The following is a 53527-nucleotide window of genomic DNA, read 5'->3' as shown; positions in this document are numbered from 1 at the left end:
ATCCCGCAGGTGTTCGCGGCCGGCGGCCGGCTCCTCCCGGCCGACTCCGACGCCGCGGTGGCCCGGCTCAACCTCTTCAACTACGTGGGGTTCCTGCTGGGTTCGCCGCTGGTCGGGGCGATCGCGGACGCCGCTTCGTACCGCTGGGCGCTGCTCGCCCCGATGCTGCTGGTGCTCGCCGTCCTGCCGCTGGCCGACCGCTTCGCCCCGGAACCCGCCCCGGAGCCCGCCCCGGCCCCCGCCGTCGGGTGACGGCGGGGGCGGTCGACGGGACGTGGGGTCAGCTGATCACGGTCTGGAGCTCGGGCACTCCGTAGGTCCAGCCCTGGTCCTTGGCCGTGCCGTTGCCGACCTGGCCGAACTCGTAGTAGACGTACGGCGCCCAGTTCAGCGTGTACGGCGCGGTGCCCCACGCCGGGGTGTCGGTGATCTTGACGGTGAGCGTGACGCTCTTCGTCGCCCCGGGCGCGATCGGCGCGTTGAAGTGGAAGTTGGCGCTGTTCCCGTTGATCGCGCAGTCGGAGGTGTCACCGGTGCAGCTGAGGACGGTGAACGCTCCGGCCTGCGTGTTGGCCGGCCAGGTCGGCTGGACGGCCTCGTAGGCGAAGTAGATGGGACTGGTCTCACTGTTGGTGAGCGACAGCGTCAGGGTCAGCTGGTCTCCCGCCTTCGCCGTCGACTTGTCGACCGCGAAGGCGGTGCCGCTGACCGCGGCGGAGGCCGGCTGGGCGGCGAAGAAGACGCCAAAACCCAGTATTGCAGCGAGAATTACCCCAAGGCGTTGCACGCTGAATGGCTTCATGGCGGAGAGGATATGGAGTCGCAAAGCGTTTGTCTGCACCGCCTCGACACCCGCCTCCACAGCTGCCCCACAACTTCCGTAGTTTCCTTGCGCACCCCGCGCCCGGCGGCTCCCGCGAGTGCCGCCCCGGCGCGCCCTGACGGCGGTCCGGCCACCGCCACCCGCTACGGTGGAGGCCATGCCCGAAGCCGAGCGTGACACCCCCTGCGGCCTGCACCTCTTCTGGGACGAGGCCGTCACCGCCTACGACTTCGGCCCCGGCCACCCGATGGACCCGACCCGGCTGGCCCTCACCATGCGCCTGGTCGAGGCCCTCGGACTGAGCACCGCACCCGGGGTGACCGTCCGCTCCGCGCCGCCCGCCGGCGAGTCCACCCTCCGGCTGGTGCACACCCGGGAGTACGTCGAGGCGGTCCGGAACGCCGCCGCCCATCCCGAGCGCTCCGACCCGCTGCACGGACTGGGCACCGACGACAACTGGTCCTTCCCGGCGATCCACTCGGCCTCGGCACTGATCGCCGGCCAGTCCGTGGCCGCCGCCGAGGCGGTCTGGCGCGGCGAGACCCCGCACGCCGTCAACTTCAGCGGCGGGCTGCACCACGCGATGCCCGGCAAGGCCTCCGGCTTCTGCGTCTACAACGACCCGGCGCTGGCCATCGGCCGGCTGCTCGAACTCGGCGCCGAGCGGGTCGCCTACGTCGACGTGGACGTCCACCACGGCGACGGCGTCCAGGCGGCCTTCTGGAACGACCCCCGGGTGCTCACCGTCTCGCTGCACGAGCACCCCGCCACGCTCTTCCCGCAGACCGGCTGGTCGATCGAGACCGGCGGCGAGGACGCCCCCGGCTCCGCCGCCAACCTGCCGCTGCCCGCGGGCACCGGCGACGCCGGCTGGCTGCGCGCCTTCCACGCCCTGGTGCCCGAACTGCTCGACGCGTTCCGGCCACAGGTCCTGGTCACCCAGCACGGCGCCGACACCCACCTGGAGGACCCGCTCGCCCACCTCGCCGTCACCGTGGACGCCCAGCGGCTGATCGCCGAGGCGCTGCACGACCTCGCCCACCAGTACGCCGGCGGTCGCTGGGTGGCCACCGGCGGGGGCGGCTACGCCGTGGTGGACGTCGTCCCGCGCACCTGGACCCACCTGGTCGCCACCGCCGCCGCCCGGCCCGTCGACCCGGCCACCGAGACCCCCGAGTCCTGGCGCGCCGAGGTCTACCGCCGCACCCGCCGCCCGGCCCCGCTGCGGATGACCGACGGCGCCCGCCCCGCCTGGCGCGACTTCGACTCGGGTTACGATCCGGCCGACCGGCTCGATCAGGCCATCCTCGCCGCCCGGCGGGCGGTGTTCCCCCAGCACGGACTGCTGGCCTGAACCCGCCGCCCTGGTCAGGCCGTGCGTACGCCGGGCGGTGCCATCGGCCGATCGGCTACGTACTGCAACGGTCCTATCTCTCACCGTACGAGGACTGCACCTCCCCTCTTCCCACTGGTACCACCCATAACTACTCTGGGGATACACGTGTGCCGGTGGAGTCACCGGAGGGGAAGCCGGTGCCTTGCACACGGGTAAGGGTCGGGTGATGGTCATGAGTTCCGTCGAGCGCCCCCTTCAGGAAGTCGTCTTCCTGACCGTGGCGGAGGTCGCCGCGGTCATGCGGGTGTCCAAGATGACGGTGTACCGACTGGTGCACAGCGGAGAGCTGCCGGCCATCCGGGTCGGACGGTCCTTCCGGGTGCCCCAGCAGGCGGTGCACGAGTACCTCAAGGAGTCCTACGTGCGACTTGAGAGCGCGTAGCGGCGGCGCGCGGGTGCGGGGTCCACACCGGTGGGCGCCGCACCCGTTCGCCGGGGATTTCCCCCGAGTTTCCCGGTATCGGGGAGCACGATTACGGCCTTAGCACCGTGGACGGTAGGCTAGGCCCTCACGTCAGTCGTATGGACTCCGTCTCTCACGGACGAGAGTCTCAGTGAGCGAGGGTTGTTCCGTGGGCTCTGTCATCAAGAAGCGTCGCAAGCGTATGGCCAAGAAGAAGCACCGCAAGCTTCTGAAGAGGACCAGGGTCCAGCGTCGTAACAAGAAGTAACGCCTGAGCCTGCGCTTCGGCCCCGCCCTTCGCGGGGGTCACCCGCGCACTCGCGTACAGCGGCGCAGGAAGAACTCATTGGCCCCGCCCCTGCGGGGTTCAGGCGTTCCACCGCCCGCCCAGGCCCCCGCGGCCTGGGCGGGCGGTGTCGTTTCACGGCCCGGCAGGGCGGCGCGGTACGGTGCACGCAGGCCGCTCGGGCCGGGGAACGGGGGCAGCACCGTGGGCGTGGTCGTGCTCGTCACCGGCGTGGCGCGCCATCTCGGTGCCCGCTTCGTCGCCGAGGTCCGCCGTCGGCCGGGCGTGGACCTGGTGGTCGGCGTGGACGTGCAGCCGCCCCGACTGCCGCCCGAGGAGCCGGCCGGTCCGGCCGCCCCGTACCGCTTCCACCAGCTCGACCTGCGCCGCCCGGCGGTCTCCCGGGTGCTCGCCGAGCACCGGGTGGACACCGTGGTGCACCTCAGCGTCAGCGCCACCGGCCTGGGCTCCACCAACCGCTCCGCGGTGAAGGAGTCCAACGTGATCGGCACCATGCAGCTGCTCGGCGCCTGCCAGAAGGCCCCCGGGGTGCGCCGGCTGGTGGTGAAGTCCACCACCGGCGTCTACGGATCCGCGCCCCGCGACCCGGCGGTGTTCAGCGAGCGGATGCAGCCCAAGGACCCGCCCGGCGGCGGCTTCGCCAAGGACGCGGCGGAGGTCGAGGGCTATGTGCGCGGCTTCGCCCGGCGCCGCCCGGACGTCGCGGTGACGGTGCTGCGCTTCGCCAACATCGTCGGCCCGGACGCGGACACCCCGCTCAGCGAGTACTTCGCGCTGCCCGTGCTGCCGACCGTGCTCGGCTACGACCCGCGGCTGCAGTTCGTGCACGAGGACGACGCCGTCGCGGTGCTCTGCCGGGCCGCCGACGAGCCCGCGCCGGGCACCGTCAACACCGGGACCTTCAACGTGGCGGGGGAGGGCGTCCTGCTGCTCTCCCAGTGCGCCCGCCGGCTCGGCCGGCCCACCCTGCCGCTGCTGCTGCCCGCGGTCAGCTGGATGGCCGTGCTGGCCCGGCAGACCCGGCTGGTCGACGTCTCGCCCGAGCAGCTGCGGCTGCTCACCCACGGCCGGGTGGTGGACACCGCGCGGCTGCGCGACACCTTTGGCTACCGCCCGGCGTTCGGCACCCCGGAGGCCTTCGCCGACTTCGCCGCCGCGCAGGGGCCGGGTCTGCTGCCGCCCGAGCGGCTGGCCGCCGTCACCGACCGGCTGACGGCCCTGCTCGGCCCGGAAGGGGCCGCCCCCGCGGGGCCGGCCGCCGGACCGGACGCCGTACCGAACCGCCCCCGCCCACCGAGGAGCTGAACCCGCGATGAGTGCCGCAGCCGAGAACGCGCCGGGCGAGGCCAAGGTCATCCCGATCGAGTCCGCCCCCAGCTGGACCTCGCCCGAGGGGCCGAAACTGGCCGACCGGCTCGCCGAGGCCGTCGGCGGCGTGCTGTCCGGGCCGCTCGGCCCGGCCGCCACCGGGCTGTTCGGCAAGGGCTGGGAGGGCCGTGCCGCCGAGCGGCTGGCCTTCCTGCGCCGCCGGGTGACCGGCGACTACGAGGTGGACGAGTTCGGCTTCGACCGGGAGCTCACCGAGGAGGTGCTGCTCTCGCTGCTGCGCCCGCTGGCCGAGAAGTACTTCCGGATCGACGTCCAGGGCGTGGAGCACATCCCGGCCGAGGGCGGCGCGCTGATCGTCGCCAACCACTCCGGCACGATCCCGCTGGACGCCCTGATGACCCAGGTGGTCATCCACGACCACCACCCCGCCCGGCGGCACCTGCGGATGCTCGCCGCCGACCTGGTCTTCGTGCTGCCCGGCGTCAACGAGCTGGCCCGCAAGGCCGGCCACACGCTGGCCTGCAACGAGGACGCCCAGGCCCTGCTGGAGCGCGGCGAGGTCGTCGGGGTCTGGCCGGAGGGCTTCAAGGGGATCGGCAAGCCGTTCTCCGAGCGCTACAAGCTCCAGCGGTTCGGCCGCGGCGGCTTCGTCGCCTCGGCGCTGCGGGCGCGGGTGCCGATCGTGCCCTGCTCGATCGTCGGGGCCGAGGAGACCTACCCGATGATCGGCAACGTGAAGACCCTGGCCCGGCTGCTGGGCCTGCCGTACGTGCCGGTCACCCCGACCTTCCCGTGGCTGGGCCCGCTCGGGGCGCTGCCGCTGCCGACCAAGTGGACGATCCGCTTCGGCGAGCCGATCGCCACCGACAGCTACCCGGCGGAGGCGGCGGACGACCCGATGCTGGTCTTCGACCTGGCCGACGAGGTGCGCGAGACCATCCAGCACACCCTCTACCAGCTGCTGGTGCAGCGGCGTTCGGTGTTCTTCTGACGGTGCTCTGCCGGTGGTGTTCGGCCGGTGGTGCTCTGCCGGCGGTGCTCGGCCGAGGAGGCCCGGGTCCTTCCGTGGAGCCGGGGCGCCACGGAAGGACCCGGGTACGGCGGGGGCCCGGCGGATATCGCACTCCGCCGGGCCCCCACCGCCCTGCCGTCAGCCGCCCAGGATGCGCAGCCCGGGCAACAGGTCCGGGAGCAGCGGGGGCACCTCGACGCCCTGCGGCTGGGCCGCGTTCGGGGCGCCGGGCGTGGCCTGCTGCGGTGCCTGCTGCGGGGCCGCGTCGGCGCTCGGCGAGGGCTTGGTGCCGGTGAGGCCGCTGGTGAGGCCGCCGACCAGGCCGTTGACGGCGTCGGGGGCGCTGCTGGGCAGGGTGTCCGGCAGGACACCGCCCTTGCCCCCGGTCCCGGAGGCGCCGGAGCCGGGGTTGGCCGGGGCGTGCTCGGGGGCGCCGGGGCGGTTGCCGACGGAGCCCGGGGCCCGGTCGGTGCCGGCCGTGGTGCCGGATCCGGCCGCGGGGGAGCCGGCCGGGGAGCCGTCGGTGGAGTGGGAGGAGCCGTCGCCCGCTCCGGAGCCGGCCGCGCCACCGCTCTGAGCGGGGGGCAGGACCAGGCGCAGGGGCGCGACGTCCTCGCTTATGTCGTCGAAGAGGCGGTTCACCAGGTCGGCCTGCTGGGTGAGCTGGACGGGCAGTCGGCCCTGCAGCTCGCTCCACCGGCCGTCCTCGTCGTGGGCGAAGCCGGCCAGCGCCCGCATCGGGTCGAGCGAGCCGTTGCTGCGGTAGACCGAGCGCAGCAGCTCGCGGCCCCTGAGGGCGTCGGTGTGCATGTCGTCCAGGGCGCGGCGGACCTGTTCGACGGTGGCCGGGCTGAGGCCGCCGGCCGGGCCGGTGCGGCCGACCAGGGTCTTGGCCTCGCCGAGTCGGGTGGCCGCGTTGTCGAGCAGCAGTTCGCCGCGCTCGGAGTCGGAACCGGCGAAGTCGAGCCGGAGTCCCTCCAGCCCGCGCTTGAGGCCGTACAGCGTGTCCCCGGGGAGGGCGTTGGCGCTGGCCGCGGCGGCGCCGGTCAGGCTGCCGACGGCGAGCCCGGCGACCAGCCCGCCGATCGCGAACCGGCGGCTCCAGCGGCCGCGCGGCGCCGTCCGGATCGCCCGGTGGCGGCGCTGCCGGGGCACCGGGGTGCCCGTCCCGCCGGCGAAGGCCTGCTCGAACGCGGCCATCAGCTGGGCGCGTTGGACCGTGCGGACCTCCCGGTCCAGCACCGGCCCGGGCAGCGCCCCCAGCGCGTCGGTCAGACCGACCAGTTCGGCCATCGCGACCGGACCGGCGCCGGTGGCGGCGGCGTTGTCCGATTCGGCGTTGGCCGCAGCGCGTTGCTCTGCCTGGTGGGCCTCCAGCGCCTCGGCGAAGGCCTTCGCCCGCCGGTGCTCCAGCACGTTTGCCGTCACGGGCCACACCTCCCTTCGTCGTTGTCGACACCCTGGCCTGCCGGACGGTTGCCCTGGCTGGCCAAAGCCACTCCATCGGGTGATAGGCCGCAATTCGACTTGACCGTACGCCTGGTGGGGGCTTGCACGTTGGCCAACGAGTGGTGCGGGCGGTCGGTTACGCACGGCTGATCATCGGACCGACCGTTCACTCTGACGTGTCGGCCGGGCGCGAACGGTGACGGACGGCCGTGCCGTATGGCACCGGGGCCGTCCTCGGCACGGCTCATCGCGCGTCGGGCGGGAGCAGCCGGGCCAGGGTGCGGACGGCGCGGTACTGGAGGGTCTTGATGGCGCCCTCGTTCTTGCCCATGATCCGGGCCGTCTCGGCCACCGAGAGCCCCTGCAGGAAGCGCAGGGTGACGCACTCCTGCTGCTGCGGGTTGAGCCGGCGCACGGCGTCCAGCAGGGCGGCGTTGGAGAGTGACTCCAGCACCGACTCCTCCGGGCTGCGCTCGCACTCGTTGGAGTCCAGCATCTCGCCGGTGGTGACCTCCAGCCGGAAGCGGCTGGACTTGAAGTGGTCGGCGACCAGGTTGCGGGCGATGGTGACCAGCCAGGCGCCGAAGTCCCGGCCCTGCCAGGTGAAGGTGCCGATCCGGCGCAGGGCGCGCAGGAAGGTCTCGCTGGTGAGGTCCTCGGCCGTGGCCCGGCTGCCGACCCGGTAGTAGATGTAGCGGTAGACGGTGTCCGCGTAGTGGTCGTAGAGCCGCCCGAAGGCCTCGCTCTCGCCGGCCTGGGCCCGCTCGACCAGCTCCATGATCGGGTTGTGCTCGGTCTCGTAGCCGGGGTTGGGCGCCGTCCGGGCGCGGCCCCGGCCGGCGCCGGCGCTGCCGGTGCGGCCGCGCGAGCCGGTGCCGGCCGAGCCGGCGGCGGTGGTGCGCAGCGCCGGGCCGGGCGGCTGGGGCTGGGGCTGGACGAACGATCCTCCAGCCGGCGCGAGTTGGGGCAGGACGGCGAACTGGCTGCGGAGCAGGGTGCGCAACAGGGTCAGGCCGGTGGAGATCTGCCGCTCGGCGGTCGGCCGACCGCGCAGGCCGGTGCGGGGGCGCAGGGACGCGGACGACGGGCGGGAGGGTGCAGGCGCGTCGTTCCGGACGGGTGGGTACACGGGACTCCCAGAGGCAGAACTGTGGACGGATCACCTCCGCCTGCGCGGAGAGCACTCCCCGAAGCGTCCGTTCGAGCGGGACGCGTGGTGACGTGCATCCAGGAGAGAATAACGCTTTGTGCAATGACAGCTACACCGTGTGGTCGAAGTGGTCGTTTGGGATCCATTTGTTGTGCATATTCGGCTGACACTGACCGGAGCTGTCATCGTTCATCCGGCTCAACGTGATCGAACAGGCGCTCAGGGTGACCAATTCGGCGGCCTGAGGGGCGGTTTCCCAGCCTTGGGGCTCGGCAACCCCTGACTTTCCCGGCCTGGCGAACGATCAGAACCGGTCACCGGGCGACAGGTTCGTGCAGGTGACTCGGACCACCCTGCGGTGCAGGGGAGTTCGCCCGTAAGAGGGGCCAGGTCAGAGGCCTTGTTGACGCCCGCTCACCCGCCGGGGCGAGCCCGTCCCGACGGCGTCCCGACGGCGTTCCGACGACCCGCCGGCGACCTCCCGACCGTCTTCGGGCGGCCCTCGGGCGCGCCCCCGGCGGCCTTCGGGAGCCCGCGCGGCCCCCGGCGCGGGAGGTTCAGGAGCGGCGCCTGCGCCGGTTCAGCGCCACCCCGGCCGCCGTCGCGCCGGCCAGCACCCCGAGCGCGGCCGCGGCCGGCAGCCCCACCCGGGCCGCCTTGCGCCCGGTCCGGAAGTCCCGCACCCGCCAGCCCTGGGTCCGGGCGTGGCGCCGCAGCGCGCCGTCCGGGTTCACCACGTACGGGTGGCCGACCAGCGAGAGCATCGGGATGTCGTTGGCCGAGTCGCTGTAGGCGGCGCAGCGGTCGAGGTCGAGGCGTTCGCGCCGGGCCAGCGCGCGGACGGCGGCGGCCTTGGCCGGGCCATGCAGCAGGTCGCCGACCAGCCGGCCGGTGTACAGGCCGTCCCGGGCCTCGGCGACGGTGCCCAGCGCGCCGGTCATGCCGAGCCGCCGGGCGATGATCCTGGCCACCTCCAGCGGGGCGGCGGTGACCAGCCAGACCCGCTGGCCGGCGTCCAGGTGCATCTGGACCAGGGCGCGGGTGCCGGGCCAGATCTTGTCCGCCACGACCTCCTCGAAGATCTCCTCGCAGATCGCCTCCAGGTCGGCGGTGGGCTTGCCGGCCACGATGCCGAGGGCGGACTGCTTGGCGTCGGAGATGTGGTCCGGGTCCTCGGTGCCGTGCAGCCGGAACCAGGCCTGCTGCCAGGCGAAGCGGGCGATGTCGCGGCGGGTGAGGAAGCCGCGGCGGTAGAGGCCGACGCCGAGGTAGAAGATCGCGGCGCCGCGCAGGATGGTGTTGTCGCAGTCGAAGAAGGCGGCGGCGCGGGGGTCGTCCGGGTCCGGGGTGTGGTTCTCGGTCGAGGCCTTGGGGACCTTGGGGGCCTTGCCGGGCTTCGCCGCGGCCGGCGCGTCCGGCTCGGTGCTGCCGTCCGTTCCGGTGGTGCCGTCCGGCTCGGTGCCGGCGTCCCGCCCCGCGGTGCCGTCCGGCCCCGCGGTGCCGTCCGGCCCGGGCTCGGCCCGCAGCGCGGCCTCGGCCGCCTCGGCCGCGGCTTCGCCGGCCAGGGCGCTCCGCTCGCTGCTGGAACGCCTTGCCTGGGTGAGCCTTCTGAGCACGGCCATGTCATCGAGGATAGCCAGCCGGGCGCGCGGCGACCGTGACGGAGCCGTGCCCGCGAGGTGAACAGCTCCACCGGGTGCCGGGCGCCCCCGGGCGGGCGGGTGCCATGGCGGAGAATGGGGTGGTGAGCCCACTGCTGCGACGTAAGAGCCCCGAGCCCGCGGACCGGACCGTGACCCTGGTCGGCAAGCCGGGCTGCCACCTGTGCGACGAGGCCCGCGAGGTGATCCTCCGGGTGACGGGCGAGCTGGGGGCGTCCTTCGAGGAGCGGGACATCACCCAGGACGAGGAGCTGTACCGCCGCTACTGGGAGCAGATTCCGGTCACCCTGATCGACGGTCGCCAGCACGACTTCTGGCGGGTCGACGAGCGCCGTCTGCGCACTGCCCTCGGCGGCTGAGCGGGGCCTGACCCGGCGTTCGTCCGTGTACCGACCCCCCGCCGATCGGCGGGGGAGGTTCGCCGAATCGTTGCCAAAGACACTCCGTTCCGGCGTGGGGCGGGGCGGGTTGGTCGGCTTACGATCGAACGCGTTTGCGCCCGTGGGGGGCTGAGCACACGAGGAGTGCGCCATGCTTCCCGGTCCTGCCCTCGGGGTGTCCGGAGCCCCGGAGCCCCGGACGGTCCCCCGGGGCTTCGCCGTGGTGGACGTGGAGGCGACCGGCCGCAGCCCGTGGCGGCACCGGGTGGTCGAGGTGGCCGTGGTGCTGCTCGACGAGCGGCTGCGTCCCGAGGGCGAGTTCGCCACCCTGCTGGATCCGCTGGGCCCGGTCGGTCCGACCCATGTGCACCGGATACGCCAGTGCGACGTGGAGGGCGCCCCGCGCTTCCGGGAGATCGCCCCGCGGCTGCTGGAGCTGCTGGCCGGCCGGGTGCTGGTGGGTCACCACGTCAGCTGCGACCACGCCTTCCTGGATCGCGAGTTCGCCCGGATCGGGGTGCCGCTGCCGCCCGTGCCGCTGCTGTGCACGATGCGGCTGGCCCGCGCCCACCTGCCGCAGGCCCGCGGCCAGGGCCTGGCGGCCTGTGCGGAGGCGGCGGACCTCGGCTGGTACCCGGCGCACACCGCGCTGGGCGACGCCCGGGTGACCGCCGAGCTGCTGCGGCACTGCCTGGGTGCCCCGTCCTGCCCGCCGGGCGACTGGACCGGCCCGCTGCGCGAGGCCGCCGAGGTGCCCTGGCCCCGGCTGGGGCGGGCCCGTTCCCGGCTGTCCGGCGCCGGCGTCCCGCTGCTGCGCAGGGAGGCCCCGTACGGCCCCTGGCTGCCCGGTTCGCGAGCCCCGGAGGTCGTGCTGACCCGGGCCGGTGCTATGCGGTCGATGGCGTGATGCGCATCACTGTGTAGGGACAAAACGGACACCATCTTTGTGCACACGTTCACAAACGCATAGCCTGGCTGCCAAAGCCCAGCTTCACCCACAGGAGCACCGTGGCAATCGGCCGATCACCACAGAGCAGTTCGCAGACGCCCGACCAGGGCGCCGCGCGCCGACCGTCGCGTGCCCGGGGCATCCCGGAGGCGACAGTCGCCCGCCTGCCCCTCTATCTGCGGGCCCTCACCGCGCTCTCCGAGCGCTCGGTGCCGACCGTCTCCTCCGAGGAGCTGGCCGCCGCGGCCGGCGTGAACTCGGCCAAGCTGCGCAAGGACTTCTCCTACCTCGGCTCCTACGGCACCCGCGGCGTCGGCTACGACGTCGAGTACCTCGTCTACCAGATCTCCCGCGAGCTCGGCCTGACCCAGGACTGGCCGGTCGTCATCGTCGGCATCGGGAACCTCGGCCACGCGCTCGCCAACTACGGCGGGTTCGCCTCCCGCGGCTTCCGGGTGGCCGCCCTGTTGGACGCCGACCCCAACGTGGTCGGTTCCACCGCGGCCGGACTGCCGGTGCGGCACATGGACGAGCTGGAGTCGATCGTCGAGAGCCAGCACGTCTCCATCGGCGTGATCACCACCCCGCCCGGCGCCGCCCAGCAGGTGTGCGACCGGCTGGTGGAGGCCGGCGTCACCAGCATCCTGAACTTCGCCCCGACCGTGCTGACCGTCCCGGACGGCGTGGACGTGCGCAAGGTGGACCTCTCCATCGAGCTCCAGATCCTCGCCTTCCACGAGCAGCGCAAGGCCGGCGAGGAGCCGGACGACCGTGCCGAGTCGGTGCTGGACCGCGCCCCCGGTCCGGTCCGGGCGGCCGCCGCCAAGCTGCGCCGCGCGGCCGGCGGCAGCGGCAAGCCCCGGAGCACCGTCGAGTCGGCGGCCAAGGACCAGGCCGAGCAGACCAAGGGGAAGTCCGCCAAGGGCGGCGACGGGGATCTCTCCGCGGTGATGCCCGCATGAACACCGAGAGCTGTGGGGGGCGGGCATGAGCCTTCTCGTCGTAGGGCTGAGCCATCGCACCGCCCCGGTCGGGGTACTGGAGCGCGCCGCGCTGACGGGTGACGTACCGACCCGGCTGCTGCACGACGCGGCCGCCACCGCGACGGTCGGCGAGGCCGCGCTGCTGAACACCTGCAACCGGATCGAGCTGTACGCGGACGTGGACAAGTTCCACGCCGGTGTCGCCGAGCTGTCGCTGCTGCTGGCCCACCACAGCGGGGTGGACCTGGAGGAGCTGACCTCCCACCTGTACGTCCACTACGAGGACCGCGCCGTCCACCACCTCTTCTCGGTGGCCTGCGGCCTGGACTCGATGGTCGTCGGCGAGGGCCAGATCCTCGGCCAGCTGCGCGACGCGCTGGCCAAGGCCCAGGAGGAGCACACCGCCGGGCGCGGCCTGAACGAGCTGTTCCAGCAGGCCCTGCGGGTCGGCAAGCGCGCGCACAGCGAGACCGGCATCGACAAGGCCGGCCAGTCGCTGGTCACCTTCGGCCTGGAGCAGGTCGCGGCGGGCGCGGGCGAGATCGCCGGCAAGCGCGCGCTGGTGGTCGGTGCCGGCTCGATGAGCTCGCTGGCCGCCGCCACCCTGGTCCGTTCCGGCGTGACCGACCTGCTGATCGCCAACCGGACCCCGGCCCGCGCCGAGCGGCTGGTCGAGATCCTCGGCCCGGACGTGGCCTCGGTCCTGGACCTGGCCAAGGTGCCGGAGGCGCTCGCCGAGGTGGACCTGGTGATCTCCTGCACCGGCGCGGCCGGTGTGGTGATCAAGGCCGAGGACGTGGCCGCCGCCGTCGCCTCCCGTACGTCTCCCGAGCCGCTCGCCCTGCTCGACCTGGCCATGCCGCGCGACGTCGACCACACCGTGCACGAGCTGCCCGGCGCCCTGCTGGTCGACCTGGAGAGCCTCTCCCACGCGCACGCCGCCAGCCCCGGCGCCGGCGACGTCGACCAGGTCACCCGGATCGTCTCCGACGAGGTGACCGCCTTCGGCGCCGCCCAGCGGGCCGCCAGGATCGCGCCGACCGTGGTCGCGCTGCGCTCGATGGCCTCCGACGTGGTCGCCGCCGAGCTCGGCCGGCTGGACTCCCGGCTGCCCGACCTGGACGAGCGCTCGCGCGCCGAGATCACCCAGACCGTCCGCCGCGTCGTCGACAAGCTGCTGCACGCCCCGACCGTCCGGGTGAAGCAGCTGGCCGCCGAGCCGGGCGGCGCCTCCTACGCGGAGGCGCTGCGCGAACTGTTCGACCTCGACCCGGCGGCCGTGCACGCCGTGTCGGGCACGCCCGTCGGCGGGGCGCCCCAGCCCTCGGCCGGGGGCACCAGATGAACCGTCAGCCATCCCACGAGTACCACCGGGACGATCACCTCATGAATGGTCAACCGATCACGGAGCAGCCCTCGGCCACCGCGGCCCTGCGGCTCGGCACCCGGCGCAGCGCCCTCGCCATGGCGCAGTCGGGCATGGTGGCCCGCGAGGTGACCAGGGTCACCGGGCGCGCCGTCGAGCTGGTCGAGATCACCACCTACGGCGACACCTCCCGGGAGTCGCTGGCGCAGATCGGCGGCACCGGGGTGTTCGTCTCCGCGCTGCGCGACGCGCTGCTGGAGGGCCGGATCGACTTCGCCGTGCACTCGCTCAAGGACCTGCCCACCGCCGCCCCCCGGGGGCTGGTGCTGGCCGCCGTCCCCGAGCGCGAGGACGTCCGGGACGCCCTGGTCGCGACCGAGGGCCTGGCCCTGGAGGAGCTGGTGGAGAAGCTGGCCGGCGCCGGCCGCCCGGCCCGGATCGGCACCGGCTCGCCCCGCCGGATGGCGCAGCTGAACGCCTGGGCCAACGCCCGCGGCGCGCAGCTGGAGACCGTCGCGATCCGCGGCAACGTGGACACCCGGATCGGCTTCGTGACCAGCGGCGAGCTGGACGCGGTGGTGCTGGCGACGGCCGGCCTGAACCGGCTCGGCCGCAGCGCCGAGATATCCCAGCACCTCGACACCGAGGTGATGGTCCCCGCCCCCGGCCAGGGCGCGCTCGCGATCGAGTGCACCACCGCCGACACCGGGCTGACCGCCGCGCTCGCGGCGCTGGACCACGCCCCCACCCGGGTCGCCGTGGCCGCCGAGCGCGCCCTGCTGGCCACCCTGGAGGCCGGCTGCTCGGCGCCGGTGGCCGCGCTGGCCACCTGGGGCCGGGAGAACGAACTGCGGCTGGACGGCGTGGTCGGCGACCCCGACGGAACCGCCCTGCTGAAGATGTCCGCCAACGGTCCGATCGTCCTCGACGAGACCGCCGAGCAGCAGGCGGTGGCCCTCGGCCGCGCGCTGGCTGACCGGCTGCTCGCCGCGGGCGCGGCCGCCCTGATGGGGGAGCGAGCCCGATGAGCCCCACCACCGCCACCGATGCCCTGTTCCCGGTGGGACAGCCCGCCACCGGACGGTGCACCTTCCTGGGCGCGGGCCCCGGGGACCCGGGCCTGCTGACCCTGCGCGCGGTCGAGGTGCTGTCCACCGCCGACGTGCTGGTCGCCGACCCGCTGACCGCCGCCGCCGTGCGCAGCCACTGTCCGGCCGGCGTGCAGGTGCACGCCCCCGCCGCCGAGGGCACCGACTTCGACCTGGCCAAGCTGGTCGCCGAGGCCGTCCGCTCCGGCAAGCACGTGGTCCGCACCGTCGACGGCGACCCCGGCCTGGACGGCTGCGCCGCCGAGGAGATGCTCAGCTGCGCGGGCGACGGGATCCCGTTCGAGGTGATCCCGGGCGTCGCCCAGTCGGTCGGCGTCCCGGCGTACGCGGGCGTCCCGCTGCGCGCCGGGTCCGGCACCGACGTGCGTTTCGTGGACGGCGCCGCGCTGCTGGCCGGCAGCCCGGTGGACCTGGGCGCGCCGGAGACCACGCTGGTGGTCCGCACCACCCTGGGCCAGCTGCCCGCCACCGCCACCGCCCTGGTCGCGTGCGGCCGCAAGCCGGAGTCGGCGCTGAGCGCCACGCTCTCCGGCACCACCACCCGCCAGCGGACCTTCACCTCCACCCTGTCCGGCATCGCGGCCGACCTGAAGGCCGCCCGGGTGCTGCCCTCGCCGGTCTCCGCCCCGGTCGACCCGGCCACCTCGGTGATAGCCGTGGTGGGCGAGCAGGTCGCCCACCGGGCCTCGCACTCGTGGTTCGAGACCAAGCCGCTGTTCGGCTGGAACGTCCTCGTGCCGCGCACCAAGGAGCAGGCCACCGGCCTGTCCGAGCAGCTGCGCTCGTACGGTGCGGTGCCGCAGGAGGTGCCGACCATCGCGGTCGAGCCGCCGCGCACCCCGCAGCAGATGGAGCGGGCCATCAAGGGCCTGGTCACCGGTCGCTACGAGTGGATCGCCTTCACCTCGGTGAACGCGGTGCGCGCCGTCCGGGAGAAGTTCGAGGAGTACGGCCTGGACGCCCGCGCGTTCGCCGGGATCAAGGTCGCGGCGGTCGGCGAGACCACCGCGCAGGCCCTGGTGGACTTCGGCGTGAAGCCGGACCTGGTGCCCTCCGGCGAGCAGTCCGCGGCCGGCCTGCTGGAGGACTGGCCGCCGTACGACCCGGTCTTCGACCCGATCGACCGGGTGCTGCTGCCGCGCGCCGACATCGCCACCGAGACCCTGGTGGCCGGCCTGGTCGAGCTCGGCTGGGAGGTCGACGACGTGACGGCGTACCGGACGGTGCGCGCCTCGCCGCCGCCGGCCGAGACCCGTGAGGCGATCAAGGGCGGCGGTTTCGACGCGGTGCTGTTCACCTCGTCCTCGACCGTCCGGAACCTGGTCGGCATCGCGGGCAAGCCGCACAACGTGACCGTCATCGCCTGCATCGGCCCGGCCACCGCCAAGACCGCCGAGGAGCACGGCCTGCGGGTCGACGTGATGGCCCCGGCGCCGTCGGCGGCGGCGCTGGCCCAGGCGCTGGCAGACTTCGGGGCCAAGCGCCGCGACACCGCGACGGCCGCCGGTGAGCCGGTCTACCGGCCCAGCGAGCGCCGTCCCGGCTCGCGCCGCAAGGCCCGCTGACACCCCTCATGGCCGGGGGCGGCCGACCGTCGCCCCCGGCACTGCACAACCGTTCGGAGAGAGAAGCCGTGTCCGCTGAATTCCCGTACGTACGCCCGCGCCGACTGCGCCGGAGCCCGGCGATGCGCCGCCTGGTGGCCGAGACCCGGCTGCACCCGGCGGAGCTGATCCTGCCGCTGTTCGTCCGCGAGGGCGTCAGCGAGCCCGTCCCGGTGAGTTCGATGCCGGGCGTGGTCCAGCACACCCGGGACACCCTGCGCAGGGCCGCGGTGGAGGCGGCCGAGGCGGGCCTGGGCGGCCTCATGCTGTTCGGCGTCCCGCAGGTGCAGGACGCGATCGGCAGCGAGGGCACCAACCCGGACGGCATCCTCCAGCAGGCGATCCGGGACGTGGTCTCCGAGGTCGGCGACTCCCTGGTGGTCATGTCGGACCTCTGCCTGGACGAGTACACGGACCACGGCCACTGCGGCGTGCTGGCCGCGGACGGCAGCGTCGACAACGACGCCACCCTGGAGCGCTACGCCGAGATGGCCCGGGTTCAGGCCGACGCCGGCGTCCACCTGGTCGGCCCGTCCGGCATGATGGACGGCCAGATCGCCGTGATCCGGCGGGCGCTGGACGAGGCCGGGCACCAGGACGTGGGCATCCTCGCCTACACCGCCAAGTACGCCTCGGCCTTCTACGGCCCGTTCCGCGAGGCCGTCGGCTCCTCGCTCAAGGGCGACCGCAAGACCTACCAGCAGGACCCGGCCAACGCCCGCGAGTCGTTGCGCGAGCTGGCGCAGGACCTCGCCGAGGGCGCGGACATGGTGATGGTCAAGCCGGCCATGGCCTACCTGGACATCCTGCGCCAGGTCGCCGACGCCTCCCCGGTGCCGGTCTCCGCGTACCAGGTGTCCGGCGAGTACGCGATGGTCGAGGCGGCCGCCGCGAACGGCTGGATCGACCGGGAGCGGATGATCATGGAGACGCTCACCTCGATCCGCCGCGCGGGCGCCGAGCAGATCCTCACCTACTGGGCCCTCGAAGCCGCCGCGATGCTCAAGTAGCGGACCCCGTACGGCGGAAGGCCGGGCCGCTCCCGTGGGGGAGCGACCCGGCCTTCCGGGTTTCTGTCAGGCCGTGGACTCAGATGCCCACGTCGCCGGCGTGCGCGAAGCCCGCGCCGCCGCCGATCACGTCGGTGGAGGTGGCGGCACCGCCGCCGAAGCCTCCGGCGACGACGTCACCGGCGTGGGCGACGCCGAAGCCCCCGCCGGCCACGAACGGCTGGTCGGCGGAGGCGACGAACTCGCCGCCGCCGGCCAGGCCGACGTGGGCGAAGGCCGGGGTGGCGGCACCCGCGAGCGCCAGTGCGGCGGCGGCGGTCAGGGCGGCCTTGGCCAGCTTGCTCTTCATGGAACTGCCCTCTCTCTGGGAGCGCCCCGCGGGCGCTCTGACACGTGATCACAACCGGCGGTCCTGATCGGCGATCCACGCGCCGGACCGGCCCGCCGCTCACCCGTCCGGACCGCGCTGCGGCGCGGCCGGCCGGACACTTCGCCCGCACAGCCCGGAGGGCCCGGGGAGGTGTTCCTCCCCGGGCCCTCCGACCGTGCTGTGCCCCTTGATCAGCCGATCAGGTGCGAGACACCCGCGTCGCCCGTGGACTGGGTGTTCTGGCCGACGTTGCAGATCTGCTTCGGCTGGTTGTTCAGGACCGGAACCTCGACCGGGACCGCGATGCCGATGACGGCGACGGCGACGTTGTGGATCTCCGGCAGGCAGATGTTCGGGTTGTCCAGAACGTGGTTGTTCGGGCTGCCGTTGCCGGCGGTGCCGGTGTGGTTGGTGCCGCCGTTGCCCTGGACGGAGGTGGCGGCGCCGTCCGAGTCGACGATGGCGGAGGCCGAGCCGGCGGACATCGCGAAGGCGGCGGCGGCCAGGCCGGCGGCGGCGAGGGACTTCTTGATCATTTCTGGTTTTCCTCTCGGGGTGAATCGGGGAGCGATTCGTAGGTGGATCGTGAGGGTGGTGCAGGGAGAACGGAGCGGCGACCGATCAGCCGATCAGGTGGGACACGCCGCCGTCGCCCTGGCTCTGGGTGCCCTGGCCGACGGTGCAGTACTGCCTGCCGCCGTTGTTGGCGATCGGGACCTCGACCGGGACGGCCACGCCGAGCACGCCGACCGCGATGTTGTGGATCTCCGGCAGGCAGATGTTCGGGTTGTCCAGGAAGTGGAAGTTCGGGCTGTTGTTCCCGACCGTGCCCGTGAAGTTGGTACCGCCGTTGCCCTCGATGGAGGCGGCGGCGCCGTCCGCGTCACCGATGGCGGAGGCGGGCGCGGCGGCACCGGCCAGCGCGGCGACGGCCAGGCCGGCGGCGGCGAAGGACTTCTGGATCATGGCGAGATCCCTCTCTGAAATGCTCTTTGGATTCCGTGCGTACAACGCTGAGAACGCTCAGACCCGGTCTGCAGTCACTGACGTCCAGATCAAAGAACGACGGCACGGAAGGTTACGGGGATTTTTGAAAAGAGTCCCGGAGGCACGACGGCGGAGGGAATCCGATCGGATTATTACTCCGAACCGGTTAACGGCCGCAATCCGCACTCCCGGTCACTCGTTGAGCAGATCGCTTTCCGGTTGCGGCCCCGCAGCCCTTCCCAGTGATCCCCAGTACGGACAGCAGAACGGTGAAAAGCATGAAGTTCTCCCAGCGGGCCGGCGCGATGCTGCTGGCGGTCGGTGCCGGTGTGCTCGCCTCCCAAGGAGCGGCCGGCGCCGCCACCCCGATCGGCCCCGACCAGGTCGGCGCGCTGGAGGACGCGCTGGCCACCCAGCAGGTCCCGGCGGACATCCCGCTCGCCCCGCTGGGCAGCCGGCTCACGGCCGGCATCCCGACCTCGCTCCTGATGCCGCCGGCGCCCGACCGGACCACCAGCGGCGGTGGCGCGCTGCTCCCGGAGCAGATCCTTCCCCAGCTGACCACCGGCAGGGTCGGCCCGAGCGCCAAGGCCGACCTGCCGATCCCGCTGGTCGACCAGGGCGCCGACCTCGGCAAGGTGCTGCTGGACGCCCCGGCCGCGCCGCTCCACGCCAGGACCCCGGGGCTCACCCTCGGCAAGCCGCTCTCGCTCGCCCAGGACGGCGCCGGCCAGCTCGCCGACGGCCGGCTGAAGGTGGACGAGATCGACCCGCGCCTGGTCTCCGGCGCGGTGCAGGTGGTCCCCGGGGCCAAGGCCAGCCTCGGGGGCGAGGACAGCCGGCTCTCCCTCACCGACACGGCGGCCGCCCTGGCCGGTACCACCACCGGGACCGCCACCGGCGTGGTGCGGACGACCGGGCTGACGGGCCTGACCCAGCTCTGACCCGGTTCCGTCCCGGGCACCGCGCCCGGGACGGGAGCCCGGCACCCCGGCCGCGCGGCCGGGGTGCCGGGCTCCCGCGCGCCCGGGGGCTCAGCCCGGCAGGAGGCCGGTCAGCCCGCCGACCAGCGGGAGGTCCTTGACGCCGCCGCCGGCGCTCAGCGGGCCGGTCAGCGTCCCGGTGCCGACGGCGGGCAGGCCCTGGTCGGGCTGGAGGGCCGCGCCGTTGTTGAGGAAGTCGGCCGAGGAGTTCGCCCACGGGTCCAGCCGCAGGCTCTTGATCGGCGCGATGCCGTAGCCGAGGCCGGTGGTCGTCCCGCCCAGCGCCTGGCCGAGGTCGGTCTTGGTCAGCGTGGCCGGGCCGGCCGGGGCCTCGCCCGGGGCGGTGGCGGCCTGCGCCGAACCGGCGCCGAGCAGCACCGCGGCACCCACGGCGGCGGCCAGTGCGGCCGCGTTCTTCTGCGAAACCATCGTGATCACCCTTCGGTGGATCGGGGATCCCGGACGGCTGTCCGGGGACGCCGAACTGCCCCCCGGCCGACTGGTCGGGGGGCAGGACGGCCGGAACACGTGCCGATCGGGGATCAGCAGTCGTCCGCGGGCTGCGGGTGGGCCTCGACGTTGGCGCAGGCGTTGCCGAAGGCCGGGTTCAGCAGGCCGACCACGTTGATGGAGTTGCCGCACAGGTTGATCGGCACGTGCACCGGGACCTGGATCTGGTTGCCGGAGACGACACCGGGGGAACCGACGGCCGCGCCCTCGGCGCCCGCGCTGGCGGCGGCGGAGCCCGCCGCGCCCAGCACCAGGCCGGCAGCGGCGGCGGAGAGGACGGCGGCCTTCTTCATGTTCTGCATGGGGGGTTGATCTCCTCGATCACACACGGGTGGAGCGTGCCGCGCCCCGGCGCTGCGGGGCGCGGCACGGGCTCGGTGAATCGGCTGTCGCCGGTGCGGCGACCGCGGGTTCAGCCGGCGTTGACGCAGGTGTTGCCGAAGGCCGGGTTCAGCAGGCCGATGATGTCGATGCTGTTGCCGCACAGGTTGATCGGGATGTGGATCGGCACCTGGATCTGGTTGCCGGAGAGCACGCCGGGGGAACCGGCGGCGACGCCCTCGGCGCCCGAGCTGGCGACCGCACCGCCGGCGGCACCGAGCACCAGGCCGCTGGCGGCCAGGGACAGGACGGCGGCCTTCTTGAAGTTGCGCATGTCATTCCTCCGATTTCTGCCCGACGGAATGGGAATGTCGGGAGTCGGGCGAGCGCGAATACTCACCCGAAGGCTTCAGGGATTGCCGTGATTGTCACTCGGTCGGCGCATATCGGCGTGTTCCGCCCATGGCTCGGGCGTGGCCGTGACTGCCGGGTCGCAGTGCCCCCCGAAACGATTCCCGCACGGCCGGGAAAGGCTTCGGACAAAGGCGCGACCAGGTGGAATTCCGGTCGGGCGTTCCGGCACGGGTTGCCGGACGCCGGGTTCTGGGAGGCCCGCCGCGCGGGGGCCGGTGGAGACCGGGTTCCGTCAGGGAGAACGAGGCACCGTGCGGGGGGAAACGGTCCGACCCTCCGATCACCCGAATGCCCGGTCCGCGGCGCCGTTGCGCCGGATGGGTGACAGTGCCGGGACCGTCGCAACCGGTCCGGTGGGGTCTCGTTCTAGATGTCGCACTCCCCGTGCATATCTGTCGAACAGTCAGGAGGCTCGTATGAGCATCAAGAAGACCGCCGCCGTCGGCGCGGCCGTGGTGGGCATCGTGGCCGCCGGCGCCGGTTCCGCGATGGCCAGCTCCGGCGCCCAGGGCGTCGCCGCCGGTTCCCCCGGTGTCGTCTCCGGCAACCAGATCCAGATCCCGGTGCACGTTCCGGTCAACGTCTGCGGCAACACCATCGACATCATCGGCCTGCTGAACCCGGCGTTCGGCAACAAGTGCGCCAACGTGGGCTGAGCCCGCACCCGGTTCGGCCGGTGCGAGCCGCCGTTCCGCGCCTCCCTCCTGGGGCGCGGGGCGGCGGCTCTTCGTTGTGCCGTGAACGTGTCGGTCCGTCGGTTCCCGGCGGTGTCACGAGTCTTGTTGCGTTACTTGTCAGTACCTAGAATGCGAGACCTGCTCACCTTTCCTGCTCCTCTCTTGCTCCGCACCGCTCGGCTCCCCGCCAGGGCGGTCCCCACCCCCGCAAGGAGTCGCGTGTGATCAGGTCACCCCTGCCGGCGGCACGGCGAACGCGTACGGGTGCGTCCCGGTGCGCCGCACTGCTCGCCACCGGAGCCCTCCTCGCCACCCTCGGCCTGGCCGGCGCCCCCGCCGCCCTGGCCGACCCCGCCCCGGCCGCGCCCGCGGCCACCCGTCCGGCCGCGATCGTCGCCCTCGGCGACAGCGCCATCTCCGGGGAGGGCGCCGGCACCGACACCAACGACGGCTACTTCCCGGAGACGGACAGCCCCACCAACTACTGCCACCGCCACCCCAAGTCGGAGATCTTCGTCACCGACATCCCCGGGGTCACCCCGATCGACCTGGCCTGCTCCGGCGCCCAGACCGGCGACCTGGTCAGCGACCCGGAACTGGCCAAGGTCACCGGCCCCGGCAGCGGCGACTTCGGCGAGCCCAAGCAGGACGTCAAGCTGGCCGACACGGCGGCCAAGTACGACGTCAGGATGGTCGTCGTCACCATCGGCGCCAACGACGACTTCGACTTCAGCGGGATCATGATGCACTGCCTGGCGCAGTACTTCCCGATCCCCAAGGACCAGGGCTGCCGGGACACCATCGGCAGCGACGAGATCCGCCGGCGCGCCAAGGGCGTCCAGCCCAAGGTGGTCGCCGCGCTCCAGAACATCCGTCAGACCATGCGCAAGGCCGGCTACGCCGACTCCTCGTACCAGCTGGTCTACCAGTCGTACTTCAACCCGATCACCCCGGACATCCGGCGCAACGACTACCTCGGCAAGGTCGCCGACGGCTGCCCGGCCTTCCCCGAGGACCTCGCCTGGGGCCACAACTGGGTGGTGCCGACACTCAGTGACGCGCTGCGCGGCGCGGCCGAGCAGGTGCCCGGCGTCCGGTACCTGGACCAGCGGCGGGTCGCCTTCGGGCACGAGGTCTGCGCGGAGTGGACGTCCTCCCCGTACGAGTACTCCAACGGGGACGTCATCAACCTCTCCGAGTGGGTGCGCAACGGCTGCGACTCGCAGATCGGCATCCCCGGGCTGTGCATGAACATGGTCCGCCAGTCGTACCACCTGAGGGTGGCCGGTTACCGCGGCGAGGGCGTCTGCCTCGGCCAGTTCTACGCCCGGACCGAGCTGGCGCAGGCGTACTGCACGCTCAACCAGCAGAACACCACCTCGATCCAGCCGCTCACGCCCGGACAGCCGTTCGGGGACGTCCCCGAGGACGGCGCCTGGTACCAGCTGACCAACGCCGCCAGCGGCAACGCGCTCGACCTCACCGGCGGCGGCAGCTACGGCGACTCCACCAACGGGCGGCCCGCGATCACCTATCCGGCCACCGGCGGGCTCAACCAGTCCTTCGTCCTGGAGGCCAAGGCGGGCGGCAGCTACGAGCTCGACTTCAGCGGCAACCGGAACATGTGCCTGGACGCCAACGCCGGCTCCACCGCCCCCGGCACCCGGATCCAGCAGTGGGGCTGCAACGGCGGCGGCAACCAGCACTGGGTGTTCACGCCGGCCGGCGACGGCCGCTACAAGATCGCCGACTCCCAGGACCGCGGCAAGGTCCTGGCCGCCGGCAGCACCCTCGACGCCAAGGGCAACCCGTACGTCGAACTCGCCACCGACACCGGCGCCGCCAACCAGCTCTGGCAGCTCACCAAGCTCGGCATCGTCTACGTCCACGGCTGATCCACCCCGCACGCGCCCAGGCCGTCGCCGCCCCCGACCGGGCGGCGACGGCGTGGTCCTCGGCACGGGTGGCACGGTGCCGGACAGGGCTCCGGGGGCACCAGGGGGCCTCGGTTCGGGGGCGTGCCGTAGGCTCACGGGAAAATCGTTGCGCCGGAGCCGCGCGGACCACGAGCGGGGCGGGGAGTACCCAGACCAGATGAGCACGGCATCGAGCACTGAGTCGTCCAGCACCCAGTCCGGAGCGCCCGCGGCGCCCGGAGCGGAGCCGGTGGAGACCCCCGAGGAACGGACCGGCCGGGAGCCCGGCCGGTTCGGGGCGCTGGTGGACCGCTTCGCGCCCGCGCTGGGCGCGTACGCGGTGGTCAAGGCCATCGGCGTGACCGTCTTCATGCTGCTGCTCTCGCACACCGGCGACTACCTGAACAAGCAGCCGGGCCGCGGCGGCGGCGCCAATCCCTGGGACGTGCTGGGCACCTGGGACGGCGTCTGGTACCAGCGGATCGCCGAGAACGGGTACAACCCGCAGCTGATCCCGCTGCACGGCTTCCCGCTGGCGACCTACTACGAGAACTCGGCCGCCTTCTTCCCGCTCTACCCCTGGCTGATGCGGCTGGTCGGCGCGGTCACCGGGCTCGGCCCGTACGGCTCCGGGATCGTCGTCTCGGTGCTGGCCTCGCTGGTCGCGGCGGCGGGGATCTTCGCGATCGCCGAGCGGCTCGGCGGCTTCCGGGCGGGCGTGATCGCGGCGGTGCTCTGGGGCCTGTTCCCGGGCTCCGGCGTGGAGTGGGCGGTCTACTCGGACTCGCTGTTCGTCGCGCTGTCCGCCTGGGCCTGCTACTGCGTGATGACCCGCCGCTGGCTCGCGGCCGGTGTGCTGACGCTGGTGGCGGGCCTCAACCGGCCGACCGCCGCGGTGCTGATCGCCGCCGTCTCGATCGCCGCGCTGGTCGCGCTGGTCCGCCGCACCGACGGGGTGGCCCGTCCGCTGACCGCGATGCTGATCACGCCCTGGGGCCTGCTCGGCTACGTCGCCTGGGTCGGCTGGAAGATGGGCGACTGGGGCGGCTACTTCAAGCTCCAGCAGGGCGCCTGGAACCGCTACTTCGACGGCGGCTCCTCCACCCTGCGCACGATCAGGGACGTGATCACCGGCCACTGGACCTACTGGCAGGCCAATCCCGTCCCGGACCTGATCGCGATCGGCCTGCTGATCGCCCTGCCCGGGCTGGTGCTGCTGCTGTGGCGCACCCGGCCGCCGTTGGTGCTGTGGGTCTACACCGGGCTCACCATCTTCACCGCGCTGAGCACCAACCAGATCTTCGGCAACATCTCGCGCTACCTGCTGCCCGCCTTCCCGCTCTGCATCGGCCTGGCGGTGGCGCTGCGCCGGGTGCGGCTCTCCTCGCTGGCCTGGCTGCTGGCGATGCCCGTCCTCGCGGCGGGCTGGTACGCGGGCTATGCGCTGTTCGAGTTGGGCATCCCGTAGACCCGGCGTTGGTTGGCTACGGGATCATCCGGGAGCAGACGGGCCGTTGCTAACCTCGGACGTATGACGACGACCCCGCCGCCCGTGCGCCAGATCCGCGACATCTCCGGGCTGATGGACCACGCGAGCCACGTGCTGGCCACCCGGATGGCGGCCGCCTTCACCGAGCTCGGGATCACCCCGCGCGCCTACTGCGTGCTGTTCCACGCGCAGGAGTCCGAACGCACCCAGATCCAGCTGGCCGAGCTGGCGGACCTGGACAAGACGACCATGGTGGTCACCGTCGACGAGCTGGAGAAGGCGGGCCTGGCCGAGCGCCGCCCGTCCGCGACCGACCGGCGGGCCCGGATCGTCTCGGTCACCGAGGCGGGCGAGCGGGCCGTGGTGCAGGGCACCGCGATCGCCGACCGGGTGCACCGCGAACTGCTGGAGGCGCTGCCGCGGCCGGAGCGCGACGTGTTCGTCTCGGCCCTGACCCGCCTGGTGGACGGCCACCTCGCGGAACCGGTCGAGGTCGAGCGCACCGTCCGCCGTGCCCGCCGCTCGCGGGGCTGACCGCCCCGACCCCAAGCTGCTCCCGAGATAGATAGTCCCGAACAAAACGATCTGATAGCGTCCTACCCGGTACTCGACGAACCGGGAGAACCGCCATGACCACGCACGCCCCGGCCGCGCCCACGCCGGCCCCCGCCACCGCCCGCTCCCGCACCCTCGCCCTCGCGGTGCTCTGCGCGGGAATGCTGATGATCGTCCTGGACGGCTCGATCGTCACCGTGGCGCTGCCCGCGATCCAGGGCGACCTGCACTTCTCGCCCGCCGGCCTCACCTGGACGGTCAACGCCTACCTGATCGCCTTCGGCGGCCTGCTCCTGCTGGCCGGCCGGCTCGGCGACCTGATCGGCCGCAGGCGGATGTTCGTCGCCGGGCTCACCCTCTTCACCGCCGCCTCGCTGCTCTGCGCCGTCGCCACCGGGCAGCAGGCGCTGATCGCCGCCCGCTTCCTCCAGGGCGTCGGCGGTGCGATGGCCTCCGCCGTCAGCCTCGGCATGATCGTCACGCTCTTCCCCGAGCCGGCCGAGCGCGGCCGGGCGATCGGCGCGTTCAGCTTCGTCGGCGCGGCCGGCGCCTCGATCGGCCAGGTCCTCGGCGGGGTGCTCACCCAGGCGCTCAACTGGCACTGGATCTTCCTGATCAACCTGCCGCTCGGCCTGGCCGCCGTCCTGCTCTCCCTGCGGCTGCTGGAGTCCGACCGCGGCCCCGGCCTGCGGGCCGGCGCCGACGTGCTCGGCGCCGTGCTGATCACCGCCGCCCTGATGCTCGGCATCTACACCATCGTCGGCACCGGCGAGCACGGCTGGACCTCGGCCCGCACCCTGGGCCTCGGCGCGCTCTCGCTCGCGCTGCTGGCCGGCTTCCTGCTCCGGCAGGCCCGGGCCGCCCAACCCCTGCTCCCGCTGCGGATGTTCCGCTCGCGCGACGTCTCCGGCGCCAACGCCGTGCAGGTGCTGACCATCTCCGGGATGTTCGGTTTCCAGATCATGGTCGCGCTCTACCTGCAGCAGGTCCTCGGCTACGGCGCCGCCGCCACCGGCCTGGCGATGCTGCCGGCGGCGGCCGCCATCGGCGCGGTGTCGCTGCTGCTCTCGGCCCGGCTGAGCGCCCGGTTCGGCGAGCGCGCCGTGCTGCTCGCGGGGCTCGCCATGCTGCTCGCCGCGCTCGGACTGCTGGTCCGGCTGCCCGCCGACGCCGACTACGTCGTCCACCTGCTGCCGACCATGCTGCTGATCGCGGGCGGCGGACTGGTGCTGTCCACGCTCGCGGTCCTCGGCATGTCGGGCGCCGGACCGCAGGACGCGGGCACCGCCTCCGGCCTGTTCAACACCACCCAGCAGGTCGGCGGCGCGCTCGGGGTCGCCGTCCTCGGCACCCTCGCGAGCGGCCGCACCGCCGCCCTGACCGCGGCCGGGCACCCCGCCGCGGACGCCCTGGCCGGCGGCTTCCGCCTCGCCTTCGCGGTCGCCGCCGGACTCCTCGCGGTGGCCCTGCTGCTCGCCGCCACCGTCCTGCGGCCGACCGGGCGTCAGAACTGACGGTCAGCCAACCCGCCCCGCCCCGGCCCGCGTTCGAACAGCGCGCCGGGGCCGGGCGTCACGGCCAGACCAGGCAGTACAGCTGGTGCCCGGCCTCGTGCAGCCGGTTGGCGAAGTCCTGCCACTCGTGCAGCATGCTGTAGATCACGAACGCGTCCCGCGGCCCGCGCCGGTCCGGCACGGTGGACCAGATGAAGGCGGCGGCGCCGAGCTCCGTCTCGTCGGCCTTGCGCAACGGCTCGACGACGTTGTGGGGCAGCTGGACGACGGCGTAGTCGGGGTGCAGCACGACCAGCTCCAGCGGCGGCACCTGGTGCAGCGGCACGCCCTGGATGCCGGTGAGCACCATGGCGCTCATCGTCTCCGGCTTGATCTTGGTGGAGAGGTGGCCGGTGGGGGAGCCGCTGGTCTCCATCAGGTCGCCGAGCCGCCCCAGCGAGCCCAGCTCGCCGGCCTCCAGGCCGAGTCCGCCCGGGCCGAGGGCGGTGGGAACTCTGGCGGCGGTCGCGCGGTCCGGGGCCCCGAAGTACTTGTAGGTCACCCCCACGCGTCCCTCACCCCGCCTCTCACCGCCGCGACGACCACGACCCGTACCCGCTCCCGTACCCCCGCGTGCGGTTTCGGCGGGCCTGCGGGAGCCCCCCGCAGCCTCGTCGTAGCCGTCCTGCGCCTCGGACACTCGGACCATCCTCACCGGAATTCGCCGGAATCGACAGACCCCCGCACATCCGGCGCCCACCGGACGTGCTCCTTACCCGTCATGCGCCGCCGTACCCACTCGCGGTACGCGGCAGTCCTCTCCACACCCCTGCACACAAACCGGAACGCCCGTGCACTCTGTGTACACAGTCTGACTGGTCCCCGGTCCGGTGCAGTCAGCGGCCCCTGCTGTACGGACAACCGTACAGACAACGGTGCCCGGATCATCGTTCCAGATGATCGGGTCGGACATGCAGAGCGTGAGGACACGATTTGAGACCATGTCTTTTGTGAGCTACCCCTACGAAGCCCCCCAGTCCCAGTCGCTGTTCGACCGCGCCTCCGTGGTGACGCCCGGCGGCGTCAACTCCCCGGTGCGCGCCTTCCGCGCGGTCGGCGGCACGCCGCGCTTCATGGTGTCCGGCACCGGCCCCTACCTGACCGACGCCGACGGCCGCGAGTACGTCGACCTGGTGTGCTCGTGGGGTCCGATGATCCTCGGCCACGCGCACCCCGCGGTGATCGACGCCGTCCAGCAGGCCGTCTCCAAGGGCACCTCCTTCGGCACCCCCGGCCAGGGCGAGGTCGAGCTGGCCGAGGAGATCGTCGGCCGGGTCGCCCCGGTCGAGCAGGTCCGCCTGGTCTCCTCCGGCACCGAGGCCACCATGTCCGCGATCCGGCTGGCCCGCGGCTTCACCGGCCGGGCGAAGGTGGTCAAGTTCGCCGGCTGCTACCACGGTCACGTGGACGCGCTGCTGGCCGCCGCCGGTTCCGGCGTGGCCACCTTCGGGCTGCCGGACACCCCGGGCGTCACCGGCGCCCAGGCCGGCGACACCATCGTGCTGCCGTACAACGACCTGGCCGCCGTCGAGCAGGCCTTCGCCGCCCACCCGGGCGAGATCGCCTGCGTGATCACCGAGGCCTCGCCCGGCAACATGGGCGTCGTCCCGCCGCTGCCCGGCTTCAACGGCGGCCTGGCCCGGCTCTGCCGGGAGAACGGCGCGCTGTTCATCTCCGACGAGGTGATGACCGGCTTCCGCGTCTCCAAGGCCGGCTGGTACGGCCTGGAGGCGGCGAACGAGGGCTGGGCGCCGGACCTGCTGACCTTCGGCAAGGTCATGGGCGGCGGCTTCCCGGCCGCGGCCTTCGGCGGCCGCGCCGACGTGATGGCGCACCTGGCCCCGGCCGGCCCGGTCTACCAGGCGGGCACCCTGTCCGGGAACCCGATCGCCACCGCGGCCGGCCTGGCCCAGCTGCGCGGCTGCACCGACGAGGTGTACGCGACGGTGGACAAGGTCGCCGCCGAGGTCTCCGGCCTGGTCACCGACGCGCTCGCCAAGGAGGGCGTGGCCCACCGGCTGCAGACCGCCGGGAACATGTTCTCGGTGTTCTTCACCGAGGCCCCGGTCACCGACTACGACGAGGCCAGGACCCAGGAGGCGTACCGTTTCACCGCCTTCTTCCACGCGATGCTGGCCGCGGGCGTCTACCTGCCGCCGTCCGCCTTCGAGTCCTGGTTCGTCTCGGCGGCCCACGACGAGCGGGCGATCGAGCGGATCGCCGCCGCCCTGCCGGCCGCCGCGCGCGCCGCTGCCGCCGCCACGGCCTGACCCGTCGCGGCCCGAACCCGATTCCCAGGAGTAGTCGAGAAGTGAGCGCCAAAGAGATCACCGTCGTCCACGTGATGCGGCACGGCGAGGTGCACAACCCGGAGGGCGTCCTGTACGGGCGCCTGCCGGACTACCACCTGTCCGAGCTGGGCCGGAAGATGGCCGAGCGGGTCGCCGAGGACCTGGCCGGCCGGGACATCACCCACGTGGTGGCCTCCCCGCTGGAGCGGGCCCAGGAGACCGCCGCGCCGATCGCCGAGGCGCACGGCCTGGACGTCGCGGCGGACGGGCGGCTGATCGAGGCGGAGAACGTCTTCGAGGGCAAGACCTTCGGGGTCGGCGACGGTTCGCTGCGGAACCCGGGCTACTGGAAGTACCTCACCAACCCGTTCAAGCCCTCGTGGGGCGAGCCGTACCTCGACCAGGCGGTGCGGATGATGGGCGCGCTCGGCGCGGCCCGGGACGCCGCGCGCGGGCACGAGGCGGTCTGCGTCAGCCACCAGCTGCCGATCTGGACCCTGCGCTCCTTCGTGGAGCGCCGCCGGCTCTGGCACGACCCGCGCAACCGGCAGTGCTCGCTGGCCTCGCTGACCAGCTTCACCTTCGAGGGCGACAGGATCGTCTCCGTCGGCTACCGCGAGCCGGCCCGCGACCTGCTGCCCGCGCACCTGGTGGGCAAGGGCCGCAAGGGCGACAAGCCGGTGGGCAAGAGCTTCGGCGCCTAGCCTCCGCACCTTCGCCGCCCCGCCTCCGTAAGCGGCGTGTAAGTATGACTTCGGGTCACCTGGCAGATGCCGGGTGACCCGATTTCGTCGCAGGTCAGAGGGGGTGCGACGCGCAAGGCAGGACCCCGGCGAACCGGCCCGGAACTCCATGCGAAACTTTTCACATGTCTGCCATGACGCGCCCCCGTCCTCGTGTCGCCGCAGCAGCCGCCGCCACCGTCGCCGCCGCTGCGCTCGCCCTCACCGGCTGCTCCTCCTCGGGCTCGTCGGGCGGCGGCGAGGGCCAGGTCGGCTTCGTCACGGTCAAGGGCACCAACCTGTCGAAGGCGGAGGCCGGCAAGCGCGGGGACGCGCCGGACATCTCCGGCGAGACGCTGGAGGGCACCGCGGCCAAGCTCTCCGACTACCGGGGCAAGGTCGTCGTGCTGAACGTCTGGGGCTCCTGGTGCGGCCCGTGCCGGGCCGAGGCCAAGAGCCTCCAGAACGTCTCGGAGAAGTACAAGGACCAGGGCGTCCAGTTCCTCGGCATCAACACCCGGGACACCGAGAAGCAGAACGCCGTCCGCTTCGAGCAGGAGCAGGGCGTCACCTACCCGAGCCTCTTCGACCCGGCCGGCACCCAGCTGCTCAAGTTCCCCAAGGGCAGCCTCAACCCGCAGTCCATCCCGACCACCCTGATCGTCGACCGGGACGGCAAGCTGGCCGCCCGCGCCGTCGGCGGCACCACCGAGGACGCGCTGGAGTCGATCCTCCAGCCGGTGGTCGCGGAGCAGAAGCAGTGAGTCTGCCGCCCCTGTACCTCGCCGACGCCACCTCGACCGTCCAGAGCGGCGCGCTGCTGGCCGCCGCCCCGGTCGCGCTGGTGGCGGGGCTGGCGTCGTTCTTCTCGCCGTGCGTGCTGCCGCTGGTCCCCGGCTACCTGTCGTACGTGACCGGCTTCTCCGCCGCCGACCTCGCGGACGCCCGCGGTTCGCGGCGCGGCCGGATGCTGCTCGGCGTGGTGCTGTTCATCCTCGGTTTCACCGCGGTGTTCGTCTCCACCGGCGCCCTGTTCGGCTACTTCGGCCAGGAGCTCCAGGACTACAAGCGGATCATCAGCATCGTGCTGGGCTCGCTCACCGTGGTGATGGGCCTGGCGTTCATGGGCCTGGTGCCCGGGCTGAGCATGCGCGAGGTCCGCTCGCACCGCCGCCCGGCGGTCGGCCTGCTGGGCGCCCCGATGCTCGGGGTGGTGTTCGGCGTCGGCTGGACCCCGTGCATGGGCCCGACCCTGACCGCCGTCCAGAACCTGGCCCTCAACCAGGCCGACGCCCAGCGTGGCGCGCTGCTGACCACCTTCTACTGCCTGGGCCTCGGCGTACCGTTCATCCTGGCCGCGGTGGCCTTCCGCCGGGCGCTGGGCGCCTTCGGCTGGGTCAAGCGGCACTACCCGCTCGTCATGAGGATCGGCGGCGGCATGCTCGTCGCGGTCGGTCTGCTGCTCGTCACCGGGATCTGGGACTCGATGATGAGCCAGCTGCAGTCCTGGACCGCCGACTTCCAGATCGGAATCTGACCGTGAGCAACACCACGACCGAGACCGAGCAGCCGCCGGCGCCGGACGACAGTGCCGCCGAGCGGCTCAGCACCGCCCCGGTCGAGTCCGAAGGCCCGACCGGCATAGGGCCGTTCGGCTGGGCCCGCTGGATGTGGCGCCAGCTGACCTCGATGCGGGTCGCCCTGATCCTGCTGTTCCTGCTGTCGCTGGCCGCCATCCCCGGCTCGCTGATCCCGCAGAACGGGCAGAACCAGTTCAAGGTGCAGACCTGGAAGGCGCAACACACCACGGTCGCGCCGATCTACGAGAAGCTCCAGCTGTTCGACGTCTACAGCTCGGTCTGGTTCTCCGCGATCTACATCCTGCTGTTCGTCTCGCTGGCCGGCTGCATCGTCCCGCGCACCTGGCAGTTCGTCGGCGTGCTGCGCTCCCGGCCGCCGGCCGCGCCGCGCAACCTGACCCGGATGCCGGTGCACGCGGTCTGGCGCACCGAGGCGGACGCCGACAAGGTGAACGCCGCCGCGCACCGGCTGCTGCGCAAGCGCGGCTTCCGCGCCCACCTGTCCGGCGGCGCGGTCGCGGCCGAGAAGGGCTACCTGCGCGAGGTCGGCAACCTGCTGTTCCACCTGTCGCTGTTCGCGCTGCTCGGCGGCTTCGCCTGGTCCAGCCTGGCCGCCGGCACCGGCGGCAAGCTGATGATCGAGGGCGAGGCCTACTCCAACACCATCACCCAGCTCGACGACTTCACCGGCACCCGGTTCTACGGCAGCCAGGACCTGGACCCCTTCTACCTGAAGCTGGACGGCTTCACCTCGAAGTTCCAGGAGAAGGGCGACCAGATCGGCGCCGCCCGGCAGTTCACCGCGCACGTCGAGTACTCCGAGGGCGGCGACCCGTCCGCGCTGAAGAAGTCGACGATCGAGGTGAACCACCCGCTGGAGGTCGGCGGCAGCAAGGTCTACCTGATCGGCCACGGCTACGCCCCGGTGATCACCCTCAAGAACGGCAAGGGCGACGTCGTCTACCAGGGTGCCGTCCCGTTCCTGCCGCAGGACGGCAACCTGACCTCCACCGGCGTGGTGAAGGCCTCCGACTACGGCGTGGGTCCCGACGGCAACAAGACCCAGATGGGCTTCTCCGGGTTCTTCCTGCCGACCGCCCCGCTGAGCTTCGAGGGCACCGGCCCGGTCTCGCTGTTCCCCGGTGACGCCGCCCCCGAACTGGTGCTGAACGCCTTCGCGGGCGACCTGGGCACCGACTCCGGCCTGCCGCAGAACGTCTACCAGCTCAACACCCGCAAGCTCACCCAGCTGATCCAGGACGGCCAGCCGGCCAAGGCCAGGCTCAAGCCGGGTGAGGGTTGGACCCTCCCCGACGGCTACGGCTCCATCACCTTCGACGGTTACAAGCAGTGGGCCAGCTTCAACATCACGCACCGCCCGGGCAATGAGATCGCCCTGGTCGGCGGCGTGCTGGCGATCCTCGGTCTGATCGGCTCGCTGTTCATCCAGCGCCGCCGGATCTGGGTGCGGGCGGTCGCCCTGCCCGGCGGCGGCACCCAGGTCGAGCTGGCCGGCCTGGCCCGCAGCGAGTCGGCGAAGATCGCCGAGGAGCTGGCGGAGCTCGCGGTCGACCTCCAGGACGACGCCCCGGCCTCCGAGGACGACGCCCCGGCCTCCGAGGACGACGCCCCGGCCTCCGAGGAGGAGGCCGAGGACGGTGCCGGGGAAGCCGACACCCCGTCCGACGCGACACCCCACGACCCCGAGGCCGAGGCCTCAGCCCCCGCAGTCCCTGCCGACCAGAACTCCAAGGAGTAGACGGTGCAACTCGCCTCGGCGGTCGACCCACAGCTGGCCGACCTCTCCAACAAGCTGATCTATTCGGCGATGGTGGTCTACACGCTCGCCATGTTCGCCCACATGATCGAGTGGACCTTCGGCAGCAAGGGCGCCGTCGCCGTCCGCTCGAAGGTCCAGGCCGGCAGCCTCGGCGAGAGCGTCGCCACGGCCGAGAAGAAGGCCAGGAAGGTCACCGTCACCGTGGCGGGGGCCGGCGGCGGCACCACCACGCTCACCCGCACCGCGGTCGCGGGCGAGGGCGCGACGGTGGTCACCAGCGGGCGCGGCGTCGAGGAGGAGGACGGCCCCGGCGCGGCCGGCACCAACGAGCGGGCCGACCTGGCCGGACGGATCGCCGTCTCGCTCACCGTGCTCGGCGCGGCGCTGCACGCGGGCGGGATCGTCGCCCGCGGCCTCTCGGTCTCGCGCTGGCCGTGGGGCAACATGTACGAGTTCTCCTGCGCCTTCGCCTTCGCCATGACGGCGGCGTACCTGGTGCTGCTGGCCGCGAGGAAGAACGTCCGCTGGCTCGGCCTGCCGGTCGTCCTCGCGGGGCTGCTGACCCTCGGCATCGCCACCACGGTGCTGTACACCGACTCCGAGCAGCTCGTCCCGGCGCTGCACTCGCCGTGGCTGGCGATCCACGTGTCCACCGCGATCTTCTGCGGCGGCGCCTTCTACGCGGCGTTCATCGCGACGCTGCTGTACCTCGGCAAGGACTCCTTCGACAAGCGCATGGCGGCCGGCCTGACCACCGGTCCGCTGGGCACCTCGGCCTCGATCTGGCGCCGGCTGCCCGCCGCGTCGACCTTCGACAAGCTGTCCTACCGGATCAACGCCCTGGTCTTCCCGCTGTGGACCTTCACCATCATCGCGGGCGCGATCTGGGCCGAGGCGGCCTGGGGCAAGTACTGGGAGTGGGACCCGAAGGAGACCTGGTCGTTCATCACCTGGGTCGCCTACGCCTGCTACCTGCACGCCCGCGCGACGGCCGGCTGGAAGGGCCGCAAGGCCGCCTACCTGGCGCTGGCGGCGTTCGCCTGCTGGCTCTTCAACTACTACGGCGTGAACATCTTCGTCACCGGAAAGCACTCCTACGCGGGGATCTGACCGGGGCACACGATGACCCACCGGCCCGGCTCTCTCCCACAGGTAGCCGGGCCGATGTGCAGGGGTAGTGCGTGCCGGCCGCCGGTCGGTGCGAGAGGGAATTGAGGAGGAAATCGCGCAATGGAGTGCGACGAGGTCATGCTGACCGTCCGAATCACCGCCGCCGAGCGCATGCTGCTCCGCAGGCTCGCCCAGGGACACCGGAGCGACGTGTCCGAGGTGGTGTCCGACGCGCTGCTGGACATCATCCCCACGCTCAGCGCACCGGGGGACGCCTACCGGCTGCTGGGCGCGCTGGCCATGCCCGCGCCGTGCGCCCTGACGGTCTGGCTGCCGACCGCGCTGGCCGACCTGCTGGTGCCGGGCGCGGCCCGGATCGCGCAGATCACCGACGTCCGGGTCGAGTCGGCCAGTGCCGCCCTGGGCGCGGCGCTGCGGCTGTGGCTGGCGCAGGACCCGGTCCGGCTGGCGACCAATCTCAGCGTGATGCACGCGGGCCGGCCGGCCGCACTGGTGGCCGCCTGACGGGGACGAGCCCCCCCGAGGGGGACCAGCCGCCCGTCGGGGGATCAGCTCGCCAGCGGCAGCCGGGTGCCGCCGAGGCCCGGCGCGGCGGGGCGGCCCTCGTAGGCCTCCCGCCGGGCCGGCACCCTCGGGCCCTCGGCCGGCCCGTCCAGGGGTGCGGTGAGCAGCAGGCACTCGGCCGCCGGCCGGCCGTCCTGGACCAGTTGGACCCGTACCGCCAGCCGGCCGTCCGCCGCGGCCGGCCCGGCGGTCGGCCCGGCGGTCGGTTCGGGGACCGCCCGGACGAAGCAGGGCCGGTCCAGCTCGATGTAGCGGTCGAAGGAGGTCACCAGCTCGACCGGCACCACCGGTTCGGGGTGGCGCAGCCGCTGGGCGGCCTGCCGGGCGGCCTCCAGCACCAGCATGCCGGGCACGTGGTCCAGCTCGTGGTCGAACAGCACCGGGTGGGTGGCGTCGGCCCGCAGCAGCCAGGTGTCCGGGGCCAGGGTCGGGCCGAGCACCACGTCGGCGGGCTGCGCGCGGCCGACCAGCTCGGGCGCGGCGGGCGCCGGCAGGAGCGGCAGGGCGGTGCGCCGCGCGGGCCCGCGCAGCCGGGCGTACGAGGCGGGGGAGAGCACCCGCAGCCGGCCGCTGCCGCGGCCGATCGGCCGGCCGTCCCGGGTGACGTCGACGCGGACCCGCAGGGAGACCAGTTCGCCGTGCCGCATCCGGACGTCCTCGCAGCCGACGGTCAGCATCAGCGAGGCGGGGCCGGCGGTGACGGCCAGGCCCGGCAGTCCGGGTTCGTGGAGCGCGTAGGAGAGGTCCTCCATCACGAAGTGGTGGCCGCGCGGCACCCCGAACCCGGCGTGGCCGATCAGCAGTCCGGTCTGCCGGATCGTTTCGGCGAGCAGCACCGGGTCGTGGTAGCGGTCCCCGGGCAGCCGGTAGAAGCCGTGCAGCCGGGGCCACTGGGCGCCGAGCAGGAAGTCGTACGGGCCGGTGGCCTGCCAGCCGGTGAGGAACACCTCGGACACCGAGGCGCGGTGCACCAGGTGCCGGGAGACGGTCCGGTCGTGGAAGTCGTAGCCGGTCGCGGGGCCGTCGTGGAAGTCGAAGCCGCCACCGCTGCCCGGGCCGGGGCGGGCGTACGGGCCGTGCGGGTCCGGCTCTACGATCGATGGCATGACGGGCCCCCGCTTCAGGGTGTCGGTCGGAGCGGCCGCCACGGCCGTCCGAGCAAAACATACATACCACCCGGTTTGTGTTTTGCGACTGGGGGTGCCCGGGCCGCATTCTCCGGCCCGATCACGCTACCTGCCCCGTGGGCTGGGGGAATACCCGTCGAGGGGGTCCCGGACCATCGATGGGGGTCCGTCCCCGCTGGACGGCGGGGGCGAAGCAGGCGCTAGATTAGATACCAACCATGCGGTTTCGGAGGGTGCCGTCCGCATGCGAGCGCCGCCTCCGCAGGGGCCGCGCCGACAGCAGCCGGGTGGGGCGGGGATCGCGCCCGGCCGAGTCCGGAGGGGGCCAGTGGTCAAGCAGGAACGGGCCGGGCGGACCCGGCAGGCCGTACTGCTCGCCGCCGCGGAGACCTTCGCGCGCGTGGGCTTCGAGGCCGCCAGCCTGGTCGACATCAGCCGGCGGGCCGGGGTGAGCAAGGGGGCCCTCTACTTCCACTTCGTGTCCAAGCAGGCCCTCGCCGACGGGGTGCGCTGCGCCTCCGGACGGGAGGTCGGCTCGGCCGCGCTGCGCGCGCTGCGGGCCGACGGCCCGGCGCTCCAGGGCCTGATCGACTTCACGCACGAGCTGGCCCGGATGCTGCGCGAGGACGTGGTGGTGCGGGCCGGCGTCCGGCTCGGCCGGCCGGGGCCGCGCCGGGACGGTGCCCAGGAGGGGCCGGACGGCCGGCCCGTTCCGGTGGCCCCCGACGTCGCCTGGCGCAGCCTCACCGCCGTCGTCCACCGGCTGCTGGACCGGGCCGCCGAGGCCGGCGAGCTGTGCCCCGGGGTGGACCGGCGGGCCGCCGCCGAACTGCTCACCGCGGTGGCGGCCGGCCAGGTGCTGCTCGCGGGCGAGGAGACCGGCCGGCCCGGGCCGGAGGCCGTGAGCAGGCTCTGGACGGCGGCGCTGCCGGCCCTGGTGGCGGCGGAGCGGCGGGTGGGCTACCGGGTCTGAGCCGGCCGCCGTGGCCGCCCCGCCCCGGCGGCCCGGTTGCGCCCGGTCGAGCCCGGCGGCTCAGGCGCGCTCGGCGACGCTCAGCCGGGCGAGCGCGTGCGGCTGGACCAGGCCGGGCAGCAGCAGCGTCCACAGGTCGGACAGCCGCTGGACCAGGTCCTGCCGGTCGGCCAGCACCTGGGAGCTCAGCTGGATGCCGGTGACGGCCCCGGTGATCACCCCGGCGGCCGCGGTCAGGTCGACGCCCGGGTGGAGGTCGCCGGCCTCCCGGGCGCGCTCCAGCAGTTCGCGGACCGTGTCCATCCAGCCCTGGTAGGCCGCGAGCTGCGGCTGGGTGAAGCTGCCGTGCTCGATCGTCAGCCGGATGCTGCCGCGCACCAGCGGGTCGGTCTGGAGCGCGCGGGCGAAGGCGTAGCCGAGGTCGATCAGGTTCTGCACCGGGCTGTCCGAGGCCGGTGTCCAGCCGGAGATGAAGACGCCCTGTCCCTCGATGACGGCGAGCGCCAGCTCCTCCTTGGAGTGGAAGTGGAAGTACAGCGCGCCCTTGGTGACGCCGGCCCGGTCCAGGATCTCGGACATCGTGGCGGCGGCGTAGCCCCGCTCGTCGAACACCTCGGCCGCGGCGACGAGTACCGCCTGGCGGGTCGCCAGTGCGCGGGCCTGCCTGGCCATCGCAGCCTCCCTGGAGTGTTCTGGTCTCGGCAGCGGCCGATCCTATGGGGGCGGACGGGGCGGCGGACGCATACCGTCCAGTAGGCATCCTACCGAGCCCTCCGCGGGCCCTTCCGGCCCCGGGCGACCGGGCGGGGCCGCTCCGGCGCGGCCCCGGGGCAATGCCGGACGGCCGGTCACCCGGGCGGGGTGACCGGCCGTCGGCTCGGGCCGTGGGCCGTCAGGCGGCCTGCTGCCAGCTGAACGGCGAGTAGTACGCCGGGCGGCGCTCCAGGCGCTGCCAGTTGGCGATCGGCTCGATCGGCGCGGCGGCGGCGGCCTGCTGCGCGGCGGCGGCGCGCGCGGCGAGGACGGCGGTCAGGGCGGCGAGTTCCTCGTCGGTGAGACTGCCGCGGACGATGCGGACGAGGGGTTCGGCGGAAGCGGTCATGTCCTGGTTTCTCCCCCGGTGGCTGCGGTCTGAGGTGGGTGCCCGGTGCGTACGGGCGGTTGCTGCGGGGCGCGTGCGGTGCGCACGCGCGGCGGAGCGCGCCGCTACATCGGCGGGTTGCCGTGCTTGCGGCTGGGCAGGTCGGCGTGCTTGGTGCGGAGCATGGCCAGGGCGGAAGAGATCACCTGGCGGGTCTCGGCCGGGTCGATGACGTCGTCGACGAGGCCGCGCTCGGCCGCGTAGTACGGGTGCATCAGCTCGTTCTTGTATTCCTTGATCTTCTGGGCGCGCATGGCGTCCGGGTCCTCGGCGGCGTTGATCTCGCGCCGGAAGATGACGTTGGCCGCGCCCTCGGCGCCCATGACGGCGATCTCGTTGGTGGGCCAGGCGTAGGACAGGTCGGCGCCGATGGAGCGGGAGTCCATGACGATGTAGGCGCCGCCGTAGGCCTTGCGCAGGATCAGCGAGATGCGCGGCACGGTGGCGTTGCAGTACGCGTACAGCAGCTTGGCGCCGTGCCGGATGATGCCGCCGTGCTCCTGGTCGACGCCGGGCAGGAAGCCGGGGACGTCGAGCAGGGTGACCAGCGGGATGTTGAAGGCGTCGCACATCTGGACGAAGCGGGCGGCCTTCTCGCTCGCGTTGATGTCCAGCACGCCGGCCAGCGACTGCGGCTGGTTGGCGATGATGCCGACGACGTGGCCGTCGATCCGGGCGAGCACGCAGAGCACGTTGGTGGCCCAGCGCTCGTGGACCTCCAGGTACTCGCCGTGGTCGACGATCTCCTCGATGACCTTGCGCATGTCGTACGGGCGGTTGCCGTCGGCGGGCACCAGGTCCAGCAGGCTGTCGTTGCGCCGCTCGACCGGGTCCTCGCTCATCACGGACGGCGGCATCTCGCGGTTGTTCTGCGGCAGCAGCGACAGGAGGTAGCGGACCTCCTCGATGCAGGACTGCTCGTCGTCGTAGATGAAGTGGGCGACACCGGAGACGCCGGCGTGCACGTCCGCACCGCCGAGGCCGTTCTGGGTGATCTTCTCACCGGTCACCGCCTGGACCACGTCCGGGCCGGTGATGAACATCTGCGAGGTCTCGCGGACCATGAAGACGAAGTCGGTCAGCGCGGGGGAGTACGCGGCGCCGCCGGCGCACGGGCCGAGCATCACCGAGATCTGCGGGATGACGCCGGAGGCCTTGGTGTTGCGCTGGAAGATGCCGCCGTAGCCGGCCAGCGCGGTGACGCCCTCCTGGATGCGGGCGCCGGCGCCGTCGTTCAGCGAGACCAGCGGGGCGCCGGCCGCGATGGCCATGTCCATGATCTTGTGGATCTTCTGCGCGTGGGCCTCGCCCAGCGCGCCGCCGAAGATCCGGAAGTCGTGCGCGTAGGTGAAGACGGTGCGCCCGTGCACGGTGCCCCAGCCGACGATCACGCCGTCGGTGTGCGGCTTCTTGGCCTCCAGGCCGAAGCCCTGGGCGCGGTGCCGGCGCAGCGGCTCGACCTCCTGGAAGGAGCCCTCGTCCAGCAGCAGCTCGATGCGCTCGCGAGCGGTCAGCTTGCCCTTGGCGTGCTGGGCCTCGGTGGCCTTGTCGCTGGGGCCGCGGCGGACCTTCTCGCGCAGCTCGTGCAGCTCGGCGACCCGCCCGCGGGCGTCGGCCGGGACCTCGGGGACCTCGCCGTCGACCGGCGCCTCATGCACAACCGTCATCTCGAACCACTCCAAGGGTGAGGGAACTGTCCGACAGCCAACGTCTGCTGTGCCCCCGGCTGCGAATCACTTTCTTCACTTATGACTGTACGAGGGGCCGTGCGCTGGTTTCGGCGTCGATTCCGTACAAGGTCGGGTTCGTTTAGCTGTCAGGCCTGTACAGAAGCTGTCGGTTCGGTCACTGAGCGCTCGGTGTTCGGTTGGATACCGGGGGTTGTCGGACAGATGATGGTCCGATGATCTGAGCATGAAGAAAAGCGCAGGTCAGGGACGCCTTCCAGTAATGTAGGCCGGTCCTCTTGGGCCCCGCTCAAGGTCCGCTCAAGCCCGGCGGGCAGGGGGGCGCCATCCGGGTTAGGGGTTGCGCAGTCGTAGGGAAGCGCCAAAAATGCCGCAGCCCACCCCGCGCGGTGGGGGTGGGCTGTCCGAGCGAGCGGGCGGACCTGCGCCGATCAGCCCTTGCGCCCGTCCTCGGGCTCGTCGCCGTCGCGCAGCTCGCGCTCGCGGCGGCGCAGGTCGGCCTCCCACTGCTTGAGCATGTCCTCGTGGTCTCTGTTGCTCTTCTTCAACGAGGCGAGGAACTCGGGGTCGTCGTCCGGAGCCAGCGGGCGCCCGCCGCGCGGGGCCGGACGGCCCGGGCGGTCGTCGGCCGGGTAGCCCGGCCCGGCCCCGGCGGGCGCGGTCCGCAGGAAGCCGCGCTGCTTGCCGGCGATCAGCCAGGCGATCGGGCCCAGCGGCGGGAAGAGCAGCACGATCAGCACCCAGACCACCTTGGGCAGGTGCTTCACCTCGTCCTCGGGCGTGGTCAGGCAGTCCACGAACGCCCAGACCCAGAGCGCGAGCGGAAGGACGATGGTCAGAAGAATCCTCGGCACGGCTGGGATCTCCCCCCGGGCGACGGCGGCGGCGGGCGCCTTCCAGGGGCCCTTGACCGGGCCAGGCTATCGGGTGGCGGATACTGACAGGCATGGCATACGACGATCTCCGCTCGTTTCTCCGGGCCCTCGACCGCGAGGGCGACCTCAAGCGCATCAAGGCGGAGGTGGACCCGCACCTGGAGATCGGCGAGATCGTCGACCGGGTGCAGAAGGCCAAGGGCCCGGCCCTGCTCTTCGAGAACGTCAAGGGCTCGTCGATGCCGCTGGCGATGAACGTCTTCGGCACCGAGCGGCGGCTGGCCAAGGCGCTCGGCCTCAAGGGCCCGGACGACATCTCCGAGAAGATCGCCGGCCTGCTCAAGCCCGAGCTGCCGCAGGGCTTCACCGGCTTCCGGGACGCCTTCGGCAAGCTCGCCTCGATGGCGCACGTCCCGCCCCGGCACGTGAAGTCCGGTGACGCCCCGGTGCAGGAGGTCGTGCTCACCGGCGACGACGTCGACCTCGACGCGCTGCCCGCCCTGTTCACCTGGCCGCTGGACGGCGGGTCCTTCTTCAACCTGGGCCTGACCCACACCAAGGACCCGGACAGCGGCATCCGCAACCTGGGCCTCTACCGGCTCCAGCGGCACGACCGCCGCACCATCGGCATGCACTGGCAGATCCACAAGGACAGCCGCAACCACTACGCGGTGGCGGCCAAGCGGGGCGAGCGCCTCCCGGTCGCGATCGCCTTCGGCTGCCCGCCGGCCGTCACCTACGCGGCCACCGCGCCGCTGCCCGGGGACATCGACGAGTACCTCTTCGCGGGCTTCATCGCCGGGGAGCGGGTCCGGATGGTCGACTGCAGGACGGTGCCGCTCCAGGTCCCGGCCGACGCCGAGGTGGTCGTGGAGGGCTGGCTGGAGCCCGGCGAGATGCTGCCCGAGGGCCCGTTCGGCGACCACACCGGCTTCTACACCCCGCAGGAGCCGTTCCCGGCGCTGAAGATCGACTGCGTGACGATGCGCCGCCGCCCGATCCTCCAGTCCATCGTGGTCGGCCGCCCGCCGACGGAGGACGGCCCGCTGGGCAAGTTCACCGAGCGGTTCTTCCTGCCGCTGCTGAAGATCATCATTCCGGACATCGTCGACTACGACCTGCCCGAGGCCGGTGGCTTCCACAACTGCGTGATCGTCTCGATCGACAAGAAGTACCCCAAGCACGCCCAGAAGACGATGCACGCGATCTGGGGCGCGCACATGATGTCGCTGACCAAGCTGATCATCGTGGTGGACTCCGACTGCGACGTGCACGACTACCAGGAAGTCGCCTGGCGGGCCTTCGGCAACGTCGACTACAGCCGCGACCTCACCGTGGTCGAAGGCCCGGTCGACCACCTGGACCACGCCTCGTACCAGCAGTTCTGGGGCGGAAAGGCCGGCATCGACGCGACCCGCAAGCTGCCCGAGGAGGGCTACACCCGCGACGGCGGCTGGCCGGAGATGGTCTCCTCGGACCCGGCCACGGCCGCGCTGGTGTCGCGCCGCTGGAAGGAGTACGGACTGTGAGCACGGCCGCCGCCGAGACCCCCGGGCGCACCAAGGCGTTCCTGCGCCTGGTGGCGTTCGAGCACTCGGTCTTCGCGCTCCCGTTCGCGTACATCGCCGCGCTGACGGCCATGTTCCTCGCCGACGGACGGGTGCACTGGGGCGAACTGTTCGTCGTCACGGTCTGCATGGTCGGGCTGCGGACCTTCGCCATGGCGGCGAACCGGATCATCGACCGCGAGATCGACGCCCGGAACCCGCGCACCGCCACGCGCGAACTCGTCACCGGCGCGGTGTCGTTGAAGACCGCGTACGTCGGCTCGGCCGTCGCGCTGGTGGTCTTCCTCGGCGCGGCCGCGATGCTCAACCCGCTCTGCCTGGCGCTCGCGCCGATCGCCGTGGTGCCGATGGTGGTCTACCCGTACGGCAAGCGGTTCACGAACTTCCCGCAGGCGATCCTCGGCCTGGCCCAGGCGATGGGGCCGGTCGGCGCCTGGCTGGCGGTGACGGGCAGTTGGTCCTGGGACGCGGTCGTCCTCGGTGCGGCGGTCGGCATCTGGATCGGCGGCTTCGACCTGATCTACGCCTGCCAGGACGTCGAGTCCGACCGCGAGAACGGGGTCCGCTCGGTGCCCGCGCGCTACGGCGTCCCGGTGGCCATCCGCGGCGCGCGGGTGTGCCACCTCCTGACCACCCTCCTGCTGGGCTGGTTCGGGTTCCTGACGGACGCCGGCGTGGCCTTCTGGATCGGCCTCGTGGTCGTCGCGGGCGCGTTCGTCTACGAGCACACCATCGTGAAGCCGAACGACCTGTCCAAGCTCAACCGGGCGTTCTTCCAGACCAACAGCTTCGTGGGGATCTCGCTGTTCTTCTTCGCCCTGGTGGACCTGGCCGTCCGCGGCCTCGGGATCTGACGCCCGGGCGACCGCCGCGACGTGTACCGGCGTTACTGAACCGCCGGGCCGGGCGGGCCGGTTCAGCGGAACAGGGCGGCGTGGTCCGTCGCCCAGGCGTGGAAGCTGCGGGCGGGGTGGCCGGTGACGTCCCGGACCGTGGTGGTGGCCGGTTCGGGGGCGCAGAGGCGGGCGTGGACGAGGTCCAGGGCGCCGTCGACGGCGGCGGGGGCCCGGCCGGTGGCGGACAGCCGACGGCGGGCGGTCTCGCGGGGGACCTCCTGCCAGGTGGCCGGGCGGCCCGCGGCCGTGCCGATGATCTCCACCTGCTCCGCCTGGGTGGGTGACTCCGGGCCGGTGAGGACGTACCGGGCCCCGTCGTGGCCGTCCTCGACCAGGGTGCGGACGGCGACCGCCGCGATGTCCCGCTCGTCCACCGGGTTCAGCCCGGCCGCGCCGCCGTAGCCCCGCACCACGCCCCCGGCCCTGATCTCCTCCGCCCACTGCAGCGCGGCGGCGAAGCCGTGCGCCCGCAGCACCGTGTGCCGTACCCCGCTGCCGGTGAGCAGCGCCTCGACCCCGCCCGCCGGCCGGCCGGGGCCGGCCGGCGACAGGAGCACCACCCGCCCGACCTCCCGGGCCAGCACGCCCACCGCCTCCGTGGCCCCGTCCGCCGTCGGGAACGGCCACCCCAGCAGGACGGCCCCGGCGCCCCGCACCGCCGCCTCCAGCGACACCGGGGCGAGCAGGTCCCGCGGGGGCAGCGTCCGCACCCGTACTCCGGAGGCCGCGAGCTGCAGCCCGACGTGCCGTCCGACCGCCCCGGAGACGCCGATCACCAGCACCCGGGACGTGCCGTCAACTCGCTCATCTGTCATGCATCGAACGTAAGCGAGAAGGATGAGACGCCCAATGCGTGCGGGTCTAGGGTCCATGCGTCAGCGTCTACCCGGCGCGTCCACCCGGGTGCGCGCCGGCCCGGTGCGCCGGGCCGGGCTCAGTTGTGCAGGAAGCCCTCCAGCGACACCGCCAGGGCCACCGGGGCCTCGTACATCGGGTAGTGCCCGCTGCCGCCGAGCTCCTCCAACTCGGCGTTGGGGTAGTGGGCGAGGAAGGTTCCGCGCATCACCTCGGCGGTGAGGGCGAGGTCGTGCTCGCCGACGATCACCTTGACCGGCACCGGGTTGCCGTCGATCCGGCGCTGGAGGTCGGCCGTCGCCCAGTCGCGGACGTAGCCGCCGAAGGCCTCCGGGGTGGACAGCCGCAGGGACTGGTCGACCATGCGGTCGAGCCAGACCCGGCCGGCCCGCTGTCCGGTGACCAGGTCCAGGATGGCGAAGCGCTTCTCCCGGTCCTCGGCGGCGCCGTAGAACAGCGCCTCGCCCGCTTCGTCCAGGGGGTACGCCCCGGCCGGCACCGGGGCCAGGCCGACCAGCTTGCGCACCCGCAGCGGCGCCTCGGCGAGCACCTGCTGGGCCGCCTTGCCGCCCATCGAGTGACCCACCAGCGAGAAGCGGTCCCAGCCGAGCTGGTCGGCCAGGGCGAGCGCGTCGGAGGCGATCTCGGCGAGGGTGTACGCGCCGGGGACGTCCTTGCGCTGGCCGTAGCCGCGGTAGTCGAGGAAGGCGTAGCTGAAGGCGTCGCCGTCGAGGTAGTCGAGGAACGGGCCCCAGCCCTCGCTGGTGCCGAACCAGTCGTGCAGGACCAGGACGTGGTGGTCGCCGGTGCCGGTCGAGCGGTGAGGGATCGTCATGCCAACGGTCGTTCCCCGCGCACCGCCCGCCCGAACGGACGGTGCGCGGGGGCGGGCGGGCCGCTGCTCGCCGAGAGGTCCTGGAGCCGGGCGGCGCCCCGCGCCGTGGGTCTCACCCGGTCGAGTGAACTCAGGCGTCGCGCCGGGCGAAGGCCGGGGCGTGCTCGGGGAGCGGGCCGAAGGCGATCAGGCGGGACAGCAGCAGCGGGAAGCCGGGGACGTGCCGGGCGAGCCGCACCAGCCGGGTGGGCGGGCCGGCCTGCCGGCCGGTGAGGACCGGCTCGAACATCACATGGTGCAGGACCTGTTGCACCCCCTGCATGATCACGGTCGGCCGCCACCGGCGGTGCTGGACCCGGGCCAGGGCCGCCACGGTCGGGCGTCCGTGCCGCAGCGGTCCGGCGAGCAGGGCGGCGGCCGCGACGGCGTCCTGGATCGCGAGGTTGATGCCCACCCCGCCGGCCGGGGACATCGCGTGGGCGGCGTCGCCGATCAGCAGCAGCCCGTCCCGGTGCCAGCGGTTCAGCCGGTTGAGCCTGACATCGAGCAGGTGGACGTCGTCGAGGCCGGCCAGCCGGTCGACCCGGTCGGCGTACTGGGGCAGCAGTTCGGCGATCCGGGCGCGGAACCGTTCGATGCCCTCGGCGCGCAGCTGCGGGTCGGCGCCCTTGGCGCGGAAGTAGGCGATCTGGAAGTAGTCGGCCCGGGCGAAGCTCAACGCCAGGTCGCCGCGGCCGAAGCCGGGGACGAGGCTGGGCGGCAGGGCCTGCTCGTGAGTGTGCCGGGGCAGCCGGAACCACCAGGTGTCGAAGGGCACCGGGAACTCCTCGGGCACCAGGCCGGCCGCCCGGCGCAGGGTGGAGTGCCGGCCGTCGGCGGCGACGGTGAGGTCGGCGTGGAGCTCGCCCTCCTCGCCGTCCCGGGTGCGGTACCGGACGCCGGTCACCCGGCCGGCGCCGTCCCGGAGCAGGCCGGTCGCCTCGGTGTTCATCCGCAGGGTGAAGGCGGGTTCCCGCCCGGCCTCCTCGACCAGGAAGTTCAGCAGGTCCCACTGCGGGATCATGGCGATGTAGTTGTACGGGGGCCGCAGCCGCTCGTAGGCGCTCAGTGCGACGGGGCCGGCGTCGGGTGTCCGGACGACCAGGTTGCCGAGGCGGCTCTGCGGCAGGGCGGCGAACTTCCGGCCGAGGCCGAGTTCGTCCATCAGCCGCACGGTGGAGGCGTGGACGGTGTCGCCGCGGAAGTCGCGCAGGAAGTCCCGGTGCTTCTCCAGCACGGTCACCTCGACGCCGGCGCGTGCCAGCAGCAGACCCAGCATCATTCCGGCCGGCCCGCCCCCGGAGATCACGACGCTCATGGCTCTCCCCTTTCAGTGCTCGATCGATCACTGTCCGTGTGGAACCTGCCTTTACAGAGTCTCTGGAACCATTCCAGATGTCAAGTAGTACGATGCTCCACATGAAGGAGCTGGTGACGGCCGCCCTCACGGCGGCGAAGGAACGGGGCCAGGACGTCGCCGACGTCCCGCTGACGGCGATCGCCACGACGGCCGGGATCTCCCGCAGCACGCTGCTGCGCCGGCTCGGCGGCTCCCGGGCCGCGCTGGACGAGGCGGTCCGGGAGGCGGGGGTCGACCCGGGCGGACGGCCGCCGGTGCGCGAGCGCGCGATCGAGGCGGCGGCGCTGCTGGTGGCCGAGCGGGGCCTGGCCGGGGTCACCCTGGACGCGGTGGCGGACCGGGCGGACTGCTCGCTGCCCAGCCTGCACACCGTCTTCGAGGGGCGGGACGGCCTGCTCGCCGCCGTCTTCGAGCGGCACTCCGCGCTGCCCGGCCTGGAGGCCCTCGCCGCCGACCCGCCGGAGCGCCTGGAGGACACCGTCCGGGCGCTGCACACCACCTTCGTCGCCGCCTTCGCGCACGAGCCGCGGATCGTCCCGGCGGTCTTCGCCGACCTGCTCGGCCGGCCGGACGGCCCCGCCGCCCGGGTGGTGGCCGCCAACCTGCCGCGGACGCTCGACAGCCTCGACCGGCTGCTGCGGCCGCACGTGCGGGCCGGCCGGCTGAGGCCGCTGCCCACCCCGGTGCTGATCCAGCTGCTGCTCGGCCCGCTGCTCAACCACGTCCTGATGCGGCCGGTGCTGGAGCCCGCCCTGGGGGCCGGGCTGCCCTCGATGGACGAGATCGTCGACATCTTCGTCGACGCCTACCTGCGGGCGGTCGCCGTCCCCGCGGCAGGATCCGGGAGCGACGGCGACACTCCCTGAGGAGGGCCGTGATCGGCAGGCCGCGGCGCCCGGTCCGCGGCCACCCGGCCCGCCCTAGGAGATCCGCCGGATCCGCCGCACCGCGAGGAACACCAGCAGCGCGGTCAGGGCGAGGAACAGCCCCGACTCGATCCCCTGGAAGGTCCAGAACCGGTCGGCGGGCTGGTACTCCATCGCGTTGGTGTACGGCCCGGCGCCGAAGCCGTGCTCGGCCATGTTCCTGGCGCAGTCGGCGGCCCCCGGGTCCGTGGCCGGCGGGCAGCCGATCTGCCCGTCGTGCAGCACGGTCTCGCCGGCGCCGTTGCGCACCACCTGGTCGAAGACCCAGTCCCCGGCATAGCGGTTGGGGAGCAGTCCGCTCTCCGCCGCGTACGTGGCCGTCTTCGCCGGGAGGAGGTACGGGCGGACCGCCGTCTCGACCAGGACGCGCACCGCGGCGAACGCGGCGAGCGAGATCCCCATCGCGGGCAGCACCTTGCGGGCCGCCGTGCCGGTGTACACGCCGAGCGCCACCGCGAACAGGGTGTACGCGATCGGGGCGACGCCCTGGACGTCGAAGCTCAGGTAGCCCAGCCGGCCCTGGCCGGTGGCCGCGAAGGGGCCGAACCACCAGGCCACGCCCAGCGCGTACGCGACCGCGAGCAGCACCGCGGCGCCGCCCACCAGGCCGAACTTGGCGAGCACCCAGTGCCGCCGGCTGATCCCCTGGGTCCACACCAGGCGGTGGGTGCCGTTCTCCACCTCGCGGGCGACCAGCGGCGCGCCGAAGAACAGTCCGACCAGCACCGGCAGCAGCACGAACAGGACGGCGACGTAGAGGAGTCCGCCGTACTGGTTCTGGAAGCGCTGGTTGAGGCCCTCGCAGCCGCCGCCCCCGGTCAGCAGGCTCTCGTGGCCGAGCTTGGCGAGGCAGGAGCCGAGGCCGCTGCGGTCGAGGGCGCCGCGCATCGCGAGGCCGGTGGGCACCATCACGGCGGCCAGCGCGGCCAGCGCGGCGAGCGTCCAGAACAGTTGCTTGCGGTGCTGGCGCCAGATCAGCCAGGTCATGCCGCCACCTCCGGGGAGAACCGGGTGTCGCCCGCGCCCAGGTAGGCGAGGACGAGGTCCTCCAGGGTCACCGGGTGGACGGTCCAGACGTTCTCGTCCACCGGCCCGTCGGTGCGCACCAGTAGGGTGGACTGGCGCTCGGTGTGGCTGGCCTGGATGACGGCGGTCACTCCCGGTACGGACTCCGTGCCGGTCCGGGGGCCGGTGATCCGGCAGTGCTCGGCGAGCAAGTCGTCCACAGTGCCGGTCAGTTGGACCTGTGCGCTGTTCAGGACGACCAGGTGGTCGCAGACCCGTTCCAGGTCGGCGAGCAGGTGCGAGGAGAGCAGCACGGTGGTGCCGCTCTCGGCGACGGCGCCCATCAGTTCCTGCATGAACGCGTGCCGGGCCAGGGGGTCGAGGGCGGCCACCGGCTCGTCCAGCAGCAGCAGTCGGGGCTGCTTGGCGAGCGCCAGGGCCAGTGCCACCTGGGCGCGTTGGCCGCCGGACAGTCGGCCGACCGGCTTGTCGAGGGGGATGCCGAGGCGGGTCAGCCGGTCGCGGGCGGGGGCGGCCTCCCAGTGGTGGTTGAGCTTGCCGCCCATGGTGATCAGCTCGTCCCCGGTGAAGTCCGGGTAGAGCGGGGTGTCCTGGGCGACGAATCCGATCCCGGCCAGCGCCGCGACGCCCTGCCGGGGGTCGCGGCCGAACACCCGGACCTCGCCGGCGTCCGGTTCGAGCAGTCCGACGGCCAGGTGCAGCAGGGTGGACTTGCCCGCCCCGTTCGGGCCGACCAGTGCGGCGATCCGTCCGGCCGGGAGCTGGAGCGAGCAGCCCTCCAGTGCCCAGGACTTGCCGTACCGCTTTCCCAATTCGCGTGCTTCCAGTGCGACTTCCGTCATGTCTTCCCCCTGTTGAGTGTTGCCCGCATCGTGGTGTCGATCAGCGCGGCGATGTCCTCGTGGGCGAGTCCGGCGGTCTCGGCCTTGCGCAGCCAGACCACCAGGTCCTCGCGCAACTCGGCCTGGTTGGCCAGCGCGGGGCCGGCCAGCGTGCCGACCAGGAAGGTCCCCACGCCGGGCCGACCCTCGGCGAGCCCCTCCAACTCCAGTTCCCGGTAGGCCTTGAGGACGGTGTTGGGGTTGATCGCCAGGGTGCGCGCCACCTCGCGGACCTTCGGCAGTTGGTCGCCGGGCCGGGCCAGTCCGACCCGCAGGGCCTGCTTCACCTGAAGCACGAGTTGCATGTAGGTGGCGACCCGCGAGCGGCTGTCGAGGACGAACTCGATCACTAGTTGTTCTCCTGTCTTATGACAGTAAGACAGGATGGGTGAGCGAAGGTCAAGTCGTCAATCGGAGAAAGGTGTTGACGAACGGTAGGTTGTACGCGAAAGGCTGCGGTCAGCCCAGGAGCAGTCGGTCGCCGACCCGCAGGCGACCCGGGGCGGCGACCTCGGCGAGCGCGTCCAGCCGCCCGTCGTGGGCGTGCACGACGGCCTTGAGGATCTCGGGCGCGTGCGGAAGTCCGGGCTGCGGGGCGCCCGTCATCGCGCAGCGCTCGCTGGAGGCGACGAAGGAGAGCCGGGCGCTGCCGGGGGCCTCGCCGGACGCCTGGCGGCCGAGCCAGGCGTCCTCGACGAACGGCGGGGTGCCGGGCGGGGTGCGCAGCACGATGTTGGGGCGGAACCGGCGCTCGTCGATCACGGCGAAGGGGACGGCCTCGCGGACCCAGTCCAGGGTGGCGGTGCTGAGCACGCTGACCGGCAGCCGGTCGAAGTGCGACACGGCGTCCTCGCGGGCGAGTTCGACGTCCTCGCGCTGGAGGTAGGCGCGCAGGAAGGCGTTCGGCCGGTCGACCGGGCGGCCGAGCGGATCGAACAGTTCGGGGCCGTCGATCCGGTGGCCGAGCCGGGCGGAGAGGCGGAGCAGGCCGTCCATCCGGCGGAAGCGGCGGGTGTTCTTGCCCGAGCCGAGCTTCCCGGCCTCGTCGCGGACGGCGTAGAGGCGGTCGCCGGCCAGGCCGCGTCCGTCCACCTCGACGGAGTCGAGCCGCTCGCCGCCGGTGGACTTCACGGGGTAGCGCCAGAGTCGCTCGATCACTCCGATGATCTCAGCCATGGCCGGAAAGCGTACTGGCGTTGACGGGGGATGGTCTAGACCAAGTCTCGGGAGTCTACTCGCCGGTTCAGCCCAGCCGGGCCACCGCCCGCACGGGTGCGCCGTCCGCCGCGACCAGCCGCAGCGGGAACAGCGAGACCTCCACCGGCAGGCCGGCCTCCTGGGCCGCCAGCAGCGGCCGCAGGTCGGTCAGGTTCTCGGCGATCACCCCGCCGCCGGACGCCCCCAGCAGCACCCGGTGGGCGGCCAGCGTCGGCTCCTCGGCGGTGCCGTGGTCGTGCTCGTCGGTGAGGTCGGCGAGCAGGGCGGCCACCGTGGGGTCGCCCGGGCCCGGGTCGGGGGTCGGGTCGACGCTGAGCGCGTCCACCCCGACCGTCCGCACCCCGGCGGCGACGATCGCCTCGGCGGCGGCGGGGGTCAGGCTGGGGTGGGCGAGGTAGGCGTCGGTGCCCCAGTGCCGGGCCCAGCCGGTGGCCAGCAGCAGGACGGTTCCCTCGGCGGCCCGCTCCAGCGCGGGTGCCAGCAACTCGGGGGTGACGGCCGTCCGGGGCTCCAGCCCGCGCAGGTCGGCGATCACGGCCGGGCCGGTGAACCGCTCCAGCGGCAGCCCGTCCAGGGTCGGCCAGGTGACGTCCACGTGGTACGGCGCGTCCACGTGCGTCCCGGACTGCGAGCCGAGGTGCAGGGCCAGCACGTTCACCCCGGCGGTGGCGGTGGTGAGCGCGGGCTCCAGCAGGACGGCCGGGTCGCCGGGGTAGACGGGCATCGCGGTGGTCACCTGATGGGTGAGGTCGACGAGGGTCGCTGCCATGCGGCCCATCCTTCCAGGGGTCGGGGCTCCTGGACCCCCTCCCGGCCGGCCCGGGCCGAACGCGCAGGTCGAGGCGGGTCAGAATTGCCCCATGGGAACTGCGAAGCGTCAGCCGTGGGTGGTCGGGGTCTCGGGCGCGTCGGGGACGCCGTACGCGGCCTCGGTGATCCGCGCGCTGCTGGCCGCCGGCGAGGCGGTGGACCTGATCGTCAGCCGCGCCGCCCGGCTCACCATCCTGGACGAGACCGGCATCTCCTTCCGGGACGCCCACTGGCGCGCCGACCTGGCCGCCTGGCTCGGGAGCGACCGGGGCCTGGACGACGTCCGCTACTGGCCCGCCGGGGACTTCGCGGCCGGCCCGTCCAGCGGCTCCTACCCGGCCAAGGGCATGCTCGTGGTGCCCGCGACCACCGGCGCGGTGGCCGGGATCGCGCTCGGCCTGAGCAAGGACCTGCTGCAGCGCGTGGCCAGCGTCACCCTCAAGGAGCGCCGCCCGCTCGTCGTCTGCGTGCGCGAGACACCACTCAACGGGGTGACGTTGAAGCACTTGGTGGAGCTCGACGCGCAGGGGGCGGTCGTCCTGCCCGCTTCGCCCGGTTTCTACGCCGGCGGCTCCACCGTGCGCGAGCTCGTGGACTTCGTGGCCGGGCGGGTGCTGGACGCCGTCGACGTGCCGCATTCCCTGTACCTGCGCTGGGAAGGGGAGTTGGGCGCGGCCGCCCGCAGGACGGCCGGCGGCGACGGCGCTCCGGCTGAGGGGGAGTAAGGAGACCGGGGGCGGGAGAGTATCTTCTCTGCGATATCCGGGTCGGTCGGCGCAGGGCGCCTTTGAATCCGGATAATGATCTGTGGGTCTGGCGAGGTTCGGAAGGACGCGGACGGTATATGGACACGGTGGACAGACAGCTCATCCAGGCGCTCCGGGAGAACGGCCGCGCGTCCTACGCCGAGTTGGGCCGCCTGGTCGGGCTCTCCGGCCCGAGCGTCACGGACCGGATCAACCGCCTGGAGCAGGCCGGGGTCATCACCGGCTACCGGGCGACGGTCAACCCGGCCTCGCTCGGCTTCGGCGTGACGGCCCTGATCGGCCTTCAGCTCACCGACGCCGCGGACCACGAGGACGTGGCGTTCCGGCTGAAGGACCTCAACGAGGTCGAGGACTGCTGGTTCATCGCCGGTGACGACTCGTACATGCTGAAGGTCCGGGTGGCCGACGTGGCCGGCCTGGAATCGGTGGTCAAGCGGATCTCGGGCACGAAGGGCGTGGCCCGAACCCGCACCACCGTCGTACTCTCCACGAAGTGGGAAAACCGGGTGAGTGAACTTCCTCCTGTAGGAGAGTGACGCATGGCGCTGGTCGGTCTGGAGGAGCTGCGGGCGGCTCGGCAGCGGATCGCGGGGGTCGCCGTGCGCACCCCACTGGTTCCCGCTCCCTGGGCGGCCGAGGGGGAACGGCGGCTCTGGCTGAAGCCCGAGAACCTCCAGCCGACCGGGGCGTTCAAGACCCGCGGCGCCTACAACCGGCTGGCCGCGCTCACCGAGGACGAGCGCGCCCGGGGCGTGGTCGCCCAGTCCAGCGGCAACCACGCGCAGGCGGTGGCGTACGCGGCCCGGACGCTCGGCATCAAGGCCGTGATCGTGATGCCGGACACCTCGCCCGCGGTGAAGGTGGAGGCCACCCGCTCGTTCGGCGCCGAGGTGATCCTGGTCGCGCCGGAGGAGCGGGACACCCTGCCCGCCGAGCTGGCCGGGAAGCACGGCTACGTCTGGGTCCCGCCGTACGACGACCCGTTCATCATCGCGGGCCAGGGCACGGTCGGCCTGGAGATCGCCGAGGACGCCCCGGCCGAGCTGGACACCGTCCTGGTGCCGGTCAGCGGCGGCGGCCTGATCGGCGGGACGGCGGCCGCGCTCAAGCTCACCCGCCCCGGCATCCGGGTGATCGGCGTGGAGCCCGAGCTGGCCGCCGACGCCCGGGCCAGCCTGCGCGCCGGCCGCCGGGTCGAGTGGCCGGTCGCCGACACCTACCGGACCATCGCGGACGGGCTGCGCACCCCGTCGCTCGGCGTGCTGCCGTTCGAGCACGTCACCGCCTACGTGGACGACATCGTCACCGTCACCGAGGACGAGATCCGCGCCACCGTGGCCGTGCTGGCCCGCCGCGGCCGGCTGGTCGCCGAGCCCTCCGGGGCGGTCGCCCCGGCCGCCTACTTCCACCGCGCCGCCGAGACCGGGGGCCAGGCGGTGGCGGCCGTGGTCAGCGGTGGCAACATCGACCCGACACTGCTCGCCGAGCTGCTCTCGGCATAGGCGTACGCTCATTCCGGCAAGGAATCGAATGTCGGAGGAGGCGGGTCACCGCATGGACGCAGGGCTCAAGCGCGAGCTGGAGGCGAAGGTCTACGCGGGTGAGCGGCTGACCCGCGAGGACGGGATCGCGCTCTACGAGAGCGACGACCTGGCCTGGCTGGGCGGGCTGGCCCACCACGTGCGGACGCGGAAGAACGGCGACGTCGTCCACTTCAACGTCAACCGCCACCTCAACATGACCAACGTGTGCAACGCGTCCTGCGCGT

The 53527-nt window shown here is 73.0% G+C and carries 58 protein-coding genes (2 of these 58 cut by a window edge); 34 read left to right on the top strand and 24 right to left on the bottom strand.

Annotated features, from left to right (window positions below):
* Positions 1-252, top strand: partial view of an MFS transporter gene (locus tag ACZ6EM_RS19445; protein WP_401055143.1) — the 3' end only. 975 nt of this gene lie to the left of the window's left edge; only the last 252 of its 1227 coding nucleotides appear in the window; its start codon lies off the left edge, out of view; its stop codon occupies positions 250-252.
* Between the two features lie 28 nt (positions 253-280).
* Here ACZ6EM_RS19445 and ACZ6EM_RS19440 read toward each other — a convergent pair whose 3' ends face one another.
* Entirely contained in the window at positions 281-802 is a 522-nt protein-coding gene (locus ACZ6EM_RS19440) for a COG1361 family protein (protein ID WP_452179958.1), read from the bottom strand.
* Positions 803-980: 178 nt separating this feature from the next.
* Here ACZ6EM_RS19440 and ACZ6EM_RS19435 point away from each other — a divergent pair, with 178 nt between their 5' ends.
* The 5 genes from ACZ6EM_RS19435 to ACZ6EM_RS19415 all read left to right on the top strand — a co-directional run bounded on the left by ACZ6EM_RS19435 (position 981) and on the right by ACZ6EM_RS19415 (position 5249).
* On the top strand, positions 981-2177 hold the full coding sequence (locus ACZ6EM_RS19435; protein ID WP_452179959.1) for an acetoin utilization protein AcuC: 1197 nt from the start codon (positions 981-983) through the stop codon (positions 2175-2177).
* Between the two features lie 214 nt (positions 2178-2391).
* Positions 2392-2601 (top strand): helix-turn-helix domain-containing protein, encoded by a 210-nt coding sequence (locus ACZ6EM_RS19430; RefSeq protein ID WP_045699258.1) that lies wholly within the window; start codon positions 2392-2394, stop codon positions 2599-2601.
* A gap of 172 nt (positions 2602-2773) precedes the next feature.
* Positions 2774-2890, top strand: coding sequence for a 30S ribosomal protein bS22 (locus ACZ6EM_RS19425; protein ID WP_425311139.1), 117 nt, complete (start codon positions 2774-2776; stop codon positions 2888-2890).
* Positions 2891-3112: 222 nt separating this feature from the next.
* Positions 3113-4234 carry an NAD-dependent epimerase/dehydratase family protein gene (locus ACZ6EM_RS19420; protein ID WP_401053764.1) on the top strand — a complete coding sequence of 374 codons (1122 nt, stop codon included), beginning with the start codon at positions 3113-3115 and terminating at the stop codon, positions 4232-4234.
* A 7-nt stretch (positions 4235-4241) separates the two neighbouring features.
* A complete protein-coding gene (locus ACZ6EM_RS19415) occupies positions 4242-5249 on the top strand; it encodes a lysophospholipid acyltransferase family protein (protein WP_465772840.1) in 1008 nt (335 codons plus the stop codon).
* A 159-nt stretch (positions 5250-5408) separates the two neighbouring features.
* Here the strand turns inward: ACZ6EM_RS19415 and ACZ6EM_RS19410 are convergent, their stop codons facing one another.
* The 3 genes from ACZ6EM_RS19410 to ACZ6EM_RS19400 form a co-directional block, all read right to left on the bottom strand.
* Entirely contained in the window at positions 5409-6698 is a 1290-nt protein-coding gene (locus ACZ6EM_RS19410; RefSeq protein WP_452179960.1) for a DUF5667 domain-containing protein, read from the bottom strand.
* 265 nt (positions 6699-6963) lie between these two features.
* Positions 6964-7791 carry an ECF subfamily RNA polymerase sigma factor, BldN family gene (locus tag ACZ6EM_RS19405; RefSeq protein ID WP_401045651.1) on the bottom strand — a complete coding sequence of 276 codons (828 nt, stop codon included), beginning with the start codon at positions 7789-7791 and terminating at the stop codon, positions 6964-6966.
* Between the two features lie 635 nt (positions 7792-8426).
* Positions 8427-9491 (bottom strand): HAD family hydrolase, encoded by a 1065-nt coding sequence (locus ACZ6EM_RS19400; protein ID WP_465772839.1) that lies wholly within the window; start codon positions 9489-9491, stop codon positions 8427-8429.
* Between the two features lie 104 nt (positions 9492-9595).
* Here ACZ6EM_RS19400 and ACZ6EM_RS19395 point away from each other — a divergent pair, with 104 nt between their 5' ends.
* The 7 genes from ACZ6EM_RS19395 (at position 9596) to hemB (ending at position 16931) form a co-directional block, all read left to right on the top strand.
* Complete coding sequence (locus ACZ6EM_RS19395) at positions 9596-9889, top strand: glutaredoxin family protein (RefSeq protein ID WP_359902750.1); 294 nt, start codon at positions 9596-9598, stop codon at positions 9887-9889.
* A 172-nt stretch (positions 9890-10061) separates the two neighbouring features.
* Positions 10062-10817 (top strand): 3'-5' exonuclease, encoded by a 756-nt coding sequence (locus ACZ6EM_RS19390; RefSeq protein ID WP_401045637.1) that lies wholly within the window; start codon positions 10062-10064, stop codon positions 10815-10817.
* 107 nt (positions 10818-10924) lie between these two features.
* Positions 10925-11821: a redox-sensing transcriptional repressor Rex gene (locus tag ACZ6EM_RS19385; RefSeq protein ID WP_401045653.1), complete on the top strand. Its 897-nt coding sequence runs from the start codon at positions 10925-10927 to the stop codon at positions 11819-11821.
* A 25-nt stretch (positions 11822-11846) separates the two neighbouring features.
* Positions 11847-13187, top strand: coding sequence for a glutamyl-tRNA reductase (locus tag ACZ6EM_RS19380; protein WP_401045640.1), 1341 nt, complete (start codon positions 11847-11849; stop codon positions 13185-13187).
* 41 nt (positions 13188-13228) lie between these two features.
* Positions 13229-14236: a hydroxymethylbilane synthase gene (hemC, locus tag ACZ6EM_RS19375; RefSeq protein ID WP_452179961.1), complete on the top strand. Its 1008-nt coding sequence runs from the start codon at positions 13229-13231 to the stop codon at positions 14234-14236.
* The gene (locus tag ACZ6EM_RS19370) at positions 14233-15882 is read left to right on the top strand and encodes a bifunctional uroporphyrinogen-III C-methyltransferase/uroporphyrinogen-III synthase (RefSeq protein WP_359902764.1); all 1650 of its coding nucleotides are present in this window, start codon (positions 14233-14235) and stop codon (positions 15880-15882) included. The genes hemC and ACZ6EM_RS19370 overlap by 4 nt, the downstream gene beginning before the upstream one ends.
* 68 nt (positions 15883-15950) lie before the next feature.
* A complete protein-coding gene (gene hemB, locus ACZ6EM_RS19365; protein WP_401045645.1) occupies positions 15951-16931 on the top strand; it encodes a porphobilinogen synthase in 981 nt (326 codons plus the stop codon).
* Positions 16932-17010: 79 nt separating this feature from the next.
* Here hemB and ACZ6EM_RS19360 read toward each other — a convergent pair whose 3' ends face one another.
* The 3 genes from ACZ6EM_RS19360 to ACZ6EM_RS19350 form a co-directional block, all read right to left on the bottom strand.
* On the bottom strand, positions 17011-17280 hold the full coding sequence (locus ACZ6EM_RS19360) for a hypothetical protein (RefSeq protein WP_359902770.1): 270 nt from the start codon (positions 17278-17280) through the stop codon (positions 17011-17013).
* Between the two features lie 212 nt (positions 17281-17492).
* Positions 17493-17837 (bottom strand): rodlet layer protein, encoded by a 345-nt coding sequence (locus tag ACZ6EM_RS19355; protein WP_380542147.1) that lies wholly within the window; start codon positions 17835-17837, stop codon positions 17493-17495.
* An 85-nt stretch (positions 17838-17922) separates the two neighbouring features.
* Positions 17923-18267, bottom strand: coding sequence for a rodlet layer protein (locus ACZ6EM_RS19350; protein ID WP_359902775.1), 345 nt, complete (start codon positions 18265-18267; stop codon positions 17923-17925).
* A 299-nt stretch (positions 18268-18566) separates the two neighbouring features.
* Between ACZ6EM_RS19350 and ACZ6EM_RS19345 the strand changes: the two genes are divergently transcribed.
* Positions 18567-19232 carry a hypothetical protein gene (locus ACZ6EM_RS19345; RefSeq protein WP_401045648.1) on the top strand — a complete coding sequence of 222 codons (666 nt, stop codon included), beginning with the start codon at positions 18567-18569 and terminating at the stop codon, positions 19230-19232.
* Positions 19233-19322: 90 nt separating this feature from the next.
* Here ACZ6EM_RS19345 and ACZ6EM_RS19340 read toward each other — a convergent pair whose 3' ends face one another.
* The 3 genes from ACZ6EM_RS19340 to ACZ6EM_RS19330 all read right to left on the bottom strand — a co-directional run bounded on the left by ACZ6EM_RS19340 (position 19323) and on the right by ACZ6EM_RS19330 (position 20436).
* Positions 19323-19700, bottom strand: a complete 378-nt coding sequence (locus ACZ6EM_RS19340) for a hypothetical protein (protein ID WP_452179050.1) — start codon at positions 19698-19700, stop codon at positions 19323-19325.
* Positions 19701-19813: 113 nt separating this feature from the next.
* A complete protein-coding gene (locus ACZ6EM_RS19335; protein WP_401054529.1) occupies positions 19814-20083 on the bottom strand; it encodes a chaplin in 270 nt (89 codons plus the stop codon).
* Positions 20084-20193: 110 nt separating this feature from the next.
* On the bottom strand, positions 20194-20436 hold the full coding sequence (locus tag ACZ6EM_RS19330) for a chaplin (RefSeq protein ID WP_401054531.1): 243 nt from the start codon (positions 20434-20436) through the stop codon (positions 20194-20196).
* A gap of 496 nt (positions 20437-20932) precedes the next feature.
* Here ACZ6EM_RS19330 and ACZ6EM_RS19325 point away from each other — a divergent pair, with 496 nt between their 5' ends.
* From ACZ6EM_RS19325 to ACZ6EM_RS19305, 5 genes are all read left to right on the top strand, one after another.
* Complete coding sequence (locus ACZ6EM_RS19325; RefSeq protein ID WP_401054532.1) at positions 20933-21172, top strand: chaplin; 240 nt, start codon at positions 20933-20935, stop codon at positions 21170-21172.
* Between the two features lie 242 nt (positions 21173-21414).
* Positions 21415-23088, top strand: a complete 1674-nt coding sequence (locus ACZ6EM_RS19320) for an RICIN domain-containing protein (RefSeq protein WP_401054534.1) — start codon at positions 21415-21417, stop codon at positions 23086-23088.
* A gap of 199 nt (positions 23089-23287) precedes the next feature.
* Positions 23288-24577, top strand: a complete 1290-nt coding sequence (locus ACZ6EM_RS19315) for a glycosyltransferase family 39 protein (RefSeq protein WP_380542126.1) — start codon at positions 23288-23290, stop codon at positions 24575-24577.
* A gap of 63 nt (positions 24578-24640) precedes the next feature.
* Positions 24641-25132, top strand: a complete 492-nt coding sequence (locus ACZ6EM_RS19310) for a MarR family winged helix-turn-helix transcriptional regulator (protein ID WP_401046586.1) — start codon at positions 24641-24643, stop codon at positions 25130-25132.
* Positions 25133-25227: 95 nt separating this feature from the next.
* Positions 25228-26667, top strand: coding sequence for a DHA2 family efflux MFS transporter permease subunit (locus ACZ6EM_RS19305; protein WP_401046590.1), 1440 nt, complete (start codon positions 25228-25230; stop codon positions 26665-26667).
* A gap of 58 nt (positions 26668-26725) precedes the next feature.
* On the opposite strand, the gene ACZ6EM_RS19300 is transcribed toward ACZ6EM_RS19305, so the two are convergent.
* Positions 26726-27208, bottom strand: coding sequence for a hypothetical protein (locus tag ACZ6EM_RS19300; protein WP_380542117.1), 483 nt, complete (start codon positions 27206-27208; stop codon positions 26726-26728).
* Between the two features lie 439 nt (positions 27209-27647).
* On the opposite strand from ACZ6EM_RS19300, the gene hemL reads away from it, so the two are divergent.
* The 7 genes from hemL (at position 27648) to ACZ6EM_RS19265 (ending at position 34714) form a co-directional block, all read left to right on the top strand.
* Complete coding sequence (gene hemL / locus ACZ6EM_RS19295; protein ID WP_380351288.1) at positions 27648-28976, top strand: glutamate-1-semialdehyde 2,1-aminomutase; 1329 nt, start codon at positions 27648-27650, stop codon at positions 28974-28976.
* A gap of 74 nt (positions 28977-29050) precedes the next feature.
* Entirely contained in the window at positions 29051-29701 is a 651-nt protein-coding gene (locus tag ACZ6EM_RS19290) for a histidine phosphatase family protein (protein ID WP_359902904.1), read from the top strand.
* A gap of 164 nt (positions 29702-29865) precedes the next feature.
* On the top strand, positions 29866-30483 hold the full coding sequence (locus tag ACZ6EM_RS19285) for a TlpA family protein disulfide reductase (protein WP_359902808.1): 618 nt from the start codon (positions 29866-29868) through the stop codon (positions 30481-30483).
* 2 nt (positions 30484-30485) lie between these two features.
* Positions 30486-31256, top strand: a complete 771-nt coding sequence (locus ACZ6EM_RS19280) for a cytochrome c biogenesis CcdA family protein (RefSeq protein ID WP_387686369.1) — start codon at positions 30486-30488, stop codon at positions 31254-31256.
* Between the two features lie 2 nt (positions 31257-31258).
* The gene (resB, locus tag ACZ6EM_RS19275; protein WP_465772838.1) at positions 31259-33058 is read left to right on the top strand and encodes a cytochrome c biogenesis protein ResB; all 1800 of its coding nucleotides are present in this window, start codon (positions 31259-31261) and stop codon (positions 33056-33058) included.
* Positions 33059-33061: 3 nt separating this feature from the next.
* On the top strand, positions 33062-34189 hold the full coding sequence (ccsB, locus tag ACZ6EM_RS19270; RefSeq protein WP_401046596.1) for a c-type cytochrome biogenesis protein CcsB: 1128 nt from the start codon (positions 33062-33064) through the stop codon (positions 34187-34189).
* Between the two features lie 138 nt (positions 34190-34327).
* A complete protein-coding gene (locus tag ACZ6EM_RS19265; protein WP_359902817.1) occupies positions 34328-34714 on the top strand; it encodes a hypothetical protein in 387 nt (128 codons plus the stop codon).
* Positions 34715-34758: 44 nt separating this feature from the next.
* Here the strand turns inward: ACZ6EM_RS19265 and ACZ6EM_RS19260 are convergent, their stop codons facing one another.
* Complete coding sequence (locus ACZ6EM_RS19260) at positions 34759-35880, bottom strand: ScbA/BarX family gamma-butyrolactone biosynthesis protein (RefSeq protein ID WP_465772837.1); 1122 nt, start codon at positions 35878-35880, stop codon at positions 34759-34761.
* Positions 35881-36229: 349 nt separating this feature from the next.
* Between ACZ6EM_RS19260 and ACZ6EM_RS19255 the strand changes: the two genes are divergently transcribed.
* The gene (locus ACZ6EM_RS19255; protein ID WP_452179054.1) at positions 36230-36874 is read left to right on the top strand and encodes a ScbR family autoregulator-binding transcription factor; all 645 of its coding nucleotides are present in this window, start codon (positions 36230-36232) and stop codon (positions 36872-36874) included.
* A 60-nt stretch (positions 36875-36934) separates the two neighbouring features.
* Here the strand turns inward: ACZ6EM_RS19255 and ACZ6EM_RS19250 are convergent, their stop codons facing one another.
* The 4 genes from ACZ6EM_RS19250 to ACZ6EM_RS19235 all read right to left on the bottom strand — a co-directional run bounded on the left by ACZ6EM_RS19250 (position 36935) and on the right by ACZ6EM_RS19235 (position 40557).
* Positions 36935-37546, bottom strand: coding sequence for a ScbR family autoregulator-binding transcription factor (locus ACZ6EM_RS19250; protein WP_401056711.1), 612 nt, complete (start codon positions 37544-37546; stop codon positions 36935-36937).
* 220 nt (positions 37547-37766) lie between these two features.
* Positions 37767-37976, bottom strand: a complete 210-nt coding sequence (locus ACZ6EM_RS19245) for an acyl-CoA carboxylase epsilon subunit (protein ID WP_359902827.1) — start codon at positions 37974-37976, stop codon at positions 37767-37769.
* Between the two features lie 104 nt (positions 37977-38080).
* The gene (locus ACZ6EM_RS19240; RefSeq protein WP_359902830.1) at positions 38081-39682 is read right to left on the bottom strand and encodes an acyl-CoA carboxylase subunit beta; all 1602 of its coding nucleotides are present in this window, start codon (positions 39680-39682) and stop codon (positions 38081-38083) included.
* 452 nt (positions 39683-40134) lie between these two features.
* Positions 40135-40557 carry a PLD nuclease N-terminal domain-containing protein gene (locus ACZ6EM_RS19235; RefSeq protein WP_465772836.1) on the bottom strand — a complete coding sequence of 141 codons (423 nt, stop codon included), beginning with the start codon at positions 40555-40557 and terminating at the stop codon, positions 40135-40137.
* Between the two features lie 92 nt (positions 40558-40649).
* Between ACZ6EM_RS19235 and ACZ6EM_RS19230 the strand changes: the two genes are divergently transcribed.
* Both ACZ6EM_RS19230 and mqnP read left to right on the top strand, forming a co-directional pair.
* Entirely contained in the window at positions 40650-42107 is a 1458-nt protein-coding gene (locus ACZ6EM_RS19230; protein WP_401046979.1) for a menaquinone biosynthesis decarboxylase, read from the top strand.
* Entirely contained in the window at positions 42104-43000 is an 897-nt protein-coding gene (mqnP, locus tag ACZ6EM_RS19225; protein ID WP_401046982.1) for a menaquinone biosynthesis prenyltransferase MqnP, read from the top strand. Before ACZ6EM_RS19230 ends, mqnP begins: the two co-directional genes overlap by 4 nt.
* A gap of 62 nt (positions 43001-43062) precedes the next feature.
* Here the strand turns inward: mqnP and ACZ6EM_RS19220 are convergent, their stop codons facing one another.
* The 3 genes from ACZ6EM_RS19220 to ACZ6EM_RS19210 all read right to left on the bottom strand — a co-directional run bounded on the left by ACZ6EM_RS19220 (position 43063) and on the right by ACZ6EM_RS19210 (position 46089).
* Entirely contained in the window at positions 43063-43857 is a 795-nt protein-coding gene (locus tag ACZ6EM_RS19220; protein ID WP_452179057.1) for a Rossmann-fold NAD(P)-binding domain-containing protein, read from the bottom strand.
* Positions 43858-43976: 119 nt separating this feature from the next.
* Positions 43977-44732 (bottom strand): alpha/beta fold hydrolase, encoded by a 756-nt coding sequence (locus tag ACZ6EM_RS19215; protein WP_387686117.1) that lies wholly within the window; start codon positions 44730-44732, stop codon positions 43977-43979.
* A 130-nt stretch (positions 44733-44862) separates the two neighbouring features.
* Positions 44863-46089, bottom strand: coding sequence for an FAD-dependent oxidoreductase (locus ACZ6EM_RS19210; RefSeq protein WP_465772834.1), 1227 nt, complete (start codon positions 46087-46089; stop codon positions 44863-44865).
* Positions 46090-46190: 101 nt separating this feature from the next.
* Between ACZ6EM_RS19210 and ACZ6EM_RS19205 the strand changes: the two genes are divergently transcribed.
* On the top strand, positions 46191-46997 hold the full coding sequence (locus ACZ6EM_RS19205) for a TetR/AcrR family transcriptional regulator (protein ID WP_452179058.1): 807 nt from the start codon (positions 46191-46193) through the stop codon (positions 46995-46997).
* Positions 46998-47051: 54 nt separating this feature from the next.
* Here ACZ6EM_RS19205 and ACZ6EM_RS19200 read toward each other — a convergent pair whose 3' ends face one another.
* From ACZ6EM_RS19200 to ACZ6EM_RS19180, 5 genes are all read right to left on the bottom strand, one after another.
* On the bottom strand, positions 47052-48044 hold the full coding sequence (locus ACZ6EM_RS19200; protein WP_401046995.1) for an ABC transporter permease subunit: 993 nt from the start codon (positions 48042-48044) through the stop codon (positions 47052-47054).
* Entirely contained in the window at positions 48041-48925 is an 885-nt protein-coding gene (locus tag ACZ6EM_RS19195; RefSeq protein ID WP_401046997.1) for an ABC transporter ATP-binding protein, read from the bottom strand. Before ACZ6EM_RS19195 ends, ACZ6EM_RS19200 begins: the two co-directional genes overlap by 4 nt.
* Positions 48922-49269: a GntR family transcriptional regulator gene (locus tag ACZ6EM_RS19190; RefSeq protein WP_401047002.1), complete on the bottom strand. Its 348-nt coding sequence runs from the start codon at positions 49267-49269 to the stop codon at positions 48922-48924. The genes ACZ6EM_RS19195 and ACZ6EM_RS19190 overlap by 4 nt, the downstream gene beginning before the upstream one ends.
* A gap of 154 nt (positions 49270-49423) precedes the next feature.
* On the bottom strand, positions 49424-50140 hold the full coding sequence (locus tag ACZ6EM_RS19185; protein WP_465772833.1) for an MOSC domain-containing protein: 717 nt from the start codon (positions 50138-50140) through the stop codon (positions 49424-49426).
* A gap of 67 nt (positions 50141-50207) precedes the next feature.
* Positions 50208-50951 (bottom strand): cyclase family protein, encoded by a 744-nt coding sequence (locus tag ACZ6EM_RS19180; protein WP_401046999.1) that lies wholly within the window; start codon positions 50949-50951, stop codon positions 50208-50210.
* Positions 50952-51042: 91 nt separating this feature from the next.
* Here ACZ6EM_RS19180 and ACZ6EM_RS19175 point away from each other — a divergent pair, with 91 nt between their 5' ends.
* The 4 genes from ACZ6EM_RS19175 to mqnE all read left to right on the top strand — a co-directional run.
* Positions 51043-51717, top strand: coding sequence for a UbiX family flavin prenyltransferase (locus tag ACZ6EM_RS19175; protein WP_359902867.1), 675 nt, complete (start codon positions 51043-51045; stop codon positions 51715-51717).
* A gap of 119 nt (positions 51718-51836) precedes the next feature.
* On the top strand, positions 51837-52295 hold the full coding sequence (locus ACZ6EM_RS19170; protein ID WP_030055719.1) for an Lrp/AsnC family transcriptional regulator: 459 nt from the start codon (positions 51837-51839) through the stop codon (positions 52293-52295).
* 3 nt (positions 52296-52298) lie between these two features.
* On the top strand, positions 52299-53261 hold the full coding sequence (locus ACZ6EM_RS19165) for a threonine ammonia-lyase (RefSeq protein WP_359902870.1): 963 nt from the start codon (positions 52299-52301) through the stop codon (positions 53259-53261).
* Between the two features lie 52 nt (positions 53262-53313).
* Positions 53314-53527 carry the start of an aminofutalosine synthase MqnE gene (gene mqnE / locus ACZ6EM_RS19160; RefSeq protein ID WP_401051306.1) on the top strand. Its footprint extends 950 nt past the window's final position, so 214 of the gene's 1164 nt are visible here — the first part of the coding sequence; it begins with the start codon at positions 53314-53316; its stop codon lies beyond the right edge, outside the window.

This window comes from Kitasatospora sp. NPDC041917 (assembly GCF_055589745.1).
The sequence above is the reverse complement of the archived record's forward strand: the minus strand, read 5'-3'. Positions and strand labels throughout refer to the sequence as shown.

Excerpts from the sequence above, each read along its gene's own strand:
- ACZ6EM_RS19440 (WP_452179958.1), bottom strand. The coding sequence starts at position 802 with ATGAAGCCATTCAGCGTGCAACGCCTTGGGGTAATTCTCGCTGCAATA.
- ACZ6EM_RS19435 (WP_452179959.1), top strand. The coding sequence starts at position 981 with ATGCCCGAAGCCGAGCGTGACACCCCCTGCGGCCTGCACCTCTTCTGG.
- ACZ6EM_RS19430 (WP_045699258.1), top strand. The coding sequence starts at position 2,392 with ATGAGTTCCGTCGAGCGCCCCCTTCAGGAAGTCGTCTTCCTGACCGTG.
- ACZ6EM_RS19415 (WP_465772840.1), top strand. The coding sequence starts at position 4,242 with ATGAGTGCCGCAGCCGAGAACGCGCCGGGCGAGGCCAAGGTCATCCCG.
- ACZ6EM_RS19400 (WP_465772839.1), bottom strand. The coding sequence starts at position 9,491 with ATGGCCGTGCTCAGAAGGCTCACCCAGGCAAGGCGTTCCAGCAGCGAG.
- ACZ6EM_RS19395 (WP_359902750.1), top strand. The coding sequence starts at position 9,596 with ATGGCGGAGAATGGGGTGGTGAGCCCACTGCTGCGACGTAAGAGCCCC.
- ACZ6EM_RS19390 (WP_401045637.1), top strand. The coding sequence starts at position 10,062 with ATGCTTCCCGGTCCTGCCCTCGGGGTGTCCGGAGCCCCGGAGCCCCGG.
- ACZ6EM_RS19380 (WP_401045640.1), top strand. The coding sequence starts at position 11,847 with ATGAGCCTTCTCGTCGTAGGGCTGAGCCATCGCACCGCCCCGGTCGGG.
- hemC (WP_452179961.1), top strand. The coding sequence starts at position 13,229 with ATGAATGGTCAACCGATCACGGAGCAGCCCTCGGCCACCGCGGCCCTG.
- ACZ6EM_RS19370 (WP_359902764.1), top strand. The coding sequence starts at position 14,233 with ATGAGCCCCACCACCGCCACCGATGCCCTGTTCCCGGTGGGACAGCCC.
- ACZ6EM_RS19360 (WP_359902770.1), bottom strand. The coding sequence starts at position 17,280 with ATGAAGAGCAAGCTGGCCAAGGCCGCCCTGACCGCCGCCGCCGCACTG.
- ACZ6EM_RS19355 (WP_380542147.1), bottom strand. The coding sequence starts at position 17,837 with ATGATCAAGAAGTCCCTCGCCGCCGCCGGCCTGGCCGCCGCCGCCTTC.
- ACZ6EM_RS19350 (WP_359902775.1), bottom strand. The coding sequence starts at position 18,267 with ATGATCCAGAAGTCCTTCGCCGCCGCCGGCCTGGCCGTCGCCGCGCTG.
- ACZ6EM_RS19345 (WP_401045648.1), top strand. The coding sequence starts at position 18,567 with ATGAAGTTCTCCCAGCGGGCCGGCGCGATGCTGCTGGCGGTCGGTGCC.
- ACZ6EM_RS19340 (WP_452179050.1), bottom strand. The coding sequence starts at position 19,700 with ATGGTTTCGCAGAAGAACGCGGCCGCACTGGCCGCCGCCGTGGGTGCC.
- ACZ6EM_RS19335 (WP_401054529.1), bottom strand. The coding sequence starts at position 20,083 with ATGCAGAACATGAAGAAGGCCGCCGTCCTCTCCGCCGCCGCTGCCGGC.
- ACZ6EM_RS19330 (WP_401054531.1), bottom strand. The coding sequence starts at position 20,436 with ATGCGCAACTTCAAGAAGGCCGCCGTCCTGTCCCTGGCCGCCAGCGGC.
- ACZ6EM_RS19325 (WP_401054532.1), top strand. The coding sequence starts at position 20,933 with ATGAGCATCAAGAAGACCGCCGCCGTCGGCGCGGCCGTGGTGGGCATC.
- ACZ6EM_RS19315 (WP_380542126.1), top strand. The coding sequence starts at position 23,288 with ATGAGCACGGCATCGAGCACTGAGTCGTCCAGCACCCAGTCCGGAGCG.
- ACZ6EM_RS19310 (WP_401046586.1), top strand. The coding sequence starts at position 24,641 with ATGACGACGACCCCGCCGCCCGTGCGCCAGATCCGCGACATCTCCGGG.
- ACZ6EM_RS19305 (WP_401046590.1), top strand. The coding sequence starts at position 25,228 with ATGACCACGCACGCCCCGGCCGCGCCCACGCCGGCCCCCGCCACCGCC.
- hemL (WP_380351288.1), top strand. The coding sequence starts at position 27,648 with ATGTCTTTTGTGAGCTACCCCTACGAAGCCCCCCAGTCCCAGTCGCTG.
- ACZ6EM_RS19290 (WP_359902904.1), top strand. The coding sequence starts at position 29,051 with ATGCGGCACGGCGAGGTGCACAACCCGGAGGGCGTCCTGTACGGGCGC.
- ACZ6EM_RS19285 (WP_359902808.1), top strand. The coding sequence starts at position 29,866 with ATGTCTGCCATGACGCGCCCCCGTCCTCGTGTCGCCGCAGCAGCCGCC.
- ACZ6EM_RS19265 (WP_359902817.1), top strand. The coding sequence starts at position 34,328 with ATGCTGACCGTCCGAATCACCGCCGCCGAGCGCATGCTGCTCCGCAGG.
- ACZ6EM_RS19260 (WP_465772837.1), bottom strand. The coding sequence starts at position 35,880 with ATGCCATCGATCGTAGAGCCGGACCCGCACGGCCCGTACGCCCGCCCC.
- ACZ6EM_RS19250 (WP_401056711.1), bottom strand. The coding sequence starts at position 37,546 with ATGGCCAGGCAGGCCCGCGCACTGGCGACCCGCCAGGCGGTACTCGTC.
- ACZ6EM_RS19245 (WP_359902827.1), bottom strand. The coding sequence starts at position 37,976 with ATGACCGCTTCCGCCGAACCCCTCGTCCGCATCGTCCGCGGCAGTCTC.
- ACZ6EM_RS19240 (WP_359902830.1), bottom strand. The coding sequence starts at position 39,682 with ATGACGGTTGTGCATGAGGCGCCGGTCGACGGCGAGGTCCCCGAGGTC.
- ACZ6EM_RS19230 (WP_401046979.1), top strand. The coding sequence starts at position 40,650 with ATGGCATACGACGATCTCCGCTCGTTTCTCCGGGCCCTCGACCGCGAG.
- ACZ6EM_RS19220 (WP_452179057.1), bottom strand. The coding sequence starts at position 43,857 with ATGACAGATGAGCGAGTTGACGGCACGTCCCGGGTGCTGGTGATCGGC.
- ACZ6EM_RS19215 (WP_387686117.1), bottom strand. The coding sequence starts at position 44,732 with ATGACGATCCCTCACCGCTCGACCGGCACCGGCGACCACCACGTCCTG.
- ACZ6EM_RS19210 (WP_465772834.1), bottom strand. The coding sequence starts at position 46,089 with ATGAGCGTCGTGATCTCCGGGGGCGGGCCGGCCGGAATGATGCTGGGT.
- ACZ6EM_RS19205 (WP_452179058.1), top strand. The coding sequence starts at position 46,191 with ATGAAGGAGCTGGTGACGGCCGCCCTCACGGCGGCGAAGGAACGGGGC.
- ACZ6EM_RS19200 (WP_401046995.1), bottom strand. The coding sequence starts at position 48,044 with ATGACCTGGCTGATCTGGCGCCAGCACCGCAAGCAACTGTTCTGGACG.
- ACZ6EM_RS19195 (WP_401046997.1), bottom strand. The coding sequence starts at position 48,925 with ATGACGGAAGTCGCACTGGAAGCACGCGAATTGGGAAAGCGGTACGGC.
- ACZ6EM_RS19190 (WP_401047002.1), bottom strand. The coding sequence starts at position 49,269 with ATGCAACTCGTGCTTCAGGTGAAGCAGGCCCTGCGGGTCGGACTGGCC.
- ACZ6EM_RS19185 (WP_465772833.1), bottom strand. The coding sequence starts at position 50,140 with ATGGCTGAGATCATCGGAGTGATCGAGCGACTCTGGCGCTACCCCGTG.
- ACZ6EM_RS19180 (WP_401046999.1), bottom strand. The coding sequence starts at position 50,951 with ATGGCAGCGACCCTCGTCGACCTCACCCATCAGGTGACCACCGCGATG.
- ACZ6EM_RS19175 (WP_359902867.1), top strand. The coding sequence starts at position 51,043 with ATGGGAACTGCGAAGCGTCAGCCGTGGGTGGTCGGGGTCTCGGGCGCG.
- ACZ6EM_RS19170 (WP_030055719.1), top strand. The coding sequence starts at position 51,837 with ATGGACACGGTGGACAGACAGCTCATCCAGGCGCTCCGGGAGAACGGC.
- ACZ6EM_RS19165 (WP_359902870.1), top strand. The coding sequence starts at position 52,299 with ATGGCGCTGGTCGGTCTGGAGGAGCTGCGGGCGGCTCGGCAGCGGATC.